Origin of the sequence: Tepidibacter sp. (assembly GCF_025210165.1) — a bacterium.
Classification (GTDB): domain Bacteria; phylum Bacillota; class Clostridia; order Peptostreptococcales; family Peptostreptococcaceae; genus Tepidibacter_A.
This window is the reverse complement of sequence record NZ_JAOASI010000075.1, coordinates 1-51,675: the sequence shown is the minus strand read 5'-3', so window position 1 is coordinate 51,675 and position 51,675 is coordinate 1. Positions and strand designations below refer to the sequence as shown.

Below are 51,675 nucleotides of genomic sequence, written 5' to 3'. Positions count from 1 at the left end.
GATGAAGATATATCAAGAATTAAGTCTTTAGCATTTGGATAATATAACCATACATTTGAAGTTAAGAGGATATTTTTTTGTTAAAATCAATTTACCATATTAAGTAAATTGATTTCAACTAGCACAATAGATTAATTAATAAAACAAAGCATAGTAAATAAAAGATAAATATAAATTTATAAAGGAGGTAAAAATGAAAAATATTTCTAATTATGATGCTGAAAAGTATAAAAATGAAAAATATTTTAAAGAAGCTGATGGGATATACAAAGTTAAGAATGAGTTTGTTACATCTTTGATTTTTGAACAAGAACCAAAATTAGGTGAAGGTGATTCACCTATAAATATCTCTCAATATCCATTAGAAGATATATTAGATAAGTTTTGTACATATATATCAGACTTTTACGAAGAGTTAAATAAAAATAGTCATACTACTTGCTATTATGAATTTGCTTCATCTGATATTGAAAATATAAAGAATTTACGCAGTGTAATTGGAAAACATGTTTATAATATAACGAAAAATATAGATGGAACAGAATATGAGGAATTAATTATTGAATAGACAAATTCTAATTTTCTAAAAAGAGAGTGAGTGAAAATTAGTGATGCATACATTGGATTTCTTAGCATATGTTTAGAAGTCAAAGGATATAATATCAGTACTTAGGAAGTATTTTATTATCTTTTCCTCATTTTACTGTACGATGGAGGAATATAACTGATGGATATTATAAAAATTTCAAAGCATATTGCAATTATGATGGATGGAAATGGACGATGGGCAAAAAGAAAATTTATGCCCAGAACATTTGGACATAGGCAAGGTATCAAAACATTAGAAAATATATGCAAAGATACATATGATTTAGGTGTAGAATATTTAACAATTTATGCTTTTTCAACAGAGAATTGGAGCCGTCCAAAAGATGAAATTATACGTACAACTAAAAAGATAGCATTAAAATGTTTAAATAACAAGTTAGATGTTTCAAGGATTAATGAAGATTTATTCGCTTCATATATGGATACCTGTGATATTCCTGAACCAGATTTATTCATTAGAACGGGAGGAGAAAAAAGATTATCTAATTTTTTACTTTGGGAAATGGCTTACACAGAATTATATTTCGTTGATGTATTATGGCCAGACTTTAAAAAAGATGACTTGGAAAAAGCAATTTATGATTTTTCTAAAAGAGATAGAAGATATGGCAATGTAATTGAGTAATTAAGTTATATAATAGCAATTGTATTAAACAGTAAATTTAATGCACAATCTTCTTAATATGAGTAATAGGGAAAGCCTAAAATAGTTTCCCTTATTGATTATATATACATATGACGAAGCATGTTTGTCGATTTATAATTATATCATTTTAGATAGATTAAGGAATATTGGTAAATATACAAATTTCAAATAAAAAACTTACGTTGTAGTATGCACGGAGAATTGTACCACAAATAACTGTGGTTAATTCTATGGAATTAACCCAACTAATCAATATCAATTAAAAAATGATCAAACTAGAGAGTATCTAGCTTGATCGTTTTTCTTTAATTGGGATTGTCATTTTCATCTCAAACCAATCATATTCAACATTTTCAAGATAAAACATTTCAAATTCATCTTCTCTTCCAGCATAAAGGTTTTTTATTACTGGACTATTTTCAATAGTGTTTAATTTAATTTGCATATCCTTTTCAATAACTACGTCGCCACTTACTCTTAGCGTTGATGACTTTTTAGACTTTGCTATCCATTCTGCATAAGGATTAACTTTTAGCTGGCTGAAAGTTCTTCTTTTGTTTGATGTTCCGAAAAATATTTTATTATCTTCAGTAATCATAATACCAAAGCCTCTAACTCTAGGTTTTCCATTCTTATCTGTTGTAGCTAAAAAACCCATAGGATTTTCTTTAATAAAATTTAAATATTTACGCATAAGATACATCTCCTCTTTTTTGTTTTTATATGTTTAGTTAATATTTTTGCCAGTAATTTTTTTAACTCTCTTGAATTTAAAGAGTATTTGTATTAACTATTGTATAGAAAAGAAATATAATATACAATGGTTAATAAAAGTGGTAGTGACATATAATAGTCATATTGATGATTATTGTTTATTAAACAGGAGGAAATGATGAATAAAAAAACAGATTTAAGAATAATACGGACGAAAAAATCTATAAAAAAAGCATTTTTTGATTTGCTTAAAAAGAAGAACTATAATAAAATTACTATTCAAAATATTGCAGAAGGAGCAGTGATTAATCGAAACACTTTCTATTTACATTATTTAGATAAAGATGATTTGCTCGATCAACTAAGTAATGAATGTTTGAATAAATTGAAAGGAAGTATGAAGTCTAGTAATAATATTGATACAATTAATGATTTAGGCTATGATGATTTTTATGAACTAAATAAGAAGGTTTTTGAAACTATTCAAGAAGATTTTGATTTCTATAAGGTGATTCTAGGAGATGAAAGTATACCTTACTTATCTATAAAATTCACAAATATTATAAAGAATCATATGAATGAAGGATTAGATAAATCTGTTTCAGTAAAAGAGAATAGAGATGTAGATAATAGAATAATCTATATTGAATATATGGCGGCAGGACTTATAGGAGTCATTCGATTTTGGATTAATAATAGGAATAAGTATTCAATAGAAGAAGTATCAAAAATAGTTGTTAATATGTACTCGGAAGATATACTAGAGTTACTAAAACGTAGCTAGAACTCGAAAATAGTCGTTGCAGTATCTACAGATAACCGTACCATAAATAGAAAAAGGGTATACTGTATTTTCAATATATTTAGTTTCTGAACTGAGAAGATATAAACTGTAATTTACTTAGTAATATTTATATAATATAGTAATTTTTGAAAAATTACTGATAGTTTAATCGGTTTCTCAATTAGTGTAAAACTTCACAATTACAAATTATTTTATTTGAAATATAAAGAATAAATGTTATAATTTAATGCACAATTGTAAAATATTATGTAATATTAAGGAGAGATTACATTGAATAACATATCACATGAGGAACAAGTTATAAATAAAGACTCCGTTTCACTTAATTCTTATGAAGAAATGGCTGAATATTATTTTAAATATGTAGATACAAAACCATTCAATGCCTACTATGAAAGACCTGCAACTATATCATTACTTCCACAAGTTAGAGGTAAGAAAGTTTTAGATGCAGGTTGTGCGGCAGGGTGGTATACTAAATGGTTATTAGAAAAGGGTGCAAGTGTAATAGCATTAGATTGTAGTCCAAATATGATAGAAATGGCTAAAAAAAGAGTTGGAAATAAGGCGAAAATTATAAGAGCTGATTTAAATGAGCCGTTGCATTTTATTGAGGATGAATCTATAGACATTATTTTATCATCATTGACACTTCATTATATTAAAAATTGGAATGTAGTAATGAGAGAATTTAATAGAATCTTAAAAAAAGATGGACAACTTGTTATATCTATTCATCATCCGTTTATGGATTTTACAGTATTTAATAAAGAGAATTACTTTTTAACAGAATTATTAGACGATGAATGGAACACTAACAATGGAAAGGTAAAAGTACAATTTTATAGAAGACCTTTAAGTGAGATTATCAACTCTATTATTGATGCCGGATTTATGATAGAAAAGCTGTTAGAGCCTATGCCGACAGAACAATTCAAAATCGCACAGCCTAACATGTATGATAGATTAACTAAGAACCCTCAATTTTTATTTATAACGAATAGGAAATTATATTCTTCTTTAACTTATGGATAAATATAATTTTCGTTATGAGTTTCAAAAAAGTCTACATTGAAAATCTTTATAAGGAAGACTTTTTTATATTATTTAACTTCTACAATCCATCCTTCTGGAGCTTTAACATCTCCAAATTGGATTCCGTAAAGTGTATTATAAAGTTTCTTAGTTACAGGACCGACTTCTGTTTCACTATAGAATACGTGAAGATTATCTTTATAATCAATTCCTCCAATAGGAGTTATAACAGCAGCAGTACCACATGCACCAGCTTCTTTAAATTCATCTAGATTTTCTACAGGTACATCTATTTCTTCAACTTCCATCTCTAAATATTCTTTAGCTATGTGCATTAGTGAATATTTAGTTATACTAGGTAATATAGATGGAGACTTAGGAGTTATAAATTTATCATTTTTTGTTATTCCAAAGAAGTTAGCAGCTCCAACTTCCTCTATCTTAGTATGAGTTGCTGGGTCAAGATATATACAATCTGCAAATCCTTTTTTAACAGCTTCTTCGTGAGCAAGTAAACTTCCAGCGTAGTTTCCTCCGACTTTTGAAGCTCCAGTTCCCCAAGGTGAAGCTCTATCATAATCAGCTATTGTAAAGTTTACAGGAGTCATTCCACCTTTAAAGTAAGGACCTACAGGAACACAGAATACGCAGAATATAAATTCTGGAGCAGGTTTAACTCCTAGATTATCTCCAACACCTATCATGAAAGGTCTTAAATAAAGTGTTGCTCCAGTTCCATGAGGTGGAATATAAGCTTCATTTGCTTTAACAACTTGAATACAAGCATCTATAAACTTCTCTTCAGGTATTTCGGGCATAAGAACACGTTTGCAACTGTCATTCATTCTTTTCGCGTTTTGATCGGGTCTGAAAAGTTGGATTTTTTCTTCTTTTGTACGATAAGCTTTAAGACCTTCAAAACATTGTTGTCCATAATGAAGAGCAGTAGAAGCTTCACTTATAGAAAGTTTGTTATCTTCAATTAAACTTCCATCATCCCATTTTCCATCTTTCCATCTTGATACATAACGAAATTCAGTTTTTATGTAGCTAAATGCAAGATTGTTCCAATCTATATTTACAGATTTACTCATTAAAATACCCCCTATTTTTAATAAAAGTTAAAACTTAAATACAATATGACAACAACTTCATTATAACATAAGAAACTAAAAAAAAGATAATTCTAAATTTTTAGAATTTAAGTATTTATCTAAGAAAACGGTTTTCTCATCGATATAGTTGAAAGTTATCTTGGGATTTTCGTAAATGAGATCGGTTTATTGACATGACTTATATGGGAATAAGTCAATTAATTGATAATTCGGTCGATTGACAATTTTCGATAAACGGTGTAAAGTAGTAAAAAAGGTAAAAAAAGTTATAGGTTCTATGTTAAGAAAGTTATATTTGCACTATTTTTAATAAACTGAAGAGTAGTATCAAAAAATTAATAATATTAGTTAAAAAATAAACAAAATTTTATGATTAAAGGAGATATTATACGAGGAGGTAAGCAAAAGTGACATTAGATTCTAAAGAATTAAAAAAAAGAATAGTTGGTTATAGAAGAGATTTTCACAAGCATGCTGAAGTGAAATGGACAGAATTTAGAACATCATGTAAAGTTGCCCAGAGGCTTGTAGAATTAGGGATTGAAGTTAAAATGGGGCTTAATATTGTAGAAAAAGGATTACAGTTTAGTTTTCCTTCAGAGGAAGTTATACAAAGAGAAATTCAAAGGGCTATTGATCAGGGAGCTAATGAAGAAATAGTTAGGCAAATGGACAATATAACGGGTGTTGTAGGTATCATAGACACAAAAAAAGAAGGACCAGTTGTTGCATTTAGATTTGATATGGATGCATTAACAATTGTTGAATCAAATGAAGATAAACATTTCCCTAAGGAAAATGGATTTCGTTCAATAAATGAGGGATATTGTCATGCGTGTGGACATGATGGACATACTGCTATTGGACTTGGTGTTGCAGAAGTACTTATGTCAATAAAAGATACTTTAACTGGTAAGATAAAACTTATTTTTCAACCCTCTGAAGAAGGAGGAGGGGGTGCAAGAGGCATTGTTAAAAAAGGTGTATTAGACGATGTGGACTATTTCTTTGCAGGACATATAGGATTAACAAAATTAGATGGACTTCCATTGAAATCTAGGGGGATTATATGTGGTACGAAGGACTTCTTAGATAATAGAAGATATAATATTACATATAATGGGAAAGCAGCACATCCTTGTGGAGATCCTCATGTAGGGAAAAATGCTTTGCTAGCTGCAAGTACAGCAGCACTTAATGTTCATTCAATTGCACCTCATAGCGAAGGAATGATGCGTGTAAATGTAGGAATTCTAAAAGCAGGTATTTCAAGAAATACAATTGCTCCAAATGCATATTTAGAAATTGAAATAAGAGGCGAAAATGACACTGTTGCTGAGTATGGAGAAGATAAGATGTTATCAATAGTAAAAGGAGTAGCTTCAGTTTATCAATTGGAATGTGAAATTGAGCATGTAGGTACCACTTATTCAGCTAAAAGTGATGATGAAGCTATTGATTTTGTTATGAATTGTGCAAAAGAAATACCGTGGTTTAAAGAATTTGAACTTATTGGAAGTGTCGGAGGAACAGATGATGCATCAGATATGATTAGAAGAGTACAAAAAAATGGTGGGATAGGTACATATATAGGATTAGGAGCAGATTTTACAGCTGGTTTTCATAATAGTTCATTTGACTTTGATGAGTCTATTCTGTTGCCATCAGTAGAACTTTTTGTAAAACTAGTACAACAGCTTCAAAATAGAAAATAATAAAAGAAGGAGGATTTAGTTTATGTCTAAGATAGCCGCTGAAAAGAAAAATACACTATTTGATAAATTTATAGATGGTGTAGAACGAGTAGGTAACAAACTACCACATCCATTCTGGTTGTTTGTATCATTATCAATTGTTGTTATGGTAGTATCATTTATTATGGCTAAGGGAGGAGTGGAAGTAACTTATTTAAAAGCTTCAAAACTTTCAACAGATGTACCAACAGAAGTAACAGTTGGGGTGAATAATTTACTAAGTAAGGAAAATATTCAGGGTTTATTTACTGGTTTTACAGGTATTTATTCAGGCTTTGCACCTTTGGGATTGGTAATGATTATGATGTTAGGTGTAGGTATGTTAGAACAAACAGGTATGCTTTCTGCATTAATTAGAAAAACTATACTAGGAGCACCAGCGTCTATGTTAATTTTTATAATTGCAATAGTAGGTGTAAATGCAAATTTAGCATCAGATGCTGGAGTAATTATTGTACCAGCAGTAGCTGGTGCAGTGTTTAAGTCATTAGGGATAAATCCTTGGATAGGAGTTATATCAGGATATGTAGCTGCAAATGGTGGGTTTAGTGCTAATATATTTATTGCAGGAACAGATGCTCTTTTAGCAGGTATTACTGAATCTGTAACAAAAGGCTTAGGAATTAATGCACCTGTTCATCCAATGATGAATTATTATTTTATGGTAGCATCTTGCTTTGTTGTTGTTGGAGCAACCGTTTTGGTAACAAAATTTTACACAGGTAAGAAATTAGGTGGAACAGAAATAACTCTGGATGAGAGTCAATTAGAAGAACACAAAGTAACTGAAGAAGAGAAGAAAGGTTTAAAATATGCAGGGATTGCAGCAATTATCTTCATATTTGTGATATTAGCACTTACGGTACCAAAGGATGCACTATTTAGAAATGCTGATGGTGGATTACTTCCAAAATCACCATTGTTAAGTAGTATTGTTAGCATTTTATTCTTTTTCTTTTTTACTTTAGCAATGGCATATGGAAAAGGATCTGGTAGTATAAAAGATATGAATGATGTACCAAAGTACATGAAAGAAGGAGTTTCGAATGCATTAGGATTTATGGTAATAGCTCTTCCTGCATCAATATTTATTAATTTGTTCAGTGCAAGTAATATTTCTACAATAATTGGCGTATGGGGAGGAGAAGTTCTTAAATCTCTAAGTTTTTCAGGATATCCTTTATTAGTCTCATTTGTACTGATTTGTACTTGTATGAATTTATGTATTACCAGTGGGTCTGCAAAGTGGTTGATTATATCCCCAGTTTTTGTACCTATGTTTTCTATGTTAGGATTTTCTCCAGCATTAACACAAGCAACTTATAGAATTGCAGATACTTGTACAAATATTATTTCTCCTATAGACTACTATGTACCCGTTATTATGGGCTTATTAGCAACTTATAATACAGACCCTGATAGAGAAGTTGGTTTAGGAACTGTTATTTCTTTATGCTTGCCATATAGTATTGCTTATATGATTGGATTATTGGCATTACTGTTTGTCTGGTATATGTTAGGATTGGATCTTGGACCAGGAGTACCTATGTTTATGTAAAAATATCATAATAAATCTATATGAAAAACTAACTATTAAATTTCATTTAAAAAGTTAGTTTTTTTATCTATCAATTAAATTTGATAAAGGAGATAAAATATGCTTTTAGAAAATTTAAAGCAAAATATGATTTTGCCTAAAAAAGAAATTTTTATAAATAAAATAGAAAAAGATGACAAATTTTATTTTTATGATTTTATTGAAAAGAAAAATCGTATTTTTTATATTGATAGAATAAAGCATTATGATATTTGGGAAGAAGTAAATGACAAATTTGAAGATGCGTTCATACAAGATTTTTCAAAAGAACAGATTAAGAAGATGAAAGAACAATATATAGATATTTTAGAGAAAATTTGTCCAAAAGGAATGGATTTAGCAATAGTTGAATATGAAACTGAGGATGATATACAGCTTAATTTTTATTCAAAAGAATATTTGGATGTAATACCAGTATGTAATACATCTTCATCATCTGCGATAATTTTAAAATCAGATAAAGAAGTTGGAAATAATGGATTTGAAAGTAGAGTTTGTATGATTAAGCCAGTAGAAAAAGATTTTAAGGGAAGTCTTGATGTTGAATTATTCTCATGGGTAATGAAAATACCAGAAGAAATAATAACACTTTAAGGGTATTAAAATTATTTTAGATATAAATTATGGGTATATTTTTTAAAAATAGTAGCTTTAATATGTATTATGATTTTTGCCATAAATAGAAAAAGGCTATTAGTAAAATAGCCTTTTTCTTAAAGTGATGCTTTAATTATAATAAGTTTATTTTTTTATGTAATCAGATGCTTTTTTATGTTCAGAAGAATCAATATGCTTTGAGTTGTATATTTTAACAACTTCCTTTACAGCATCAGTGGACATGTGAGGAAGATATTGTTCAATATATTGCCAATTTCCTGTCTTTTGTATTATATCTAAAGCTTTTATATCTGCTTCATTTTGAGCAATGTCAGATGAAGTTGTTTTATTATTATAATTATCATAACCATTATATCCATTCATAGTCAAATTAATAGAATTATTATCATTATTACATTCTACATTAAATTACATATACTCTAAAAGTTCTTTCATAGGCATATATAACTGTGTTTTAGAACTATTATCTTTCTTAATTGCAACTAATGGATTTTTTAAAGATACCTCTTCTCCATAAAAATAAACTTTAGAGTTAATAAAATTTGCTGATTCTACTTTTTCTAGTGAAGAAACAGTAGAAGGCTCTGAACTTGCTGAAACTCCTAAAACTGCTGAAGTTCCTATTATACCAAGTAACAATCCTAGAATTAAACTTTTAATCTGAAATTTTTCCACTTCACTCACCCCTCGCCTATATTTTACCAAAAAATTATATTGAATAGTTTACAGAATGTCAAATTTTTATCTGAGGTTTCTTAATAAGTATTAAGTTTGTCAATATTAGAAAACTATGATAGTATATAGTCCGATAAGTTAAAGATAGTTATTATAGGTAACAATGACGAACGGAGGAAATAAAATTATGATTAATTTACCAAACTGTCCAAAATGTAATTCAGAATATACTTATGAAGATGGAAGTCTTCTTGTTTGTCCAGAATGTGCTCATGAATGGACTTTAGAATCAGAAGCTGAAGAAGTAAATGTTATTAAAGATGTAAATGGAAATGTTTTAAATGATGGTGATTCTGTAACAGTAATCAGAGACCTCAAAGTAAAGGGAAGTTCATCAAGTATAAAAATAGGTACAAAAGTAAAAAATATACGCTTAGTACATGATCCATCTGATGGAGAACATGATATAGAGTGTAAGATTGATGGTTTTGGAGCTATGAAATTAAAGTCTTCAGTTGTTAAAAAAGCATAAGATTAAATAGACCCAAACTTACAAATATTAGATGTTAGTTTGGGTCTATTTAATCTTTTTTATACTTTGAATTTTTTTATATTTTCTTCTAGTATATGAGTACTTTCTTTTGATTCTAAAACTTGCTGCATTACTTGAGTAGATTTATCATTTATTTTAGAAACTCTATTTACTATATTTGTAGTGCCTATTGCTCCATTAGAAGCTGCTTGAGTTACACCTTCAATAGTTACTAGAACATTTTGAATAGAAGCTAGTAATTCCTCAGATGTAGAGCTGAATTCTGTTACAAGGTCGTCTACAAATTTAGCATCTTCGTTATATTTTTCTGATACATCTAACAGCGTTTTATAATCGTTATTTACATCTGTAGATACAAAAGTTAATAAACTATTAGAACTACTAGAAAGATTATTTACTGAAGAGACAACTTTTGATGTTACATCTTGTATCTCAAGTACAGTATCTTTTGATTGTTCTGCAAGTTTTCTTATTTCATCAGCAACAACAGAGAATCCTCTTCCTGCTTCTCCAGCTCTTGCTGCTTCTATAGCAGCATTTAAAGCAAGCAAATTAGTTTTTTCAGCTATACTCATAATAGACTCAGATAAGATATTAATCTGATTAACTATTTCTGAATCTTCAATTGCTTGTTCTAGTTGATCTTTTGTATTAATAATTACATCAGAAGCTTTTTTCTGAGCTATAGTAACCTTTTCCTTAGTAGCATTTGCTCTTATACTAATTTCATTAGATGAAATAGAACCTTCTTGAGATCTTTGGGCAATAGAGTTAACAGCTGCTTCTATATCTTTAGAAGTCATAGACATTTGATTAGAAGATACAGCAGTTTGTTCCATGCTTGCAGCTAATTCTTCTGTAGTTGCAGATATTTCCTGTAAGTCATTATTTAATATATCCACACTATTTACTACATTATCTACCTTTGATTCGATAGCTTCAGATTCATTTCTAATATTATTAACTAAACCAACTAATGAAATTTTCATAGTATTAATAGCATTAGTAATGGTACCTATTTCATCTTTTCTTGATAATAATTTAGAATCAAGTGATTGAGAAAAATCACCATTTGAAAGAGTTTTTAAATACTGTGCAGATTGTATTATAGGCGTAGTAATTAACATTGTGTTTTTATTAATCAACAAAATTGTTAAAAGTAGAATAAATGTTGAAGTAATAAGAACTATTAAAGATATTTTTTTAGATCCCTTTGTTAATTCTTTTTGTGACATAAAAGATGCTAAAATCCAGTCAGTACCATCAATTTTAATTGGATTTACTATGTATTTTTCTCCATTAATATCAGCAGAAAATGATTTTAAATCTTCTACTAATGTTTTTTCTAATCCTGGAATACCTACTTCTTTTATATTCTTGAAGTTATTATCAGGATTATTTCCATCAGCCATGATTATTCCTGTATTATGTAAAAGGATATAAAAACCAGTTTTACCCATCTTCATTTTATTTAACATATCACTAATAACTGATTGCTCAACATCTATTCCTATTGTACCTAAGATATTTCCGCTAGCATCAGTGAATGAAGATACATTACTTATAATCATTTTACCACTAGTAGCTTTGTATGGAGCTGTTCTCATAATAGAACCATTTCCACTTAAGCCTTTTTGATACCAACCTCTAGAAGTAGGATCGTAATTTCCGCCTATATCAGCTTCAGGCCAATTAAGAAAACCACCATCTTCAGTTGCCAAATATACATACAATGTACCAGAATGAGTATTTGCATATTGGTCAAATAATTGATAAATATTTCGCTCAATAGGTCCGTTTTGAGATGGAGTCATTTTAGTCTTTTCAGTAACATCCATATAGTTAGTAATTGTATTATCAACTGCTTGAATTGTTAACGGATTTTTTGCTAACATAGTTATATCTTTGTCTATTTGATCATAAAAAATTTTGATAGAATTTTCTACTAATCTCATCTGTTCATTAGAATTAGTGAAGTAATCTTTTCTAGCTTGAGCATCGACCTCATAACTAACCACAATTCCTACTGTTGCTAGAGAAAGTAAAATAATGATTATAGTAATAGTTAGAAATTGAGATCGAATACTTTTAAACCATGAATTCATAATTAGAGCCTCCTTAATAGGGTGTAATATCTTAAATCAATTTGTATTAACATTGATTTAAGATATTAATCAAAAGAGTCTTGAGATTTGTTGGAAAATTTTATTTAAAGTTTTTCAACTCATTATACATTTCTTCTCCGAATATTTTATGAGCAACACGACCAGGATGCCATTCATCCCAGAAGAAATATTGATCTGGATTTTCATGAGCTGGTTTAACTTTTGGATAAGTACTTTGACACTCTTTACTTAATTCAACTAATCCATATTTTTGAGGATTTTTAATTATATTATCACTAACCTTAGTTATATCAAATAGCATGATTGAAACATTTAAATCGTTCTGAAGATTGTTCATAGATTCAGGAAGATTTTTATTAACACGCTCCATAAAAGCTTTAGATGAGTCTGTTCTATTATTAGCAATTTCATAAGGAACAAGTGATAAATCACTACTATTTACTACAAAAAAATTCTTAGCTCCAAGCTTGGATAATTTTTCAACAGCAGTATTTATATTTTCAACAGCTTTATCAGCTACATCTTCAATTTTACCTGGGTGTGAATAATCCATAAATAAAAAGTAATCATTACCAGAAGCAAAAATAAAATATAGAGCATCAGGGTCAGCTTTTGCCCCATTTAAGCTTTTTTCAAACTTTTCAATTTGACCCAATACTCCTGTATATCCTAAATGATCCATCCAATTAGAATAATTTTCTTTTCCTGTAGTAGCTCCACCTGTAGCATAATTAGTTAAATTTAAATCTAATTTTTTTGCTAATACTTCAACAGCTGTAGGTCCATTTGAGTATCTATCATTCCAATATAATTCATCTGAAGGCTTAATATATGCTCCATCAGGGCAATCTTTTGAATGTACAATTTCTGTGGAAATTTTTTTAGCTTCTCCATTGTCTGAAAAACTATCTCCAAAAGCAAATACTTGAGTAAATTCTCCTTTAGTTTTATCTTTAGCAGTTACATACCAAATTCCACTAAAAACAAAACTACAAACTAAAAGAATTGTAACAATAGATTTAACATTTTTTTTCACGTCAGTTCCTCCCTATTTCATATTTTCATAGTTAATTATAAACAATTCTCAATTTATTTTCTACATTTATTTTCAATAAGATGAAAATTATTACAATAAAACCGAAACTATATAAAAAAGTATTTTATAAAAAACTAATATATTCAGAAAGATATTTATATAAGAGGTTTAAAAATGGAAAAAATAAAAAGTAAGAAAAAACCTAGTTTTCAGGTTTTTTTCTTACTTTTTATTTGTTAATGAAAAATGTTCATCTAATCTCTCTAACTGTAAATCCGATTTATCTATTTTTATATCTTTTATTATATTATTTTCTGATAAAATATATATTCCTACAAAAGGTGAAGGTTTATCTTTACCTATAATAGGGTAAACAGTTAATTTTAGATCTCCTTCTTTATTAAAAGCTTCGTTACTACCATGTGTAAGATTGAATTTGTTCTTAAAATCAGATAAAGATTTATTTAAGAACTCCTTCTTAAATTCTACAAAGTTAGAATTTTTCTCTAAGTCAGTCAAATCTTTTTTATCAATATCACCTGATGTATAGAAGTTTACTTTATAATCAGAATCCTTCCAATTGTTACTTGGTATCCCTGAAAATTCATCAATTTTCATATTTACAATTTTTTCGTTTTCCATAAATACATATAAAGCACTACTCTCTTCATCGCTTTTTATAGGGTATATGGTTTCATTATATAAATTGTTTAATATTTCATTTGAGGTAAGACCTTTTGTATCAACATAATAAGTATTTACATAAGGTGTCCCTAATGTTTTCCATATGAATTCATAATCTTTACCTATAATCCAATTTTTATTATTCAATATTTTACTTGCATCAGGTAGACCTAAAGGATATTCATTATTTTCTTCAATGATGTTGCTAGGGTTTTGTTTTGAAATTTCGTTAGGAGTAGTATTAGTGTTATTTTCTGGTTCACTAATGGAACTGCATCCAACTAAGACTATTAATAAAAAGCTTATAAATGATAATTTATAAGAGGTTTTTTTGAATTTTTTTATCATAATAATTCTCCTTTTAAGTTCATATTTATTTTCTAATATATTCGTAGATACGGGAATAAAGCTAGGTTTAGAAAGATAATCTAATAGATCTATAATAACTTTTCCATAAGAAATATGTTTTTCTTTTTTTAAATTATTTAATACGTATGCATCACAAGCGACTTCCATATCGTTTTTCATTTTATAAAAACCTATCCATATAATTGGGTTGAACCAATAGATTAATTGATAAGTTAATATAATCCAATTCGTTAATATGTCTTTTCTTTTTAAATGGGATAATTCATGGAGTAGTATTAATTCTAATTGTTCATTATCAAAATTGTATAAAATTTGTTCTGGTAAAAGAATTTTAGGAGAAAAAATACCAACTAAACTAGGTGTAGAAAATTTTGTTGTTTTTATTAATCTTAAATGTTGATTTATTCCCAATACTTCTTTGCACTTATTGAGAATAGATAGTTTTTGTGTATCTAAGATATCTTCTTCTATATTTATTAATTTGTTAAAATGAATTGTTTTTATAAAAACAATTAAGCTTAATAAAAGGAATCCTAGTAACCATATGTATGCAAAAATATTTTTAAGTGATTCAAATATATTAAATGCATTTTGATTTTTTTTCGAAATTGTTGAAGTACTGTCTTTTTCTTTAGACATAGATTTATTATTGTTTGAGTAAGGATATCTTATAGTGTTATTATAGTTGTTTATATCATTTGAAAAATTATCTTCGCTAAGTTGCATTTTTGAAATATATTTATTTTGATTAAAGTATTTTGGAATATTATATATACTTATATTACTTTGAGCAGTATAGGGAACAGTAAGTGATATAAAAAGTAAAAACCATATCATATAATGTGTTTTTGCAGTAAAAAAATTATTGAATAGAAATTTAATTGTAAATATTATCAATATCAAAATACTGGTTTTCAATGACATTATAAGTAAAAGCTTACTAAAATTTATCATCATTTATTTTCCTCATCTAATAAATTCTTTAATTCATCTATTTCTTGTGAAGATAACTTCATATCTTTTATAAAGTGAGCAAACATAGCATTGAGAGAACCGTTGTAAACTCTTTTTAAAAATGAATCATTTTCCATTTTTTTATAATCATTTTCTTTTATCAATGGATAGTAAAGATAAGCTTTGCCATCTTTTTTAAAATCAATTGCTTCTTTTTTTAGAAGTCTATTAATCATAGTTTTGATAGTTTTTTCACTCCAGCCATTGCGTACATCTATTTGTTCTACTATATCCTGTGATTTTATAGGATTCTGTTTCCAAATAAGCTTCATGATTTTATATTCACTATCAGATATTTTAGGTATTTTTTTATTCATATAATAAAACTCCTTTTCTTATTATTACAAGTGTAATCTATATTTAATATTACACTTGTAATCTTTATTTGTCAACAAAAAATCAAAATTTAAAAAAATTATATAAAATCTCTGAGTATAGAAAAAGTCTATAATGATTTACAGTAACCGACATATAATGATATACTGTTGCCAAAAACAATAAAAGGAGTTGGAATTAATATGAGAAAAGCACTTATAATTACACTATCTTTAGTCATGCTAATATTTACTCTAGTAGGATGTTCTAATAAAGATAATGAACAGAATACAAACAACGATTCTCAAGGAGAATATAATGTTGCTGAAACTCAAATGGTTCAAGATGCACTTAAAGATGATTCTTGGATAGTTGTAGATACACGCTTAAATGATGCATTCAATGGATGGAAATTAGATGGAATTAGTAGAGGTGGAAGAATTAAAGGAGCTGTAGATTTCTCTGCTAACTGGTTAAAGGTTGAAAATGATACAAAAGAAGATATTTTAAATGAAGCACTTGAAACAAAGGGAATAACAGAAGATAAAAATATAGTTTTATATGATGCAAATGGAAAAGATTCTAAAGAAGTTGCTGATTATTTAAAAGGAAAAGGATTTAACAAATTATACTTATATGATGCTAACAAATGGGCAGATGATGAAAAATTACCAATGGAAAAATACGAAAACTATAAATTAGTTGTACCAGCAGTGGTTGTAAAAGATGTCATTGATGGAAAGAAACCAGAAACTTTCGAAAATGCTAAAAATATAAAGATTGTAGAAGGAAGCTGGGGAGAAGAAAAGACGTCTTATGCTAAGGGGCATATTCCTACTTCATTCCATATAAACACAGATGAAATTGAGCCTCCAACAACTGAAGAGCCAATGATGTGGATGCTAGCTGATGATGAAACTCTTAAAAAAGTTGCTCTTAAATATGGATTTACAAAAGATGATACTGTAATAGTTACAGGAGAAGAGCCTTTAGGTGCTTATAGAGTAGCTACAGTACTTAGATATATAGGCGTTAATGATGTAAGAGTTTTAAATGGTGGAACAATGGCTTGGACTATGGCAGGCTATGAATTAGAAACTACAAGTAACAAAGCTACACCAGTTGAAGATTTTGGTGGAGCTATACCAGCAAATCCAGATGTTATAGATACAATGGAAGAAACTAGAGCGGGATTAAAAACTCCTGATAAATTTACATTACTAGACAATCGTACTTGGGATGAGCATATAGGTAAATCAAGTGGATATTCATATCACAAAAAAATGGGTAGAATACCTGGATCTGTATTTGGATATGCAGGAAAAACAGATTCTTATGCTTTAGACTATTATAGAAATATAGACAAGACTATGAGAAATGCAGATGAATTCGTTGCTCTTTGGAAAGAACAAGGAATAGATACAACTAAACACTTATCATTCATGTGTGGTAGTGGATGGAGAGTAGCTGAAATATATACTTATGCTGATGTTATTGGACTTGGTGATATATCTATATTTAGTGATGGATGGATTGGATGGAGTAATGATCCTACTAATCCAATAGAAACAGGAGAACCTAAAAAGTAGGTGAAAAAGCTTTTGAAAAATAAAACTTTTGATATTATATTGTATGTGGTTGAATTGATAGGATTTATAGCATTATTTATTTTAGAGTATTTATCAAAATATAAAGCTGGTGTTATGAAACACCTATATTTTAAGAAAATGGAGTATTTAGCTAAAGTATATACTCAAGATGCCATAATGGTACATTCTATTATAGTAGTGGCTTTGCTTATAGGCGTAGTACTAATATCTAAAAGTAGATTTAGTTCTAATTGTAAAACAAATACAATTATATTTGTTGTATATAGTATTACTTTAATTGCTGCATTTTATAATCCTTATATAAAAGAGCTAAATACATATGCATACATATTAATATTATTAGAAACATCAATTATGATTCAAGTAGTGAAAATTATTATTAATAAATAAGAAAAAGGGTATATTTATCTAAAAATTAATTTTTAGATAAATATACCCTTTTTTATAATGAGTAGGAAAGTATATTCTTATTTGAATTGTGGATAAGTATAATTTACGTTATGAGTTTCAAAAAAAGTCTACATTTTAAATTTTCAAAAGGAAGACTTTTTTTATTTACAAATATATATCTAAATATTAAAATCACTCTAGTAGTCCAGATATAATCATAAGGAGGAAAAGAACAATGAAGGATGCCTGTATTACAAAAATAAATATAGATGAAGTTTTAATAAAGTCAGAAATTATTAAGCTAGCAGATAAAAATATAGTTTTCTTTGTTTTACATAGAAGTAAAATTATTTATACAAATTATTTTTTCGAAATAAGCATGGGTTATACTAAAGATGAATTAAATAATATAGATATTGAAGATATTTTTGATGAGGACTCTAGAAAAGTTTTTGAAAAACATAAAAAAAATAATAAGCAAAAATATAATATTAGAATACACAAAAAAAACGGCCAGAAGGTATGGATAAATGCATATATAAAAGATTTAGAACTAGAAGAAAAAGAATTAATAATGGTTATAGGATGTGAGATAACAGAAAGCATTAAAATAAAAGAAAAACTAAAAATAAAACAACAGTTTTATGAAATATTAAATAATGATATGGAATTAATTATTTCTACAACAATAGACCATAGATATACTTTTATCAATGATGCTTATTGTAATTATTTTGGAGTCAAGAGAGAAAAATTAATAGGAAAAAGTGATTTCTCTTATGTTCTTGAAGAGGATAAAAAGAAAATAATACAAGAATTAAAATCAGTAACAATTGATAAGCCTTTTATAAAATTAGAAGTAAGAGCATTAAAAAAAGATGGATCTTTAGTATGGGGAGAATGGATAGGATACATTTTACATAATGAATTTAAAGAACCTATAAAATATATAGGCATAGGAAGAGATATTACAAAAAAGAAAGGCTTTGAAGAAGAGTTAAAAAAAATCAAAGATATATTGGAAGTAGAAACTGAAAAAAGAACGCATGAATTAAATGAAATTAACAAAAAATTAATGTATACCGATAGTCAAATGAAAAGTATTTTAATGAGTGTATCTGAATGTGTAGCCGTTATTGATGATTTAGGTAATTTTGAAAATTTAAATACAGTTCTTGAAAAGAACTGGAACGTATATTTGAAAGATATAAAAAAATTTTTAAAAAACATGATTTTAAAAGAAAAAGATAACTGTATTTATAAAATGCTAAAGAAAAAAAAATCTTTTTATGAGCATAAACTTATAATTCCAGCAATAAAAGGGAAGTTACAACTTTTTATATCTGGGAATTACATAGATAGTTACGAAGAAAATATCAATAAAGGTATAATTGTTCTTAGAAATATTAAAGAGATAAATGAGATAGGAAATAATATTGATAACTCACAAGCAAAATTTACCTTTTCTAATATTATTACAAAAAATAAAAAAATGATGAAAATAATAGAATTAGGATATAAGGCCTCACTTGGAGAAGCTAATATATTGATACAAGGAGAGAGTGGTACTGGGAAAGAACTATTTGCACAATCCATCCATAATAATAGTAAACGTTGTACAGGTCCATTTATAGCTGTAAATTGTGGGGCTATTTCTAGAGAATTAATTGGTAGTGAGCTATTTGGTTATACAGAAGGTTCATTTACTGGAGCTAGAAAGGGTGGTAAACGAGGTAAATTTGAATTATCCTCAGGAGGTACTATTTTTTTAGATGAAATAGGTGATATGCCATTTGAACAGCAAGTATCTTTACTAAGAGTGATTCAAGAAAAAAAAGTTATGCGTATAGGAGGAGAGCGCGAAATTCCTATAGATGTACGTATTATATGTGCTACCAATAAAAATTTATATGAATCTATGAAAGACGGGAGTTTTAGGCAAGATTTATATTATAGATTGAATGTTATTTCTATTAAAATACCACCATTAAGAGAAAGATGTGAAGATATTCCTATATTATTTGAATATTTTATAAAACAAATATCTAAGAATGGAGAAAAGATTTTAAAAAATATTGATCCACTAGCAATGGAATATTTAAAAAGATACAATTGGCACGGAAATATAAGAGAGTTACAAAATATTGTAGAGAGAATTATCTGTACTACAAATAGTGACTATATAACGTTAACACATTTAGTAGAAAATGTTTTTAAATTTGATTTAAATAGTATTGATGAATCAGAGAGTTCATTAAAAGAAATATGTATTAAGAATATTTTAGAAACAGAGAGAAGGAGAAAAGAAGATGAAGAGATTGATGAAATTATAAAACTTCTTAAGGAATATAAAGGGAATATTAGTAAGATAGCTAGAAAAATGGATATTTCTCGTAGCACCTTGTATAGAAAAATGGATAAATATAAAATAGAGAAACAAGAATAAAGCCAAACTCAAATTAATATGAAGATTTAAAAATTTTAAATAGGGTAAAAAATGATACAAAATGATACAAAATGATACAAATTGACACGGTTTAAGTTTATACAGTATAGATACAAGAGAAACATAGTAAAATATGGAATAATATAAAGTAATATGTCGTTATGTATAAAAATGTAGATACATATCAAAAAATATACATTGGTGTAAAAAATATGAAATTAATAAAGTGTTTTTATAAATGAAAACTTTTCATTTGATTATTTTGTAGATTTCAACTCTAAGTTAATATATGGAATATATTTTGCTTTTATAAGTAAGTATAGTATTTTCAAAATTATTAGCATTAGATAGAGGGAGGAGAAATCGTGCTTAAAAAAATCGAGCAGAAAATAAAATGTTTAAAGGAAGATATTCATAAAATGATTGAAGAAAAAAATAATCTGTTAGATCCAGAAGTAATAAGAGTTAGCCAAGAACTTGATATAGTATTGAATCAGTACAATACATATTTAAATAGAAAAGAAGTATAATAATATTCAATATAAATGAATTAGGTTTGTATTTGACATAATTTACATAAAAACAATATTTAAAAAAGGAGATTATTATGAAACTTATATCTTGGAATGTAAATGGTTTAAGAGCTATAGTTAAAAAGAATTTTATGGAGTTTTTTGAAGAAGTAGATGCTGATATATTCTGTTTACAAGAAATAAAGTTACAAGACGGACAAATAGATCTTGAGCTTGAAGGTTATGAACAATACTTTAATTATGCTGAGAAAAAAGGGTATTCTGGAACAGCTATATTTACAAAGCGTAAACCAATATCTGTGAACTATGGAATAGGAATAGAGGAACACGATAAAGAAGGTCGTGTTATAACTATAGAGCTTAATGATTATTATGTTGTAACAGTTTATACCCCAAATTCTCAAACAAAGCTGGCAAGACTTGACTATAGGATGAAGTGGGAAGATGATTTTAGAGATTATCTTAAAAATTTAGAAAAATCAAAGCCTGTTGTAGTTTGTGGGGATTTGAACGTAGCACATAAAGAAATAGACCTTAAAAATCCTAAGACGAATAGAAAAAATGCAGGTTTTTCAGATGAGGAAAGAGATAAGATGACTAATCTTTTAGAGGCTGGGTTTATAGATACTTATAGACATTTTAACCCTTATAAAGAAGGGGTTTATTCATGGTGGAGCTATAGGTTTAATGCTAGAAAAAATAATGCGGGATGGCGTATTGATTATTTTTTAGCATCTAAAGAACTAGAAGATAGATTAGTTCGCGCAAGTATATATACTGAAGTTCTAGGTTCGGACCATTGCCCCATTGAACTTATATTAGAGTAAATAGATTCAACTACTTTTCATAATTTGTGTTATGAGTTTCAAAAAAGTTTACAGCTACGATTTTTTTAAATAAGAACTTTTTTATAAATATGATTTATATGGGCAAACTATATAGATAATATTTATAATAGGAGGAGCAAGTAGTGAATAAAGAGATTATTTCTAATAAACAAGGTATAATTCTTATATTTCTTTATATAATAGGAGAAGCTTCAGTATTTGTAATGGGTGTTGAGGCTAAAAATGATATATGGATAGCTATTATTTTATCAATATTTACGGCATTACCTTTAGTTCTTATATATGCTAGAATTCATTATATTTTTTTAGATAAAAATATATTTGATGTTATAGAAGTTTCCTTTTCAAATATAATTGCGAAAATAATCATAATTATGCTTATTCAATATACAATTTTTTTAGTAGAAGTAACATTAATAGGTTTCAGTGAATTTATAACTATAGTTTCTCTGAAAAAAACTCCACAAATACAAATAAGTATGATATTCTCATTTTTATCAATATGGATGGCAAAGAAAGGGTTAGAAGTTATAGCTAATTGGGCAGAGTTATTTTTTTTAGTAACAGTAATAATTATATTTATGACTGTCTTTTTAATAACTCCTAAGATGGACTATAACAATCTTTTACCTATATTATATAATGGGACAAAACCAATAATTAAAGCCAGTTTTTCTATACTTATATTTCCATTTGGAGAATTATTGATATTTACTATGTTTTTTTCTAAATTTACTACTAGAAATTCAGTATATAAAGTATATTGTTTTGGAGTACTAGCAGCGGGAATAGTTTTATTAATTATTTCTGTAGCTAATATTTTGGTTATTGGAGTAGATGAAGCTTCAGTTTTATATTATCCGTCATATACTACTGTTTCGAGAATAAATATTGGGAAAGTAATACAAAGATTAGAGGTAATTGTATCTATTGTATTGATATTAGGAGGTATCTTGAAGATAAGTATAGGTTTATCGGCAGTTAGCAAAGGTGTTTGTAAGATATTTGGGCTTAAAGATTATAAATTTATATTAGTACCTATTTCCTTACTAATAATAAATTTAACTTATTTTGATTTTGGAAGTACAATAGAATATCATGAATTTGGGAAAAAGGTGTATCCATATTATTCGATTTTTTTTCAAGTTATTTTACCTATTATAATATGGACTAATGTTGAAACAAAGAAGAAACGATTAATAGATAATTACAGATAGAAAATACAAGTTCATTTTATATAGTAAGTAAGAGCATTTAGTTTTATCCGAAAGCTAAGAGTTATAACACCCAATCTTCTTAAGGCTGGATATAAGAACTTAACAGCTTCTCTTCATAAATATGGTTTATATGGGCAAACTATATAAAATATATCCATATCAAGTATTTTTCTTTCAAGTGATAATACCAATTATTATATGGATTACTGCTGAAGTAAAAAAGAAACGATTATTATATAGATAACTAAAAAATGAATTAGAAATATATTTAGAAAATTGTATTGACAAAAATAAATATTAAGTAGTAATATATCATTTATTATAACTATTAGTGATAATTTGCGTAAAAAGGTGGTTAAATAATGATAATAAATCAAAATAAAACTCCATTATTTGATGCTTTAAAAGAGTATCAAAAAAGGAACGTAATCCCATTTGATGTACCAGGACATAAGCATGGAAAAGGTCTCCCTGAACTAGTTGATTATTTAGGAGAAAGGGTTTTAGAAGTTGATGTTAACTCTATGAAATGTTTAGATAATGTAAGTAACCCTGTAGGTGTTATAAAAGAATCACAAGAACTTATGGCTAAAGCTTATTGTGCAGATCATGCATTTTTTCTAGTTAATGGAACATCATCTGGAGTACAAGCTATGATAATGAGTGTATGTAATCCTGGTGATAAAATTATAGTTCCAAGAAATGCACATAAATCTGCTATAAATGGACTTATATTAAGTGGTGGTATACCTGTATATGTTCAGCCACAAACTAATGATGAACTTGGAATAGCTATGGGAGTTTCTGTTGAAAGTATTGAAGAAGCTATTGAAGAAAATCCTGATGTTAAGGCTGTATTTATAATAAATCCAACTTATTATGGTGCAACATCAAATTTAAAGAGAATAATCGAAATATCTCATGAAAAGAATATAGCAGTTATAGTTGATGAAGCTCATGGGGCTCATTTTAAATTTCATAAAGAACTTCCAATGTCAGCTATGGAGCTAGGTGCAGATATGTCTGCTGTTAGTATTCATAAAACAGGAGGATCTTTAAGTCAAAGTTCTGCCTTATTATTAAATGATGGAATAATAGATAAAAATATAGTTAAAACGATACTAAATCTTACTCAAACTACTAGTGCATCATACTTATTGATGTCTAGCCTTGATGTAGCTAGAAAGATGCTTGCAACTAAAGGAGAGGAAGTAATAACAAGAGTTTTAGAAATCTCAAGAAAAGCTAGAGAAGAGATAAATAAAATTGAAGGATTATATGCTTTTGGAAATGAGCTTATAGATGAGTGTGGAGTGTATAATTTTGATGAAACAAAGCTTGGAGTATGTGTTAAAAATATTGGAATGACTGGGTTTGAAGTATATGATGTTTTAAGAGACGAATATAATATACAAGTAGAGCTGGGAGATGTATATAATATATTAGCAATTATAAGTGTTGGAGATGATAGTTATTCTGTAAAAAAACTTGTAGATGCTCTTAGAGATATCAAAGAAAAGTATGGTGAAGGTAGAGTTGATTTTGATAAGGTAGTACTTCATAATCCTCAAATCGTAGTATCGCCAAGAGATGCTTTTTATGCTAGAAAAAAAATTATAAAACTTGAAGAGTCAGAAGGTGAAGTAAGTGGAGAATCCATTATGGCATATCCACCTGGAATACCTATAATTACACCTGGAGAGAGAATAAGTAGCGAAATTATAGAATATATAAAATTTATTAAGAAACAGCATGGGATGATGACAGATACAGAGGATCCATACGTTGAAAATATAAAAGTTTTAGGAATATAACTCAAAAACAGAGTACTCATTTATATGTGTATTCTGTTTTTTTATGGTCAAAAAAATCATTGGATTATTTTCCTTAAATATCAAAATAAAAAATTTTTGAAAAATTATTGACAAACTCAAAAAAAATAGTATAGTATATAATGTATTTACTATAAATCAATTTTAAGTTTACAAATAGTAAACATTAGTATAAATCAATTTCAAGTTTACAGATGGGAAACTTTTAGAATGAAAATAAACTTGAAGTTTACAAATAGTAAACAAACTATATATTTTAATTTGTATAATGAAAAGGAGACATAGATATGAAGATAGAACAATTAGGTAGACATATTTTAGTTGAGTTTTATGATTGTGATAAGGAAATTTTAAATAATCATGCTTTAGTTGAGAAGTATATGGTTGAGGCAGCTGAAGAGGCAAATGCAACTGTAGTTACTAGCTGTTTCCATATGTTTAATCCTTGGGGAGTTAGTGGCGCAGTTATAATTCAAGAATCTCACTTAACAATACACACTTGGCCAGAGTATGGATATGCTTCAGTTGATTTATTTACTTGTGGTGATTCTGTAAATCCTTGGGTAGCATTTGACTATCTTGAAAAGAATCTTAAAGCTGAAAAGAGTGAGGCATCTGAAGTTGCAAGAGGGCTTGTAGATAGAATAAGACATAATTCTAAAGAAAAATTTAAAGAAATTAAATTTAAACCAGACGAAAAATAATAAAGTGAAAATATATTAAAGAAATAACTAACTAAGGGGTGTAGAAAATGCAATTATGGTATACAGAAGATCAAACAGATAACGTAAAATTCTCAATGAAAGTTAAAAAACACCTTTTTTCTGAAACTAGTGAATTTCAACAAGTAGATGTTTTTGATACACACGAATTTGGCAAAGTACTTACTATAGATGGACTTGTAATGGTTACAGAAAAGGATGAGTTTATATATCATGATATGATAACTCATGTTGCTATGGCTACTAACATAGATATCAAAAATGTTCTTGTAATAGGAGCAGGTGATGGTGGAACAGTAAGAGAACTTACAAGATATGAAAATATAGAAAAAATAGATATGGTTGAAATAGATGAACTAGTAGTTAGAGCATCAAAGGAGTACTTACCTATAACAGCTAGTAAGTTAGATGATCCAAGAGTTAATCTATACTTTGAAGATGGAATTAAGTTTGTAGAAGGTAAAGAGAATATGTATGATTTAATAATTGTAGATTCTACTGACCCAATAGGTCCTGGAGAAGGTCTTTTTACAACAGAGTTTTATACTAATTGCTATAACGCTTTAACTGAAAAGGGTATATTAATAAATCAAAATGAGAGTCCATACTATTCACATAATGCAAGAGAGATGAGTAGAGCTCATAAAAAAATCAAAAATATATTCCCAATAGCAAAGGCATACCAATATCATATGCCAACATATCCATCTGGACATTGGTTATTTGGATTTGCATCAAAGAAATTAGATCCTATAAATGATTTAAATAAAGAAAAATGGAACAGTCTTGAAATAAAGACTAAATACTATAATACAGACATTCACGTAGGAGCATTCGCTCTTCCTACATACGTTAAGGAGATGTTGGAAGATGAATCTATTTAAGAATGTATCTACTTTTCTAGGCTTTGATAATGAATATGAAGAATCTAATTTAGTCTTATTTGGAAGCCCATTTGATGGAACAACTTCCTTTAGACCTGGAACAAGATTTGCTTCTAATGTAATGAGAAGTGAGTCTTATGGACTTGAAACATACAGTCCTTATTTAGATAAAGACTTAGAAGATGTTAAAGCTTTTGATGCAGGAGATTTAGAATTTCCATTTGGAAATACTCAAAAGGTATTAGATGAAATATATGATTTTACATCTAATATATTAAAAGATGGTAAAACTCCTATAATGATAGGAGGAGAGCATCTAGTATCGTTACCAAGCATAAAAGCAGCATATGAGAAATATAATGATATGTATTTAATCCACTTTGATGCCCATACAGATCTTAGAGATGATTATTTAGGAGAAAAATTATCTCATGCATCGGTAATAAGAAGATGTTGGGATTTTATGGGTGATAATAAAATATATCAATTTGGAATAAGATCTGGAGAAAAAACAGAGTTTGAGTGGGCAAAAGAACATACTAATTTAACTAAGTTTTCTTGCAAAGGTCTTAAAGAAGCAGTTGAAAAAATAGGAGACAAGCCTGTTTATATAACCATAGATTTAGATATTTTAGATCCATCTATTTTTTCAGGAACAGGAACTCCTGAGCCTGGGGGAATTACTTTTAATGAAATGATAGAAGCCATAAAAACTATGGAGCCTTTAAATATAGTTGGAGCTGATATTGTAGAGCTTGCACCTCAGTATGATACAAGTGGAGTATCAAATGCAGTTGCATGTAAGATATTAAGAGAGATGTCACTTATAATAGCAGAATAATTTAATAAATTTATTACATGAAAAACAACGCTTATCAAATTTAATAAGCGTTATTTTTTATGCTTAAGGAAACTATATCATTTTTGTTTTATTGATAATTATTTTCAAAAAAAGTCTTTACAATATGAAATGATTAGTATATAATTTATTTGCGAATGAAAATTGATATCAATGAAACTGCACATTATTGATACATACGCATTATCTGTATATTGATGCCATTGTTTTACACTCTTGGGCTAACAGTCTCTCTTGGTCTGCACCACTAAGAGAGACTGTTTTTGTGAAAATCAAACGAAATATTATCGCGGCTGCTAAAGATAATAAAAAATATATGGAGGGAAAGTTTATGGCAAAAGATAGAAGACCACGATTTAAGCTATGTAGAAGATTTGGAGTTAATATATATGGACATCCAAAAGCTATGAATCGTCAAGATAGTAATGTTAGAAGAAAGAAAATGTCTGATTATGGATTACAACTTAATGAAAAGCAAAAGTTAAAAGCTTATTATGGAGTTTTAGAAAAGCAGTTTTTAAGATATGTTAAAAAAGCTGTAAAATCTTCTGAACTAACAGGTACAGCATTAGCTCAAATGTTAGAATGTAGACTAGACAATCTAGTATATAGAATGGGGTTTGCATCGTCTATTAGACAAGCTAGACAAATGGTAACTCATAGACATATATTAGTTAATGGAGAACGAGTGGACAGACCATCTTATGAAGTAGCTCCAGGAGATGTTGTAACTCTTAGAGAAAAATCTAGAAAGAATGAGATGTTCGCAGATAATTTCAATAACTTAAATAGCTTCCAACTAGATTATATAGAAATAGATAAAAATAAATTTAGTGGAAAGCTTACTAAATTACCTGCTAGAGAGAATATACCTATAGAGGTAAGAGACCATCTAGTTGTTGAGTTCTATTCTAAAGTAAAAGCTTAAATTAAAGGTAGTCTATTACATAAAATTTGTAATAAACTACCTTTTTAATTTACTTAAGAGCTCGTTTTATAGTATTAAGTTTTCCTTTGTATGGTGGAAATAAAATAGATAAATCAATTTTTGTGGATTTTTTAAGAACTGGCTTAGCATGAGACAATGTAAGAAAACCGTATTTACCATGATAATTTCCTAGTCCTGAATTACCAACTCCTCCAAATGGTAGATCATGAACACTCGAATGATTAATTGTATCGTTAATACATCCACCACCAAAAGACAATTCGTTCATGATTCTATCTTCAACAGATTTATTTTCGGTAAATAGATACAATGCTAACGGTTTTGGTCTACTTCTGACCTCATTAATCACTTCATTAAGATTTTTATATGTTAGTATTGGTAGTATTGGTCCGAATATCTCATCTTCCATAACTTTATCTTCCCATTTAACTGGATACATAATTGTTGGTTGAATGTAGTTTTGAGATTCGATAGTATTACCGCCAAATACAACTTTCTTGTCATCTATAAGACTTTTTAATCTATTAAAGTGTCTTGAACTCACAATTCTACCGAAATCTTTACTTTCATGAATTGAGTCTCCATAAAAATCTGTAATTACTTTCTTTAATTTACTAATAAATTCTTCAGCACGTCTTTCTGAAACATATACATAATCTGGGGCTATACAAACTTGACCAGAATTCAGAAATTTACCCCAAGCAATCCTTTTAGCTGCAACTTCTAAATTTGCACTATCGTCTATGATTGTTGGACTCTTACCACCTAATTCCAATGTTACAGGAGTCAAATTTTTTGAAGCTGCTTCCATAACAATTTTACCTACTGGAACACTTCCAGTAAAGAATATATGATCAAAGGGCATATGAATAAGAGTATTTGTTACATCTTTATCCCCTTGTATAACGGCAACAATTTTTTTATCAAAAGTTTGACTTATCAATCTTTCTATAAGATTTGATGTGTTTGGTGTATATTCAGATGGTTTTAAAATAGCAGTATTTCCTGAAGCAAAAGCTGCAACTAATGGTTCCATAAGAAGTTCAAATGGAAGATTAAAAGGTCCAATTATTAAAATTGATCCATAAGGTTCATAAATGATCTTTCCAGTTGAACCAAATTGATAAATGGGCATATGAGCCTTCTTTGGTTTCATCCAGCTTGCAACATTCTTTTTAGTAGATTTAATACTATTAAGAAGAACACCGATTTCTGTAAGGTATGATTCAAATTTTGATTTTCCTAAATCTAATTTGAGGCACTCTATAATGGCTTCTTCATTTTCTTTAATCATGTTTTCGAGTTTAGTTAAATTAGATTTTCTCCACTCTAGTGTTTTTGTAGCATTTGTATGAAAATATTCCTTCTGTTCATCTAATAGTTTTTGATAATCGGTCATTGTATACCTCCTATATAAGTTGTAATTAATATACTACTAATATCATGTTCAAAAATAATATTAGTATCAAATAAAAGATTTATTGATTTTTAATAAAATATATTCAATAGAGTTTATTGGTTTAAACTATTGAACGGTTAGGGTGAAATTAAATCAGCTTAAGCTGATTTATATAGTTTTTATCTGACTTCACATTCATTCATAACTAAATTAATTAACTTTTCCATTGATTCTAATGGCTCTCTTAAAGTCAAAAAATAAAAATTTTCAGTACCTCTTTTTTGAGAATTAACTAAGCCAGCTTGTTTCAAATTTTTTAGATGATGAGAAATAGCTGGTCGAGATAACTCAATATATTCAGAAATTTGACTTACATTCATTTCTTTTTTTTCGGTAAGAAGTATTATTATATCTTGTCTATAAGTATCTGCTAATGCAGAAAAGCAATCAGATAAATCTCTAAATAATTTGATTGTATTTGGACTACCCATAAGATCCCCCTAAACTAATATATTAGAAAAATTAAATGTTTAAATGTTTAAACGTTCGATTTATTCAATTATATCTGAGAAAAGTTTAATTGTAAATAATAAATTTAAAATTTTTTATAACAGAAACCTAATTAAGTATTTAGCATATTATATGAATACAGTGAAATATTTAAGGGGGGATATAATGTATTTCAATCCTATGTTTTTTCAACAACCTATGAGAAAACAAAATAAAAAAAGTTATATACTGGATTTTGAAAAAGGAGATGTTAATGGAGACAAAGTAGATGATAATGTATATTTAATAGGAGATAAACCTTTTGGTGACAGTAGTCCGTTTAGAGATAATATAAGAATAAAGATAGTAGATTCAAAAACGGGTCGTCAATATATAATTCCACTTAAAGAGAATGCAGGGTATAATCCAACTATATTTTTGGGAGACTTTACAGGTGATGGAGTAGATAATATATTTGTAGCTATAGATTCTGGTGGGAGTGGAGGATATGCTTTTTATTATATATACTCCTTCTTAAGAAATAAACCTAAATTAATATTTGATTTTGAAAAATTTAATAAAGATAATAAATATGAAGTAAACTATATGGACTATTATGAAGTAGAGGTAATTAAAGAGAGCGATAAAGAAAGGTATATACTAAATATTGAATATAAGGGAGATAAGTATTTATCTGAGATTTACAATGAAGATGGAACCTTAAAAGAAAGTATTAGTGGATGGGTAAATCCTCTTGGAGGATTATATCCAATAGATTTTAATCGAGATGGAGTATATGAATTATATGCACTTCAGAGAATCGCTGGAAGGTATAATGCAGATGGACTTGGATATGTTCAAACATCTCTTAAATGGGATGGTAGTAGTTTTTCACCATTTTTTCAAAGTGTTGGTATACCTGGATCAGAAAAAGAAGATGAAATTGAGATAGTTTGTGAGGCAGATCTTTCTGATGTGAAATATATTTATTCTGAGAACATTAAAGATGAAAAACTTGAAGAAGCTATTATAGATTTATATAAATTAGAACCATCAGATAATACCAGATATTATTACAATAGAATAGATTTTGATTCTGATGGAGTTCCAGAAGTATTTGTATATTTAGTGGGATCTAGTACATGTGGAACTGGAGGCTGTAGTGCAGCTATATTCAAAGAAGTTAACGGTGAGTATGAGAATGTTTCACGATTTACATTAGTTAATACACCTGTAATAGTAAGTAACACAAAGACTAATGGATATAATGATTTAATAATGAATGTATCGGGTGGAGGAATTGAGCCATTTTGTGCTGTTATGAAATATGATGGTAGTAATTATCCTAAAAATCCTTCAACTCAACCTAAGCTAGAGGAAGGAATTAAGGTTACAGGAATAGGAATAATAAATGATGAAATAAATCCAAATACAGGAATACCAATAGGGTTTTGATATCAAAACCCTATTGGTATTTAGAAACATTTTGCATATTCTTGATATCTTTTACTATCAAATCCTTTATATACAACAGCAGTTGCCATACCTCCAAATGGAAGGGTTTTATTGTTACTAACATGATGAGGAAAATGACAGTGAAGAGGCCAGATTCCTGGATTATTTGCATAGAACTCTATATCCCATGTTGATCCAGATTCAATCAATATTGTGTTTTTAAGTAATCTATTTTCTTTTTTTATGGTATTGCCATCTGATGCATTTATTAGAAATTGATGACCATGAAAGTGAATAGGATGGTTTGCAATACCTATATTTCCAAATCTTATCCTAACATTATCATCTTTTTCAATTAGCAACCTGTTGGTATAAGGAAAACATCTACCATTCATAGTAAAGAAATTCGCATCCATTGAGAATGGATTGATATCATAGACACCCTTTTTCAAAGAAAAAGGATCAATATTTTTGAGAGTATATGATCCAAGCATTATGAAAAAATCTCTTTGTATATCTTCTTTTTTTTCATCTGGATCAAGTATTATAAATCCTCCTTCAAGTCCCATCATATCTTGAACTATAGTATAAAAGTGAGAATGATACATATGGGTTCCTGGAGGGTTTGTTATTTTAAACCTATAGTCGAAATAACAGCCAGGATTTATTTGGGGAGAGGGTTCAACTGCTGGAACTCCATCCATATTATTAGGAATATCAAGACCATGCCAATGAATACTAGTTGGTTGGGGGAGTTGATTATATACTCTTATACATACCTCATCGTCAGGATATACAAATATAGTAGGACCTGGAGTTGATCCATTGTAACCCCAAGCATTCACATAAATACCTGGTAGTATTTCTCTTCTTACAGGTTGCGCTACAAGTTCGAAGTACTTAACATTACCTATCTTTTTATATTTTAATATAGGAACATCAGGTGTTATGACCATATATACACCTCCATTAATATTAATTCTATAAACTATATGATTGAACAGCACAATCTATACTTACTTCAGTAATTTATGGGAAAGCTAAAAATTCTAAGACTTAATCTAAAATACGTTTCACTTTATGATATTTATTACAAAAAATGGGTAATATATTGATAAAAAGGAGGTATTTTTATGGATAGAAAGAAACTACAGGATGAATTTAAAGAAGAGATAGGTTTTATACCTCCAGGTGTTATGGTATCTCAGAGACTTGGAGAAAGCTTTCAGGAGATAATATCCAGTTATCACCATGAAATTTGGCGAGACGGAGTGATACCTCTTAAGTATAGATACTTAATTGCACTTGCAACAGCTGTGTTTGAAGAAAATGAAACCAGAGGAAAGTTAGAAATGAATAAAGCTATAAAATATGGTGCAACAAAAGAAGAAATATTAGAAGTATTAAAGCAACAAGTTTGGATGAAGGGTGCTCCTACTTTAGTAAAAATAGCCCCTCTTGTAAAATATATGGATAGTAAATTTGAAAATAAAGTAGAATAAAAAAAGATTGTTTGAAGCAAACTAGGAAAAAATAGGTTTGAAAGGGTGTAAACAATGGATCATAAGATGTTTTGTTGGCAGTGTGAGCAAGCAGCAGGAGGAAAGGGATGTACAGAAGTAGGAGTATGTAGTAAGGATGCTGATGTAGCTAAGATGCAGGATGTACTCATTTATTTATGTAAGGGAATTGGATTTTATGCTAATGAAAATATCAAAAAAGGTAATAAAGTTTCTCAAGAAATAGGGGAATTTTTTACAGAATGTGTATTTTCAACTTTAACAAATGTCAATTTTGATCCACAAAGATTTGTGGATTATATAAAAGAAGGAAATAAAGTTAAAAAAGAGCTTAAAGAGAAATTAGGAAATATAGAAAATGTACCAGATGGAGCAGATTTTATAGCACCAGAAACTAAAGAAGAGATAATAAGCTTAGAGTTTGGACCTAATTTAGGGGTTATGGATGATGAGACGTTAGATATGGATGTTCGTTCTTTAAGAGAATTCTTAATATATGGAATAAAAGGTATGGGAGCCTATCATCATCATGCATATGTTCTAGGAAAATTTGATGAAGAAGTAGCAAATTTTATGTATAAGGCTATGGGAACAACATTAAATAGAAATGCTAGCGTTGAGGAGTATTTCGATTTAAACATGGAAGCTGGAAAAGCTAATCTAAAATGTATGGAATTACTTGATGCTGCAAATACAGGATCATTTGGAGATCCTGAACCTACACAAATGCTTATAACAAATAAAAAAGGACCATTCATAGTTGTATCAGGACATGATTTAAGAGATTTAGGAGACTTATTAGAGCAAACAAAGGATAAAGGAATAAATATATATACTCATGGAGAGATGTTGCCATGTAATGCATATCCAGGATTAAAAAAATATCCTCATTTAATAGGAAACTATGGTGGAGCTTGGCAAGATCAGCAAAAAGAGTTTGATTCATTGCCTGGAGCTATACTTATGACTAGTAACTGTATGATGAAGCCAAGAGATAATTATAAGGATAGAATATTTACATCAAGTATAGTAGGATGGCCAGAAGTTACTCATATAGAAACTATAAATGGTAAAAAAGACTTTACGCCTGTTATTGAAAAGGCATTAGAACTTGGTGGATTTAATGAAGATGAGGCAGAAAAAAGAATTCCAATGGGATTTGGAAAAAATGCATTGCTTAGCAATGCTGGTGCAATAGTTGATGCTGTTAAAGCTGGAGATATAAAGCACTTCTTCTTAATTGGAGGATGTGATGGAGCTAGACCTGGAAGAAACTATTTTACAGAATTTGCACAAAAAACTCCTAAAGATACAGCTATATTAACTCTTGCTTGTGGAAAGTTCAGATTTAATAAATTAGACTTAGGAACAGTAGCTGGTTTTCCTAGAATACTTGATTGTGGTCAATGTAATGATACATATACTGCTATTCAAGTAGCTCTAGCTTTATCTAAAGCATTTGATTGTGGAGTAAATGAATTACCTTTATCATTTATAATTACATGGTATGAGCAAAAGGCAGTTGCTGTTCTTCAGACATTGCTTTATTTAGGAATTAGAGATATATATTTAGGACCTACATTACCAGCATTTGTAACACCAAATGTTTTACAGGTATTAGTAGATAAATTTAATATAAAACCAGTTTCTACACCTGATGATGATTTAAAAACTATACTTGGATAAAGTGAAACTTAATTCATATGGAGTTTTTACTTCAACTGAATTTTTAGTTGAACTAATTTAGAAGCTGTTAAGTTCTTATCTCCAGCCTTAAAAGGATGGAGTATTAGAACTTTTAGCTTTCGGATAAAGTCAAAACTGTTGACTTTATAGTAAACAGTTATTATATAGTCACCGCGTTAGCGAGTAGACGAATTTCATTGAAAATAATAAATACCTCTGCTATAATAACTAAAGGTTACAATAACAAACTTGGAGGTATTTATAATGGAAATCAAAAGATATGAAGGAACGGGAAGAATGAGTAGAGCTGTTGTACATAATGAAACTATTTACTTATGTGGACAAACTTGTTCAGATAAAGAAGGAATAAAAGAGCAAACTAAGGTTGTTCTTGAGAAAATAGAAGATTTACTAAATAAATATGGATCAGATAAGAGACATATACTATCTACTACTATCTACTTAAAAGATATTTCTATGTTCCAGGATATGAATGAAGTATGGGATAATTGGGTTGAAGATGGATTTGAACCTGCAAGAGCATGTGTTGAAGCTAAGATGGCTAGAGAATCTATATTGGTTGAAATGTCAGTTGTAGCTGCTGTTAAATAAACAAAAAATCTCCTATAGCATAAATTGCTATAGGAGATTTTTTAATTATAATTTATAATTATATGTATAGACCTTAAGAAAGGAGTCAGCATATGAATATAAATATATTGATAGTAGAAGATGAAGAGGATATAAGAAATTTATTATCTGTTAGTCTATCTAATCAAGGATATAATATAATTGAAGCATCAAATGGCATAGAGGGATTAGAATTATTTTATAAAAATGATATTGATTTGATAATGATAGATGTTATGATGCCTATTATGGATGGATTTAAGACTGTTTCTAAAATAAGAAAAACTAGTAAAGTTCCTATAATATTTCTAACAGCAAGAGATGATGAAACGGATAAAGTTTTAGGATTTGGATTGGGTGCTGATGATTATGTAGTAAAGCCTTTTAGTATAGCAGAGGTTATTTCTAGAGTACAAGCCCATCTTAGAAGGTATATAGAGTATGGTCAAAATAATACTAACAAAGTAATTATAAATGGAAGTATAAGTATAGATATTGAAAATTATATAGCTAGAAAGAATAATATAGATATAGATTTAAATCCTAAAGAATTAAAGATACTAGCATTATTTATGGAAAATATAGGATGCATATATACTAAAAAGCAGATATATGAAAAAGTATGGGAAGATATATATCATGGAGATGATAATACTATAATGGTTCATATAAGCCATTTAAGAGAAAAAATAGAGGATGATCCTAAAAAGCCTAAATATATAAAGACTATAAGAGGAATAGGATATAGGATGGAAAAAAGTCATGATTAAGATACCTGATGTTTTCAGAAAAATAAATATATCTACAAAGTTATTTTTAAACTATTTATTTTTATTTGTAATAGTTGTATTTATATTGATCTTTAGTTCTGTTGGAGGAACATTTTATATTCAAAAACACAATAAGGGTACTATAGATTATGTAGATATGGAAAGTCTTTATGAAAATATATATGAGTATGGAATTGATGGAGCTTGTAAAAGTGAGGGGATTAAAGATACCTCATATGTAGAGTTATTAGATGAAAATCTAAAAGTACTAGAGGAGTACAACAGTGTACATACAAAAGGATATGTATATGAACAAAAAGAATTTAATAAAATAATAATACCAAACTATTATTACTATCGATATTCAGAGGATATAAATGAAAAATCAAATAGCTTTGATGTTTATTATTCTAAAAAAACTGGAAATATTCTATTGGCATCTGTTCCAAATCAGGAAATTAAATTCATAGAAAATGCATTTAAAGTTACATTTACAATATTTGTATTAGTATTACTGATGGTAATAATTATTTATGCAAAATGGACTTCTATAAGCTTAGTAAAACCTATTAAAGCTTTAGTTAAAGGGGTTAATGAAATAAGTAAGGGGAATTATAATACTAGGATTAATATAAAATCTAAGAATGAATTAGGCATTCTTAAGGATTCTATAAACAATATGAGTAAGAAGATAGAAGAAGAAATATTTCTTAGAGAAAAAGCTGAGAAGAATAGAAAAAGGTTAATACTTGATATATCTCATGATTTAAAAACCCCTCTAACTAATATAATGGGATATTCTGAGACTATATATTCTGATATAGAATTGGATGAATCAATTAAAAATAGATATTTAAATATAATAATTTCTAACAGTAAAAAAGCTAATAATCTTATAAGTGATTTATTTGAGTTGTCAAAAATAGATAGCGATGATAATAAAATTGAATTAAAAAAACAAGATATATGTGAATTTATGAGAGTGCTACTTATAGATTATGTTTTTGAAATAGAAGAAAATAATATGCATTATGAGTTTGATATACCTGATTATAATATAATGTGTAATATATGTGATAAATACTTGCAAAGAGCAATTGAAAATTTGATAGTGAATAGTATAAAATATAGTGGGAAAGAATCTACCATTAAGATTAAGGTTTCCCAAGAAAATAATAAGGCTGTTATAAATATTGAAGATAATGGAATAGGAATAAGGAAGGACTCTGTCAAAGATATATTTGAACCTTTTGTTAGAGCTGATTCTTCTAGAAATTCGAAAACTGGAGGAACAGGTCTTGGACTTGCTATAACAAAGGCAATAATAAAAAAGCACGGAGGAGATATAAATTTAGATACCAATGTTGGTAAAGGATGTAGATTTATAATAAGCATTCCTATAAGTAAAACTTAAAAAATCTATAGCAAAAAATGAAGTTATTCTTAATAAAAGGATAACTTTTTTTGTAATAAATTTCATTATCATACATTACTTACCTGTTGAATGGAGGTATAGTTAGTATGTACTATATATAGTACAGAGACTATATTAAAGGGGGTATGTTATGAGGAAGAGGTTTATAATCATTATTGCTATTTGTATATTAGCTATGAGCTTTGAATATATAGCTTATTCACAGAGAATAAACACAGGCTATGTATATTTCGGGAATAAGTATAAGTATCAAGATGCAGTAAATAGTACTAATAATTCTCTAGATACTGTTTATCCCAGTTATTTTGATATAGATGAGGATGGAAACTTAAAAATAACTCAAACTTTAGATGAATACTTAATAAAGGATATGCATAATAAAGGGGTAAAAGTAGTTCCCTTTATTAGTAATCATTGGGATAGAGAATTAGGAAGACAAGCTCTTTCTAATAAGCACAATTTGGCTAATCAAATTGCAGAAGCTATAGAAAAATATGATTTAGATGGGGTTAATGTAGATATAGAGAATGTTACCGATGAAGATAGAGATGATTATACTGATTTTGTAAGAATATTAAGCGAAATTATAGATGAAGATAAAGAAATTTCAGTAGCAGTTGCTGCAAATCCTAATGGGTGGACTTCTGGATGGCATGGTTCTTATGATTATGAAAAATTAGCTATTTATAGTGATTATATATTTTTGATGGCATATGATGAAAGTTATATAGGAGGACCTGAAGGCCCTGTTGCTAGTATACAATTCGTTGAAAATTCAATAACACAGCTAATTAAATATGTAGATAACGATAAAGTAATACTAGGCATACCATTTTATGGAAGGTATTGGAAAAAAGAAGACTCTTATGGAGGACATGGAGCTAGTTTGAGAAGAATAGAAGAAGCTATAAGTAAATATCCATCGGATGTTATATTTGATGAAAGTTCAAAATCTGTAAAGGCTACAGTATCTAAAGATGATGGAACATATATATATTGGTATGAAAATGAACAATCTATAATAGAAAAGCTAAAACTTGTAGAAAAATACGATTTAAAAGGAAGTGGAAGCTGGAGTTTAGGCCAGGAAGATAAAAGCATTTGGAATTATTATTCAAGATGGTTAGAGGGTGAATATCTAGTTGATATATATGATCACTGGGCTAGTTATAGTATAAATAATATGATAGATAATAAAATAATGAATGGAATCTCAAACATGTATTTTGCTCCTGATGATAATCTTACAAGAGCTCAAGCAGCAGTTATCTTAACAAGACTTCTTGAAATAGATGATGAGAATATAGATTCTAATAGTTTTGATGATGTATCAAAGGAGTATTGGGCATATAATGAGATAGAGCTAGCTAAGAAATACGGACTTATCAATGGAAAAGAAGAAAATAAATTCTATCCAAATGAACCTATAACAAGAGAAGAAGTTTCTGCAATGTTAAGTAGACTTATAAAAAGTAGTCATAGTAATGATAGTATAAATTTCAATGATGTAAATGATAATATGTGGTCATATGATTATATAAATAATATGAGTAGTATGAATATACTAAAAGGCTATGAAGGAGATATGTTTTATCCAAAGAGAAATTTAACTAGGGCAGAGATATCTACTATAATTGATAGAATGTTAAAATATAATATAGAATATATTAAATAAGAGCTGTGAATCACAGCTCTTATTTAATATATTTTTTTGCAGTCGTTAAAGTCATATACATCCATTAAAGCTTCACCAAATCTTTGATAATGTACAACTTCTCTTTCTCTTAAGAATTTAAGTGTATCTATTAAATCTGGATCATCTGTAAGATTAATAAGATGTTCATATGTTGTACGGGCTTTTTGTTCAGCAGCCATGTCGTTGTGCAAATCTGTTATAGGGTCTCCTAAAATTCCTATATAAGAGGCAGTCCACGGTACACCACTTGCATCACAAGGAAATACAGCATGATCATGTTGTGTATATTGAGAACCAAGACCTGCTTCTTTTAACTCTTCAGGGGTAGCTCCTCTTAATAATTGGTATACCATAGTAGCTATCATTTCTGCATGACCAAGTTCTTCACTACCTATATCTGTAAGGAGAGCTTTTGCTTTATTAGTTGGCATAGTATATCTTTGATTAAGATAAGTCATAGCTGCACTTAATTCACCATCTGGACCACCTAGCTGAGTTACTATATATTTTGCCATTTCTATATTTTTAGATTTAATATTTACAGGATACTGTAATTTTTTTTCATAAATCCACATAAAATAATCCTCCTTATTGATATTCCCACGGCCACGGATCATTTATCCAATTAAATGGATATTTAGCTAATGAAAATCCGAAATTAGTAAGTGGACCATATCTCATTTCATATATTTTTCTTAATCTACAAGCTTCTTCAGCAAGCATGTTAAAGTCCATTAAAGCCTTTTGATCTTTTGGGTGAGTATCTAAGTATAGGTTAAGATCAAGACAAGCAAATTCTACTTGTTGAATCTTGGTTAATAAATCATTTCTAGACATATCTTTCATAACTATTTCCTCCTAGCTGATTTCTTTTTATAACGAATAGGAAATTATATTCTTTTTTAAGTTGTAGATAAATATAATTTTCGTTATGAGTTTCAAAAAAGTTTACATAGAAGATTTTTTTGAAAGAGGAACTTTTTTATATGGTTTGTAAAGTTCAGGAAAAATAGTTCCTTTTTTAAATCCTTTGTTTAAAGGGTACATGTACATGTATTTTTGTATGCATACATACGGTCTTGCTAGTTTCATTTATATTAACCTCCTTAAGAATGTCCTTGATATTATTTTATAAAATATTCTTAAAAAGGTTCTTGTATGTTAAAAGATAAGGGGAATTAAATAAGGTTAGGTTTCTAAGCGAAAAATGATACTCATTTAAATACCGCTACTTAGGCAATATTTTTATAAAACTATAGACTGAGCCTTATTAAATATCCTAAAACTTCATAAACTCGCTATGCTCAAACAATGAAGTTTCTTAACGGATATTTAAACACCTCAGTCTAAGTTTTATAGAAAAATATTAACCAAAATTAGCTAACATTTAAATGAGCATCATTTTTACATATATTCTAAAATTTCATTTATATGGTATTATTATTTTAGAATCAGTGATTAGATAAGGAGGTATATATGCGTATTGTGTCATGGAATTGCAATGGAGCTTTTAGAAGGAAGTATAAAGAATTGATAAGTTATAATTGTGATATTCTAATCATCCAAGAATGCGAAAATCCTAATTTAGTTAAATATACAAAAGAATTTGAATTATTTATGCCTAATTTTATATGGGTGGGAGATAATAAGAGTAAAGGATTAGGGGTATTTAGTAAATATAAATTAGATGATAATTTATGGGATTGTGGAGGTACTAAGTATTTTATATCATGTAGAGTAAACAATGAATTTGATTTGTTAGGACTATGGTGTCATCATGCTAATTCACCTACATTTGGGTATATAGGTCAGATGTGGAAGTATATGAAATTAAATAAAGAAAAGATAAGAGGCAAGGATATTATAATTGGTGGAGATTTTAATAGTAACAAAATTTGGGATGTTTGGGATAGATGGTGGAATCATAGTGATGTTTTTAATGAATTAGGCGATATAGACATTAAAAGCTTATATCATCAACATTATAATGAAGAGCAGGGAAAAGAATCTATACCTACACTTTATCATAGAAAAAATATAGAAAAACCTTATCATGTTGATTATATACTAGCATCTAAAAGATTTTGCAACTCTTTATCAAAGTTTGAAATAGGAAATTATAAGAAATGGATTAAGGTAAGTGATCACATGCCTTTATTTATTGACGTGTAGTAAACTAGATATGTAGAAGATTTTATCGTTTAATAATCCGTTAAGAAATTTACGTGTTTGACCGTAGGGAGTTCGTAAATTTTAGGCTTATTAATAAGGCAAAATTTTAGTTGTATTCAAAATATCGTTGCATGAGTGGTATTTTTATAGAAAGTTTAGACACCCCCCATATTAAAAACAAAGAATAGTATATTAAAAAAGGAGACATTTATAAATATCTCCTTTTTTAATGCTATTATGCATCTAGTGGTATTGGATTGAATACTCTTTGTCCCAACTCTTGATCTATCATTAAAAGACCTGCTGGATTATTGTTCATAAGTCTTAACTTTTTAACAATCTTTTCAACAGACTCTTCTTCTTCTGCTTGCTCTGTTATGAACCATTGTAGAAAAGCTGTAGTTGTATGATCTTTTTCTTCTAAAGCTATATCCATTAAATTATGTATAGATTTAGTTATACTTTTTTCATGATTAAGAGCTAATTCAAATACCTCAAGAACAGATTCGAAATCATTCTTTGGCTTACCTAAAGCTTCAAGCTCAACTGATCCTCCTAATCTTCCTATGAAGTTGAATATTTTGTAAGCATGAGATTGCTCTTCTTGAGCTTGTACATGAAAGAAGTTAGAAAATCCATCTAAATTTTGATCTGCACAATAAGCCTCCATAGCTATGTATAGATACTGTGAATAAAATTCCTTTTGAACTTGAGCATTAAGTGCATCAATTATTCTTTTATTGCCCATAAAAATACCTCCTTTTAAAATTTACATTCTTTATATAATTTACCCTGGAAAAATTAATATATTCAATACAATTATATATTAAAATATATACACAGAATAGTTATATTTCAAACTATCAAAAATAAATTTATCCGAAAGCTAAGAGTTCTAAGACTCCATCCTGGAGATGAGAACTCTACAGCTTCTGGATAAGTTCAACTAACCTTCAGATGGAGTTACAAACTTCACCTGAAGATAAGTTTCACTTGATTAAAAAGACGAATTTTTATTTTTTGTTGAAAACGGATATTATATTAGATATAATAATTTAATTGAAGATAAACACTAGGAGGTCAAAAATAAATGATGTTACTTGCAAATGAATGGAAGAATTATGAATTAATAGATACTGGAGATGGAGAAAAATTAGAAAGATGGGGAGAATATGTATTAAGAAGACCAGACCCTCAGATAATATGGCCACTTCAAGATGAATGGTCTTTATGGAAAAAACCACATGGACATTACCACAGAAGTAATAGAGGTGGAGGAGAATGGGAATATAAAAAGAAAACGCCTGAAAAATGGACTATAAAATATAAGGATTTATCTTTTTACATAAAACCTACAGGATTTAAGCATACAGGGTTATTCCCAGAACAAGCTGCTAACTGGGATTGGATAATAAGTAAGATACAAAAAGCTAATAGACCTATAAAAGTTCTTAACTTATTTGCATACACTGGTGGAGCAACAGTTGCATCGGCTTATGGAGGAGCAGCTGAGGTTTGTCATGTAGATGCTTCAAAGGGAATGGTTAATTGGGCTAAAGAAAATGTTCAATTATCTGGTCTTGGAGATAGAAAAGTAAGATTTATAGTAGATGATGTATTTAAATTCGTTCAAAGAGAAATAAGAAGAGGAAGAAAATACGATGCTATAATAATGGACCCTCCATCTTATGGAAGAGGACCTGGAGGAGAGGTTTGGAAGATAGAAGAAAAATTACATGAATTTATAGAACTTTGCATGAACGTATTATCTGATGAACCACTATTTATGCTTGTAAACTCTTATACATCTGGATTCTCACCAGTGGTTATAGAGAATATATTAAGATCATCTATAGGTAAGAAATACGATGGAAATATAACATCTGGAGAAATAGGAATACCTATAACTAAAACAGGACTAGTTCTTCCTTGTGGAATATTAGGAAGATGGGAGTCATCAAAATAATGAATCCAATATATGAAGATAACCATATAATATTATCTCAAAAACCTGTAAATATATTATCTCAAGCTGACAACACTAAAGATAAAGATATGCTCACTATTATAAAAGAATATATAAAAGAAAAGTATAATAAACCTGGAAATGTATATTTAGGACTAGTACATAGGCTAGATAGACCAGTAGGTGGTTGCATGGTTTTTGCAAAAACATCAAAAGCAGCATCTAGACTTTCAGAACAAGTTAGAAACAGAAGCTTCAAAAAGACGTATTTAGCTGTAGTAAGAGGCTCTTTAAATGATACACATGGAACACTAAAGGACTATCTATACAAGGATACTAAAACCAATATGTCTAGAACTGTAAATAAGAATTTCAAAGGAGCAAAAGAAGCTATTCTTGATTATGAAGTTCTTGGACATGAAAATAACTTAACCTTAGTTAAGATAAAATTAAAAACAGGAAGAGCTCATCAAATAAGAGTTCAATTTGCAAGTAGAAAAAATGCCTTATATGGAGACCAAAGATATGGAAAAGATGTTAATAAGGTAGGACAGCAAATTGCACTTTGGTCATATGAAATAGGAATAACACATCCAACGCTTAAGGAAGATATGAAATTTACTTGTATACCACCTAATGAGTATCCTTGGAATTTGTTTAAATTATAAATAAGACTTTCTTTTTTAGAGAGTCTTTTTTTGCGCCTAAAATACTGATTGCAAAATAGATATTGAAATAAAAGCCAAAATATGATAATGTTACAATGATAATGATTATCGTTATTGGCACGGGGTGTCAAAAAATATGAAAAAGGAGAGATCGGAGGATGAACAATTACCTAAAAAAATCATTCACAAGTTCTTTGGCAGTGGCTCTTAGTATAGTAATTGGTATACTGCCTATGAATGTAATGGGATTAGAAGAGTATTCGCAAGACAACAAAATAAATGACAGTATTCATTTGATTAAGGCTGATGGAACAAGTGGAGCAACAAAGAAAAAGCCCACATCAACTAAGCCAAGTGAAGTCAAATCAACACAGAAAATTAAAAAAACAAATACTAAAACAAAGAAAGTTCCAGTAGCAACAAAAAAAATAGAACAAAAGAAAATAGTAATACAAAATAATACAAATAAAGAAATCATAAAAAAACATTGGGCAGATGAGACTATTAATGAATTTAAACAAAAAGAAATAATAAAAGGCTACAATGGTGAAGATGTAAAGCCAGATAATAATATTACAAGAGCGGAATTCTTCACTCTAGTAAATAGGATTTTTAATTTTACAAACAAAGAAGAAAATAATTTTAAAGATGTAGCTAATGGAGACTGGTATGAAGAAAGTATACTTAAAGCAAAATCAGCAGGATACATAAAAGGTTATTCTACAGATGAAGGATTAATTATAAAGCCAAATGCTCCAATAACTAGAGAAGAAGCTGCAACTATTATATGTAGAGTTTTTAATTTAGATGAATTAGATAGTAGTGCTAAAAATTCATTTAAAGATGAAAATGAAATATCTAGTTATGCTAAAAATAATATACAAATATTAAATAGTAAAAAGTATATATCAGGATATATAGATAATACTTTTAAGCCTAAAAATAAAATAACACGAGCAGAGGCATTTAAGATGCTATCAAATGTTGCTGGAGAAATTTATAATAAACAAGGAACTTATAGTGATACATATGAAGGAAATCTTATTGTTAATAAGAAGGATATTAACTTAAAGGATTCAACTATTAAAGGTAATCTATATCTTACAGAAGGTATAGGTGAAGGTGAAATAACATTAGAGAATGTTAAGGTTTTAGGTAAAACTTTTATTAACGGTGGAGGAGAAAATAGTATTTATGCTAAAAACTCTGATTTAAATATTGTAATAGTTAATAAAAAAAATGGGAAGATTCGTATTGTAGCACAAGGAAAAACAAATATAAAAGATTTAAGAGCAGAGTCTGATATTAAAATAAATGTGGATAAAGAATCTAAAATAGAAAAATTAGAAATAGAAGATAAAGTAAAAAAAATAGATATCAAATCAGAAGGAAAGATAGAAAACGTAAAGGTAAAATCTAAAGAAGTAAGCATGAATGGAAAAAAAGTAGAAAAAGGTAAAACTCTAAAAATTGAAAAAAATAAAATTGAGGTAGACGGTAAGAAAGTAGATACAGTAAGTGGCCCTTCTAAAAAATCGAGCAATAAAAATAACGATAGTGGTGGCGGAAGTAGTCACAGTGGAGGAAGTAGCCAAAGCGGAGGAAGCAGTCCCAGTGAAGGAAGTAGCCAAAGCGGAGGAAACAACCAAAGTGGAGGAAGTAGTCATAGTGTTGATGAGGATAATTACAACATAATAAACACTAAAAAATCATCTATTATAGAAACAGAATCGGTATTATATGCTGTAGTGGTATTAGCAAAAGGAACTGTTGATGAGTACAACTTCTATATAGATCAAGATAAAGTAGAAATGGAAAAGGTAAATGCTGAAGGAACTGTTTTAAAGACAGAACTAAAAAATAGGAATACTAAGGAAGTAAAGGTTGTGAGTAAAAATTCGAGTGGCGAAGAAGTATTTAAATTTGGAGATATAGAAAAACCAGTAGCTTTAACAGATTTATTAGATAGCGATATACAAATAGAAGGTTTAGAGTTTAAAGAATCTGATCAAAACGATGGAAGCATAAAAAATACAGTTAGATTAATAATAAACAAAGATAAAAGTGCTACATTCTCATCAAAGATAAAATATGGAGATGTAGATGGGGTAACAGGAGCAAGTTTAGTAAAACCATCTAAAGATGGACAGGAAATCTCTGGATCAGTTGAAATACCAGAGGGGCTAAAATTAATTTTAAATAAAATAGATGATAAGACATTAGAATTAAAACTACAAGGAAATGCAAAACAACATAGTAAAGATAAATCATATAAGTTAACAATAGTAATATTAAAAGATTTATTTGAAAATACAAAAAATGATTTTGGGGGATTAAAAAGAGAAATTGATTTAAACTTTAATAACACAATAATAGAAAATACTACTGATAAATATGAATTTATAGACTCTAAAAAAACAAAAACAATAGAGACCGAAAGTGTTTTATACGCAGTTGTAGTATTAAAAAAAGGAAATGCAGATGAATATGAATTCTATTTAGATGAAAATAAAGTTCAAATGCAAAAAGTAGTTACTGAAGGTAATGTAGTAAAGGTAGAATTGAAAAATAGAGAAGCTAAAAATTTAAAAGTTAAAAATAAAGAAAACGGAAAAGAAGAAATTATTGTATTGAATTAATTAAAATATGAGAAGGGGAGAAGTTATTATGAATAAAAAGATTAATAAAAAAGTAGTTCCATTTTTAATATTTGCTCAAATAATGGCTACATCAGGACTTTCATATGCAGCGCCAAATGAAATACATGCATTTACAACTATGAAAAAATGGGATTATCATAGAACTAATTATGATACAGACGGAAATATAATATATAAACCAAAATCAGTTCAGTTTAGCACTCAAAATGAAGGAAATGTTAATGTAGATGATAGAATACCTAAATTAAGTTCTAAGGAAACTGAATATGGTCAAAATGTTGAAGTAATATTTGATAACAGTACTGCAGAGGCAAAGCAATGGGAAGCAAATATATATAGAGTAGTAAAGCAAAATTCAGATACACAAAATCCAAACTCAGTGCAAGATATTGTTTATAAAGTAGAAGATGGAAAAATAACCTTATATGGAGATTCAAGAGCGATTGATTATAATGATCAGCATTTAATAAAAATATATTCTACGGGATATGATACGATAAAAGGATTTATTCATATTGTAAAAGAAGCTCAAATACGTGTACATGGAAATTATAAGCCAATAGAAAATCAAGACTTACTATTTGAATTAGTAGACTTTGATTATAGAGTTACTAATCCAGTTTATGAAGTATTATTAGACGGAGAACCTTTAAAAGGAAACTGTAAAGATTATCATGTAGTATCTAATTTAATAAGACTTGAAAATGATGCACATTCTAAACTTACACAAGGGAAACACAAGATAACAGTAAAAGCAAAAGGATATAAAGATATCGAAACAGAATTCATAGTTGAAAAGGGTGATGGTTCAAATCCAAATCCTGATATTGATCATAATCAAGAAATTAAAACATTTTCAATGCCAATCAAGATTGCTACAAAAAATAAAAAAGTAAGAAATATAGACAGTATAAGTGGTGCATCTAGAGAAGCAGGGAAAAAACCTGATTCAGTAAGTGGAGCATCTGGTTCATTAGATACTCAAGCTAACCTAGTATTTGATTTTGACTTAGTATCTAATGCACAAATATTAAAAGAATTAGATATGGAAACTAAAAATTCTAAAAAAGTATTAGATATATGGAATTCATCTACTAAAGATGCAGCTAGTAAAGATGGAAAAATGCTAGAGTGGGGAGCATATACTAAGGCAGCTATGGATGCTAAGGTTAAAGGAGAATATATTACATTTGAAGAGTATATGGTTAGCCCAGAGGCTAAAGAATATAAAAATAGACCATATAATGTAAAATATGTATTAGACAATGGAGAATATGGAGAAGCACAGCCATTTGCACAAATAGATAAAAAAGAAGCACCTAGATTTAACTTAACAAATCAAAAGTTAGGTAAAGATATAGAGTTAAGCTCTGATTATAGTGAGTGGATAAAAAATATAGAATGTATAAAAGTAGGAAGCACTCAATTGTTTGATAAAGAATATACAAAAGAAAATGACAAAATAATAATCACTGGAGATAGATTCACTACAGGAAATAACAATATTATTATTGCATCTAAAGGATACAAAGATGCAAAAACAAGTGTATTAGTTGAAAAATCTTCAATTAATTTAAGCATTGATCCTGATACTAATACAACAGATCAAAATATAAATGTACTAGGAGTTACCTCAGATTTTGTAACAGATATTAAGAGTGTAAGATTAAATGGAAGAACTTTACTAAACCAAGCATCAGTGGGTTTAGGTAATTGGGGTTATAAAGTTCAAAGTGATAAAATTGTATTAAATAAAGATTTATTCAAAGATGAAACTAAGCAAACGCTTATAATAAATTCATATGGATATGAAGAAAAAAGGTTACAATTCCAATTAACTCAAGGAAGTGGTGTGATTGATCCACAAAATGATGTTGTACCAACTCCTAAAACTACACTAGGAACTTTAGGTAAAGAAGTAGTTATTACATGGGAAAAGGATAATCCTAAATGGAGAAGTGAAATAACACAAGTAAAAGTAGGAGGAGTTACAGTAAATTCGAGTAAGTATTCATTAGATGCTGGAAAAATCACTTTCAATGATTCTTCTGTATTTAGACAAGGAAGTAATGAAGTAGTTATAAAAGCAGGAAGCTACATAGATTTAAAAGTTAATCAAGAAATTATCAATGAGGTACCAGACTTTACTGTAACAGATGCAAATACTGCTGATGGAATAAAGATTACTGTTCCAGCTGCTAAATTTGGATGGATTGATAATATAACAGAAGTTAAGGTTGATGATCAATCAATAAATAAAGATAAATATACTAAGGGAGTATTATCAATTACAATAAATAAAGAAAAAGTATCTACTGTAAAAGACTATAAAGTGGAGATTTTAGCAAGAGGATATAAGAAATTAGAAGTTAATGTAGCTGTAAAAGATTTTACTAAGCCATTTACAGGTGTTAAAGAATCAGCAATTACATTAAATGCATCACAAGAAAATAAATTAGGAAAAGATGTAGAAATAACTTTTACAGATAATCAAGAATTTAGAACAAGCATACAAGATATTAAGATTAATGATGTTAAAGTAGCAGAAGATAAAGTGAAAATATCAAAAGGTAAAATAGTTATCGATAAAGACTTATTTGAAGAAGCTAAAGAATACACTATAAAAGTAGTAGCTTATGGATATGAAGATTCACAAGTTAGCCAAAATATAGGAACAGATACACAAAAACCAGTAGGAGAATTAACACCTCCAAACCTTGATATTGACTATATAAAGAAGACACAAACCTTAATTATACCAGCAAGTGATTGGACGAATAAAATAAATAAAATAAAAGTAAATGATAATACTTTAGCTAAAGATGTAGACTATTATAAAGATACTGCCAATTCGAAATTTGTAATAAAAGGTTCTGCATTTAATACATTAGGAGAAACAACTATTGTATTTAGTGCAGATGGATACAAAGATCTAACTCTTAAAGTAGTAGTACAAAATCCTGAAAAAGTACCAAATGAGGTAAGATTAAAAGGAAATAGCACAATTTCAACTGGAGAAGATGTAGTTGTCGATTTATCTGCTGTTTCATCTGAAATAAATGGATATAAAGTAGATGAAGTATATATAGGTCAAGAAAAGCTAAGTGGAGAGAATAAAGTAAATATTAGCGATTTAAATGTAATTATAAAAGGTGAAAACTTTAGTAAACCTGGAAATTACAAGATAATACTTAAAGCAAATGGATATGAAGATAAAGAGTTTGATATAACTGTAAATGGTCAAGAAAAACCACAATCAAATCACAATGCTCCAGTATTAACACAAGATACATCTGATAATTTCTTTAAACAAGATATAGAAATAACATTTAGCGATAATAGCGGATGGATTAACAAAATTAAAGATATAAAAATAAATAATAGTTCTTTAAGTAGTGATTTAAGTAAAGTTAATAAAGAAGCTGGAAAACTAACATTCCCTTCTTCATTATTTAATGCACCTGGAACGTATAACATAGAAATTATTGCAGATGGATTTAAAAGTGCAACAATAACACAAGAAATAAAGAAAGTAAAACCAATTATTACAACAAATCTATCTAATAAAACTGTAAATAGTGATAACTTTAAATTTACAGCAAAGGCAACAGATTTAGTTTCAAGAGAAAAGGTTACTACAGTAGTAAAATTAAATAATGGAGTGGTTACACCTAAAAAAGATACTATCGAATATTCAGTAACTTTACAAAAAGGTGATAATAGTATAACTATAGAGGCTACAGATACTGATGGATTAAAATCAAGTGAATCTTATACAGTAAAATATGAAATAGCACAAAATCTAAAGAATGTGCCTTCTTATGTAGATTTGAAAGAGTTATCAAAGTTAAAGCCAGGAGATGATATTAAAATAAAATTAGCTGGATCATACGATGATAAAGCTTATAGAGATGCTATGCAAAATGGATCTATAACAGTAGATGGCAAGGACTTTACAGCTTATATAATAGAAGAAATAAAAGAGGGAGTCTTTTCAAAATATTTTGCATTAGTATTAGATGGATCTAACTTTGATAATTATGCTACTTACAATATCACATTAAAAGCTCCAGGTTATAAGGATAAAAACTTACAAGTTGTAATAGCTAAAAAGAGCGTTCCATATTCTGTATCATTATTAAAATCACAAATTAATTCAGATGAAGACGTTAAGATTAAATTGGGAAGCACTACTTATGACCCAGAGGTAGCATATAAGGAAGCACTTAAATTAGGAGATATTACTGTAGATGGACAAAAAATTTCTAATTTTACAATAGCAGAAGAGAAAATTGGTTATAGTAATGTAAATTGCTTGACAATCAATAATCAATATTTTAATCAATCAAAGCAGTACACAGTAATCTTAAAGGCAAAAGGATATCAAGAAAAAGAATTCAAAATAACTGTAAATAAATAGAGTATTATACTATATGTTTAATTAAAGTATATTCACTGATAAAAGATGAACTAATAAAAAGGGATGATATTTAAATATCATCCCTTTTTATTAGTTAGATTTATTTTTTATAACAATTATGAATTTTTACACTTAAGAATATATATTAATCTGACTACTTAGCCAAAGCCTTCATTTCTTCTCTTTGCTTTAAATTCTCTATTATAACAGCACAAGAAGCATCTCCTGTTACATTTACTGCAGTTCTTAACATATCAAATATTCTATCTAATCCAAATAACAGTGGAAGACCCTCTACTGGGATATTAGCAGCAAGTAAGACTGCAACAACTAATAAAGAAGGACCAGGAACACCTGCTTGTCCTATAGAACCAACTGTTGCTGTAAGTATTATAGCTACATATGAGGCCATAGTAAGTTCGATTCCAAAGTACTGAGCGAAGAATACTGCTACAAGAGCATAATATATAGAGTTACCATCCATGTTTATAGTAGCTCCAAGTGGAAGTACGAAAGAAGTTACCTCTTTAGATACTCCAAGCTCATCTTCGCAAGTCTCTGTAGTTATAGGAAGAGTTCCCATAGAAGAAGCTGAAGAAAAAGCTACTGAAAAAGTAATCTGTACCCTTTGTAAAGGACAATTTAAAAAAGACTATGCTACATTAAGAAGATGATTTCTGTATTGGACAGGAGTCATCTTCTTTAATCCCCACTGATATCTATAGTTATTATAATAAGTCATGTATTGTTTAAT

General features: G+C 28.5%; 48 protein-coding genes. 31 read left to right on the top strand and 17 right to left on the bottom strand.

All coding sequences use genetic code 11. The features are described 5' to 3' along the window. Positions 1 to 193: 193 nt before the first annotated feature. Both N4A48_RS12605 and N4A48_RS12600 read left to right on the top strand, forming a co-directional pair. Positions 194 to 568, top strand: coding sequence for a hypothetical protein (locus N4A48_RS12605; RefSeq protein ID WP_293666514.1), 375 nt, complete (start codon positions 194 to 196; stop codon positions 566 to 568). A 159-nt stretch (positions 569 to 727) separates the two neighbouring features. Further along, complete coding sequence (locus tag N4A48_RS12600) at positions 728 to 1,234, top strand: undecaprenyl diphosphate synthase family protein (protein WP_293666513.1); 507 nt, start codon at positions 728 to 730, stop codon at positions 1,232 to 1,234. A 307-nt stretch (positions 1,235 to 1,541) separates the two neighbouring features. Here N4A48_RS12600 and N4A48_RS12595 read toward each other — a convergent pair whose 3' ends face one another. Next, positions 1,542 to 1,949, bottom strand: a complete 408-nt coding sequence (locus N4A48_RS12595) for a pyridoxamine 5'-phosphate oxidase family protein (protein ID WP_293666511.1) — start codon at positions 1,947 to 1,949, stop codon at positions 1,542 to 1,544. A gap of 198 nt (positions 1,950 to 2,147) precedes the next feature. Here N4A48_RS12595 and N4A48_RS12590 point away from each other — a divergent pair, with 198 nt between their 5' ends. Both N4A48_RS12590 and N4A48_RS12585 read left to right on the top strand, forming a co-directional pair. Continuing rightward, a complete protein-coding gene (locus tag N4A48_RS12590; protein ID WP_293666509.1) occupies positions 2,148 to 2,753 on the top strand; it encodes a TetR/AcrR family transcriptional regulator in 606 nt (201 codons plus the stop codon). Positions 2,754 to 3,044: 291 nt separating this feature from the next. Further along, positions 3,045 to 3,809 carry a class I SAM-dependent methyltransferase gene (locus tag N4A48_RS12585; RefSeq protein WP_293666507.1) on the top strand — a complete coding sequence of 255 codons (765 nt, stop codon included), beginning with the start codon at positions 3,045 to 3,047 and terminating at the stop codon, positions 3,807 to 3,809. 68 nt (positions 3,810 to 3,877) lie between these two features. Here the strand turns inward: N4A48_RS12585 and N4A48_RS12580 are convergent, their stop codons facing one another. Next, entirely contained in the window at positions 3,878 to 4,903 is a 1,026-nt protein-coding gene (locus N4A48_RS12580; RefSeq protein WP_293666506.1) for a branched-chain amino acid aminotransferase, read from the bottom strand. A gap of 428 nt (positions 4,904 to 5,331) precedes the next feature. Here N4A48_RS12580 and N4A48_RS12575 point away from each other — a divergent pair, with 428 nt between their 5' ends. From N4A48_RS12575 to N4A48_RS12565, 3 genes are all read left to right on the top strand, one after another. Beyond that, entirely contained in the window at positions 5,332 to 6,639 is a 1,308-nt protein-coding gene (locus N4A48_RS12575) for an amidohydrolase (RefSeq protein WP_293666504.1), read from the top strand. A gap of 22 nt (positions 6,640 to 6,661) precedes the next feature. Beyond that, entirely contained in the window at positions 6,662 to 8,236 is a 1,575-nt protein-coding gene (locus N4A48_RS12570) for an AbgT family transporter (protein WP_293666503.1), read from the top strand. Positions 8,237 to 8,335: 99 nt separating this feature from the next. Next, the gene (locus N4A48_RS12565; RefSeq protein ID WP_293666501.1) at positions 8,336 to 8,869 is read left to right on the top strand and encodes a hypothetical protein; all 534 of its coding nucleotides are present in this window, start codon (positions 8,336 to 8,338) and stop codon (positions 8,867 to 8,869) included. A gap of 147 nt (positions 8,870 to 9,016) precedes the next feature. Here N4A48_RS12565 and N4A48_RS12560 read toward each other — a convergent pair whose 3' ends face one another. Both N4A48_RS12560 and N4A48_RS12555 read right to left on the bottom strand, forming a co-directional pair. After that, on the bottom strand, positions 9,017 to 9,256 hold the full coding sequence (locus N4A48_RS12560; protein ID WP_293666500.1) for a hypothetical protein: 240 nt from the start codon (positions 9,254 to 9,256) through the stop codon (positions 9,017 to 9,019). Between the two features lie 45 nt (positions 9,257 to 9,301). Beyond that, on the bottom strand, positions 9,302 to 9,568 hold the full coding sequence (locus N4A48_RS12555) for a hypothetical protein (RefSeq protein ID WP_293666498.1): 267 nt from the start codon (positions 9,566 to 9,568) through the stop codon (positions 9,302 to 9,304). 187 nt (positions 9,569 to 9,755) lie between these two features. Here N4A48_RS12555 and N4A48_RS12550 point away from each other — a divergent pair, with 187 nt between their 5' ends. Beyond that, positions 9,756 to 10,100: a zinc ribbon domain-containing protein YjdM gene (locus N4A48_RS12550; RefSeq protein WP_293666497.1), complete on the top strand. Its 345-nt coding sequence runs from the start codon at positions 9,756 to 9,758 to the stop codon at positions 10,098 to 10,100. A 59-nt stretch (positions 10,101 to 10,159) separates the two neighbouring features. Here N4A48_RS12550 and N4A48_RS12545 read toward each other — a convergent pair whose 3' ends face one another. The 4 genes from N4A48_RS12545 to N4A48_RS12530 form a co-directional block, all read right to left on the bottom strand. Further along, positions 10,160 to 12,226 (bottom strand): methyl-accepting chemotaxis protein, encoded by a 2,067-nt coding sequence (locus tag N4A48_RS12545; protein WP_293666495.1) that lies wholly within the window; start codon positions 12,224 to 12,226, stop codon positions 10,160 to 10,162. Between the two features lie 100 nt (positions 12,227 to 12,326). Then, positions 12,327 to 13,283 carry an SGNH/GDSL hydrolase family protein gene (locus N4A48_RS12540; protein ID WP_293666494.1) on the bottom strand — a complete coding sequence of 319 codons (957 nt, stop codon included), beginning with the start codon at positions 13,281 to 13,283 and terminating at the stop codon, positions 12,327 to 12,329. A gap of 222 nt (positions 13,284 to 13,505) precedes the next feature. After that, positions 13,506 to 15,260 carry a M56 family metallopeptidase gene (locus N4A48_RS12535; protein WP_293666521.1) on the bottom strand — a complete coding sequence of 585 codons (1,755 nt, stop codon included), beginning with the start codon at positions 15,258 to 15,260 and terminating at the stop codon, positions 13,506 to 13,508. A 29-nt stretch (positions 15,261 to 15,289) separates the two neighbouring features. Further along, positions 15,290 to 15,667, bottom strand: a complete 378-nt coding sequence (locus N4A48_RS12530; protein WP_293666492.1) for a BlaI/MecI/CopY family transcriptional regulator — start codon at positions 15,665 to 15,667, stop codon at positions 15,290 to 15,292. 201 nt (positions 15,668 to 15,868) lie between these two features. On the opposite strand from N4A48_RS12530, the gene N4A48_RS12525 reads away from it, so the two are divergent. The 11 genes from N4A48_RS12525 to rpsD all read left to right on the top strand — a co-directional run bounded on the left by N4A48_RS12525 (position 15,869) and on the right by rpsD (position 27,934). Beyond that, on the top strand, positions 15,869 to 17,254 hold the full coding sequence (locus tag N4A48_RS12525) for a sulfurtransferase (protein WP_293666491.1): 1,386 nt from the start codon (positions 15,869 to 15,871) through the stop codon (positions 17,252 to 17,254). Between the two features lie 12 nt (positions 17,255 to 17,266). Next, the gene (locus N4A48_RS12520; RefSeq protein ID WP_293666489.1) at positions 17,267 to 17,665 is read left to right on the top strand and encodes a hypothetical protein; all 399 of its coding nucleotides are present in this window, start codon (positions 17,267 to 17,269) and stop codon (positions 17,663 to 17,665) included. 235 nt (positions 17,666 to 17,900) lie between these two features. Continuing rightward, positions 17,901 to 20,111 carry a sigma 54-interacting transcriptional regulator gene (locus tag N4A48_RS12515; RefSeq protein ID WP_293666488.1) on the top strand — a complete coding sequence of 737 codons (2,211 nt, stop codon included), beginning with the start codon at positions 17,901 to 17,903 and terminating at the stop codon, positions 20,109 to 20,111. A 365-nt stretch (positions 20,112 to 20,476) separates the two neighbouring features. Next, entirely contained in the window at positions 20,477 to 20,641 is a 165-nt protein-coding gene (locus tag N4A48_RS12510; protein ID WP_293666486.1) for an aspartyl-phosphate phosphatase Spo0E family protein, read from the top strand. A 77-nt stretch (positions 20,642 to 20,718) separates the two neighbouring features. Continuing rightward, on the top strand, positions 20,719 to 21,471 hold the full coding sequence (locus N4A48_RS12505; RefSeq protein ID WP_293666484.1) for an exodeoxyribonuclease III: 753 nt from the start codon (positions 20,719 to 20,721) through the stop codon (positions 21,469 to 21,471). Between the two features lie 143 nt (positions 21,472 to 21,614). Then, positions 21,615 to 22,709: a GerAB/ArcD/ProY family transporter gene (locus N4A48_RS12500; protein WP_293666482.1), complete on the top strand. Its 1,095-nt coding sequence runs from the start codon at positions 21,615 to 21,617 to the stop codon at positions 22,707 to 22,709. Positions 22,710 to 23,071: 362 nt separating this feature from the next. Continuing rightward, on the top strand, positions 23,072 to 24,523 hold the full coding sequence (locus tag N4A48_RS12495) for an aminotransferase class I/II-fold pyridoxal phosphate-dependent enzyme (protein WP_293666480.1): 1,452 nt from the start codon (positions 23,072 to 23,074) through the stop codon (positions 24,521 to 24,523). 305 nt (positions 24,524 to 24,828) lie between these two features. Beyond that, a complete protein-coding gene (speD, locus tag N4A48_RS12490) occupies positions 24,829 to 25,245 on the top strand; it encodes an adenosylmethionine decarboxylase (protein ID WP_330665129.1) in 417 nt (138 codons plus the stop codon). A 47-nt stretch (positions 25,246 to 25,292) separates the two neighbouring features. Continuing rightward, entirely contained in the window at positions 25,293 to 26,147 is an 855-nt protein-coding gene (speE, locus tag N4A48_RS12485; protein ID WP_293666478.1) for a polyamine aminopropyltransferase, read from the top strand. Then, complete coding sequence (speB, locus tag N4A48_RS12480) at positions 26,134 to 26,988, top strand: agmatinase (protein WP_293666476.1); 855 nt, start codon at positions 26,134 to 26,136, stop codon at positions 26,986 to 26,988. The genes speE and speB overlap by 14 nt, the downstream gene beginning before the upstream one ends. Before the next feature lie 349 nt (positions 26,989 to 27,337). Next, positions 27,338 to 27,934 carry a 30S ribosomal protein S4 gene (gene rpsD / locus N4A48_RS12475; RefSeq protein WP_293666474.1) on the top strand — a complete coding sequence of 199 codons (597 nt, stop codon included), beginning with the start codon at positions 27,338 to 27,340 and terminating at the stop codon, positions 27,932 to 27,934. Positions 27,935 to 27,983: 49 nt separating this feature from the next. Here the strand turns inward: rpsD and N4A48_RS12470 are convergent, their stop codons facing one another. Together N4A48_RS12470 and N4A48_RS12465 are read right to left on the bottom strand one after the other, a co-directional pair. Next, positions 27,984 to 29,354 carry an aldehyde dehydrogenase gene (locus N4A48_RS12470; RefSeq protein WP_293666473.1) on the bottom strand — a complete coding sequence of 457 codons (1,371 nt, stop codon included), beginning with the start codon at positions 29,352 to 29,354 and terminating at the stop codon, positions 27,984 to 27,986. Positions 29,355 to 29,533: 179 nt separating this feature from the next. After that, complete coding sequence (locus N4A48_RS12465) at positions 29,534 to 29,845, bottom strand: ArsR/SmtB family transcription factor (RefSeq protein WP_293666472.1); 312 nt, start codon at positions 29,843 to 29,845, stop codon at positions 29,534 to 29,536. Between the two features lie 184 nt (positions 29,846 to 30,029). Here N4A48_RS12465 and N4A48_RS14995 point away from each other — a divergent pair, with 184 nt between their 5' ends. Further along, complete coding sequence (locus N4A48_RS14995) at positions 30,030 to 31,298, top strand: hypothetical protein (protein ID WP_330665128.1); 1,269 nt, start codon at positions 30,030 to 30,032, stop codon at positions 31,296 to 31,298. A gap of 20 nt (positions 31,299 to 31,318) precedes the next feature. On the opposite strand, the gene N4A48_RS12455 is transcribed toward N4A48_RS14995, so the two are convergent. Next, a complete protein-coding gene (locus tag N4A48_RS12455) occupies positions 31,319 to 32,254 on the bottom strand; it encodes a multicopper oxidase family protein (protein WP_293666471.1) in 936 nt (311 codons plus the stop codon). A 177-nt stretch (positions 32,255 to 32,431) separates the two neighbouring features. On the opposite strand from N4A48_RS12455, the gene N4A48_RS12450 reads away from it, so the two are divergent. From N4A48_RS12450 to N4A48_RS12425, 6 genes are all read left to right on the top strand, one after another. Beyond that, positions 32,432 to 32,800 (top strand): carboxymuconolactone decarboxylase family protein, encoded by a 369-nt coding sequence (locus tag N4A48_RS12450; RefSeq protein WP_293666469.1) that lies wholly within the window; start codon positions 32,432 to 32,434, stop codon positions 32,798 to 32,800. Positions 32,801 to 32,854: 54 nt separating this feature from the next. Then, complete coding sequence (hcp, locus tag N4A48_RS12445) at positions 32,855 to 34,504, top strand: hydroxylamine reductase (RefSeq protein WP_293666467.1); 1,650 nt, start codon at positions 32,855 to 32,857, stop codon at positions 34,502 to 34,504. A gap of 264 nt (positions 34,505 to 34,768) precedes the next feature. After that, a complete protein-coding gene (locus N4A48_RS12440) occupies positions 34,769 to 35,116 on the top strand; it encodes a RidA family protein (protein WP_293666465.1) in 348 nt (115 codons plus the stop codon). Between the two features lie 92 nt (positions 35,117 to 35,208). After that, a complete protein-coding gene (locus N4A48_RS12435) occupies positions 35,209 to 35,904 on the top strand; it encodes a response regulator transcription factor (protein ID WP_330665127.1) in 696 nt (231 codons plus the stop codon). Continuing rightward, positions 35,897 to 37,318, top strand: a complete 1,422-nt coding sequence (locus N4A48_RS12430; protein WP_293666463.1) for a sensor histidine kinase — start codon at positions 35,897 to 35,899, stop codon at positions 37,316 to 37,318. The genes N4A48_RS12435 and N4A48_RS12430 overlap by 8 nt, the downstream gene beginning before the upstream one ends. Before the next feature lie 151 nt (positions 37,319 to 37,469). Further along, entirely contained in the window at positions 37,470 to 39,014 is a 1,545-nt protein-coding gene (locus N4A48_RS12425) for an S-layer homology domain-containing protein (protein ID WP_293666461.1), read from the top strand. 23 nt (positions 39,015 to 39,037) lie between these two features. Here the strand turns inward: N4A48_RS12425 and N4A48_RS12420 are convergent, their stop codons facing one another. The 3 genes from N4A48_RS12420 to N4A48_RS12410 all read right to left on the bottom strand — a co-directional run bounded on the left by N4A48_RS12420 (position 39,038) and on the right by N4A48_RS12410 (position 40,127). Beyond that, positions 39,038 to 39,610 (bottom strand): manganese catalase family protein, encoded by a 573-nt coding sequence (locus tag N4A48_RS12420; RefSeq protein WP_293666459.1) that lies wholly within the window; start codon positions 39,608 to 39,610, stop codon positions 39,038 to 39,040. Between the two features lie 13 nt (positions 39,611 to 39,623). Next, the gene (locus N4A48_RS12415; RefSeq protein WP_293666457.1) at positions 39,624 to 39,881 is read right to left on the bottom strand and encodes a spore coat protein CotJB; all 258 of its coding nucleotides are present in this window, start codon (positions 39,879 to 39,881) and stop codon (positions 39,624 to 39,626) included. A gap of 102 nt (positions 39,882 to 39,983) precedes the next feature. Beyond that, complete coding sequence (locus N4A48_RS12410) at positions 39,984 to 40,127, bottom strand: spore coat associated protein CotJA (RefSeq protein ID WP_293666455.1); 144 nt, start codon at positions 40,125 to 40,127, stop codon at positions 39,984 to 39,986. 384 nt (positions 40,128 to 40,511) lie between these two features. On the opposite strand from N4A48_RS12410, the gene N4A48_RS12405 reads away from it, so the two are divergent. Next, positions 40,512 to 41,207 carry an endonuclease/exonuclease/phosphatase family protein gene (locus tag N4A48_RS12405; protein WP_293666453.1) on the top strand — a complete coding sequence of 232 codons (696 nt, stop codon included), beginning with the start codon at positions 40,512 to 40,514 and terminating at the stop codon, positions 41,205 to 41,207. A gap of 235 nt (positions 41,208 to 41,442) precedes the next feature. On the opposite strand, the gene N4A48_RS12400 is transcribed toward N4A48_RS12405, so the two are convergent. Further along, a complete protein-coding gene (locus tag N4A48_RS12400) occupies positions 41,443 to 41,955 on the bottom strand; it encodes a ferritin (RefSeq protein WP_293666451.1) in 513 nt (170 codons plus the stop codon). A gap of 342 nt (positions 41,956 to 42,297) precedes the next feature. On the opposite strand from N4A48_RS12400, the gene N4A48_RS12395 reads away from it, so the two are divergent. The 4 genes from N4A48_RS12395 (at position 42,298) to N4A48_RS12380 (ending at position 50,921) form a co-directional block, all read left to right on the top strand. Then, positions 42,298 to 43,173 carry a class I SAM-dependent methyltransferase gene (locus N4A48_RS12395; RefSeq protein WP_293666449.1) on the top strand — a complete coding sequence of 292 codons (876 nt, stop codon included), beginning with the start codon at positions 42,298 to 42,300 and terminating at the stop codon, positions 43,171 to 43,173. Next, a complete protein-coding gene (locus tag N4A48_RS12390; protein ID WP_443081759.1) occupies positions 43,155 to 43,841 on the top strand; it encodes an RluA family pseudouridine synthase in 687 nt (228 codons plus the stop codon). The genes N4A48_RS12395 and N4A48_RS12390 overlap by 19 nt, the downstream gene beginning before the upstream one ends. Positions 43,842 to 43,999: 158 nt before the next feature. Beyond that, entirely contained in the window at positions 44,000 to 46,480 is a 2,481-nt protein-coding gene (locus N4A48_RS12385; RefSeq protein WP_293666445.1) for an S-layer homology domain-containing protein, read from the top strand. Positions 46,481 to 46,508: 28 nt separating this feature from the next. Further along, entirely contained in the window at positions 46,509 to 50,921 is a 4,413-nt protein-coding gene (locus N4A48_RS12380) for a hemoblobin-interacting domain-containing protein (protein ID WP_293666443.1), read from the top strand. Positions 50,922 to 51,075: 154 nt separating this feature from the next. Here N4A48_RS12380 and N4A48_RS12375 read toward each other — a convergent pair whose 3' ends face one another. Further along, positions 51,076 to 51,540, bottom strand: a complete 465-nt coding sequence (locus N4A48_RS12375; protein ID WP_293666516.1) for a dicarboxylate/amino acid:cation symporter — start codon at positions 51,538 to 51,540, stop codon at positions 51,076 to 51,078. A 33-nt stretch (positions 51,541 to 51,573) separates the two neighbouring features. Next, positions 51,574 to 51,675 (bottom strand): IS3 family transposase (locus N4A48_RS12370; RefSeq protein ID WP_293663950.1); only part of this gene is annotated, 102 nt, incomplete at its 5' end.

Excerpts from the sequence above, each read along its gene's own strand:
- N4A48_RS12605 (WP_293666514.1), top strand. The coding sequence starts at position 194 with ATGAAAAATATTTCTAATTATGATGCTGAAAAGTATAAAAATGAAAAA.
- N4A48_RS12600 (WP_293666513.1), top strand. The coding sequence starts at position 728 with ATGGATATTATAAAAATTTCAAAGCATATTGCAATTATGATGGATGGA.
- N4A48_RS12595 (WP_293666511.1), bottom strand. The coding sequence starts at position 1,949 with ATGCGTAAATATTTAAATTTTATTAAAGAAAATCCTATGGGTTTTTTA.
- N4A48_RS12590 (WP_293666509.1), top strand. The coding sequence starts at position 2,148 with ATGAATAAAAAAACAGATTTAAGAATAATACGGACGAAAAAATCTATA.
- N4A48_RS12580 (WP_293666506.1), bottom strand. The coding sequence starts at position 4,903 with ATGAGTAAATCTGTAAATATAGATTGGAACAATCTTGCATTTAGCTAC.
- N4A48_RS12570 (WP_293666503.1), top strand. The coding sequence starts at position 6,662 with ATGTCTAAGATAGCCGCTGAAAAGAAAAATACACTATTTGATAAATTT.
- N4A48_RS12565 (WP_293666501.1), top strand. The coding sequence starts at position 8,336 with ATGCTTTTAGAAAATTTAAAGCAAAATATGATTTTGCCTAAAAAAGAA.
- N4A48_RS12560 (WP_293666500.1), bottom strand. The coding sequence starts at position 9,256 with ATGAATGGATATAATGGTTATGATAATTATAATAATAAAACAACTTCA.
- N4A48_RS12550 (WP_293666497.1), top strand. The coding sequence starts at position 9,756 with ATGATTAATTTACCAAACTGTCCAAAATGTAATTCAGAATATACTTAT.
- N4A48_RS12545 (WP_293666495.1), bottom strand. The coding sequence starts at position 12,226 with ATGAATTCATGGTTTAAAAGTATTCGATCTCAATTTCTAACTATTACT.
- N4A48_RS12535 (WP_293666521.1), bottom strand. The coding sequence starts at position 15,260 with ATGTCATTGAAAACCAGTATTTTGATATTGATAATATTTACAATTAAA.
- N4A48_RS12530 (WP_293666492.1), bottom strand. The coding sequence starts at position 15,667 with ATGAATAAAAAAATACCTAAAATATCTGATAGTGAATATAAAATCATG.
- N4A48_RS12525 (WP_293666491.1), top strand. The coding sequence starts at position 15,869 with ATGAGAAAAGCACTTATAATTACACTATCTTTAGTCATGCTAATATTT.
- N4A48_RS12515 (WP_293666488.1), top strand. The coding sequence starts at position 17,901 with ATGAAGGATGCCTGTATTACAAAAATAAATATAGATGAAGTTTTAATA.
- N4A48_RS12505 (WP_293666484.1), top strand. The coding sequence starts at position 20,719 with ATGAAACTTATATCTTGGAATGTAAATGGTTTAAGAGCTATAGTTAAA.
- N4A48_RS12495 (WP_293666480.1), top strand. The coding sequence starts at position 23,072 with ATGATAATAAATCAAAATAAAACTCCATTATTTGATGCTTTAAAAGAG.
- speD (WP_330665129.1), top strand. The coding sequence starts at position 24,829 with ATGAAGATAGAACAATTAGGTAGACATATTTTAGTTGAGTTTTATGAT.
- speE (WP_293666478.1), top strand. The coding sequence starts at position 25,293 with ATGCAATTATGGTATACAGAAGATCAAACAGATAACGTAAAATTCTCA.
- speB (WP_293666476.1), top strand. The coding sequence starts at position 26,134 with ATGAATCTATTTAAGAATGTATCTACTTTTCTAGGCTTTGATAATGAA.
- rpsD (WP_293666474.1), top strand. The coding sequence starts at position 27,338 with ATGGCAAAAGATAGAAGACCACGATTTAAGCTATGTAGAAGATTTGGA.
- N4A48_RS12470 (WP_293666473.1), bottom strand. The coding sequence starts at position 29,354 with ATGACCGATTATCAAAAACTATTAGATGAACAGAAGGAATATTTTCAT.
- N4A48_RS12465 (WP_293666472.1), bottom strand. The coding sequence starts at position 29,845 with ATGGGTAGTCCAAATACAATCAAATTATTTAGAGATTTATCTGATTGC.
- N4A48_RS14995 (WP_330665128.1), top strand. The coding sequence starts at position 30,030 with ATGTATTTCAATCCTATGTTTTTTCAACAACCTATGAGAAAACAAAAT.
- N4A48_RS12455 (WP_293666471.1), bottom strand. The coding sequence starts at position 32,254 with ATGGTCATAACACCTGATGTTCCTATATTAAAATATAAAAAGATAGGT.
- N4A48_RS12450 (WP_293666469.1), top strand. The coding sequence starts at position 32,432 with ATGGATAGAAAGAAACTACAGGATGAATTTAAAGAAGAGATAGGTTTT.
- hcp (WP_293666467.1), top strand. The coding sequence starts at position 32,855 with ATGGATCATAAGATGTTTTGTTGGCAGTGTGAGCAAGCAGCAGGAGGA.
- N4A48_RS12440 (WP_293666465.1), top strand. The coding sequence starts at position 34,769 with ATGGAAATCAAAAGATATGAAGGAACGGGAAGAATGAGTAGAGCTGTT.
- N4A48_RS12435 (WP_330665127.1), top strand. The coding sequence starts at position 35,209 with ATGAATATAAATATATTGATAGTAGAAGATGAAGAGGATATAAGAAAT.
- N4A48_RS12430 (WP_293666463.1), top strand. The coding sequence starts at position 35,897 with ATGATTAAGATACCTGATGTTTTCAGAAAAATAAATATATCTACAAAG.
- N4A48_RS12425 (WP_293666461.1), top strand. The coding sequence starts at position 37,470 with ATGAGGAAGAGGTTTATAATCATTATTGCTATTTGTATATTAGCTATG.
- N4A48_RS12420 (WP_293666459.1), bottom strand. The coding sequence starts at position 39,610 with ATGTGGATTTATGAAAAAAAATTACAGTATCCTGTAAATATTAAATCT.
- N4A48_RS12415 (WP_293666457.1), bottom strand. The coding sequence starts at position 39,881 with ATGAAAGATATGTCTAGAAATGATTTATTAACCAAGATTCAACAAGTA.
- N4A48_RS12410 (WP_293666455.1), bottom strand. The coding sequence starts at position 40,127 with ATGAAACTAGCAAGACCGTATGTATGCATACAAAAATACATGTACATG.
- N4A48_RS12405 (WP_293666453.1), top strand. The coding sequence starts at position 40,512 with ATGCGTATTGTGTCATGGAATTGCAATGGAGCTTTTAGAAGGAAGTAT.
- N4A48_RS12400 (WP_293666451.1), bottom strand. The coding sequence starts at position 41,955 with ATGGGCAATAAAAGAATAATTGATGCACTTAATGCTCAAGTTCAAAAG.
- N4A48_RS12395 (WP_293666449.1), top strand. The coding sequence starts at position 42,298 with ATGATGTTACTTGCAAATGAATGGAAGAATTATGAATTAATAGATACT.
- N4A48_RS12390 (WP_443081759.1), top strand. The coding sequence starts at position 43,155 with ATGGGAGTCATCAAAATAATGAATCCAATATATGAAGATAACCATATA.
- N4A48_RS12385 (WP_293666445.1), top strand. The coding sequence starts at position 44,000 with ATGAACAATTACCTAAAAAAATCATTCACAAGTTCTTTGGCAGTGGCT.
- N4A48_RS12380 (WP_293666443.1), top strand. The coding sequence starts at position 46,509 with ATGAATAAAAAGATTAATAAAAAAGTAGTTCCATTTTTAATATTTGCT.